This is a genomic window from Streptomyces sp. NBC_01537, assembly GCF_045040445.1.
Classification (GTDB): Bacteria; Actinomycetota; Actinomycetes; order Streptomycetales; family Streptomycetaceae; genus Actinacidiphila.
The window spans coordinates 3884214-3938326 of sequence record NZ_CP109392.1 but is presented as its reverse complement, the minus strand read 5'-3'; the positions used below and the strand labels follow the sequence as shown (position 1 = coordinate 3938326).

At 68.8% G+C, this 54113-nt stretch carries 64 protein-coding genes (2 of these 64 cut by a window edge); 58 read left to right on the top strand and 6 right to left on the bottom strand.

Features of this window, described 5'->3' with window-relative positions; all coding sequences use genetic code 11:
* From OG607_RS17995 to OG607_RS17975, 5 genes are all read left to right on the top strand, one after another.
* Positions 1 to 516: the 3' portion of a hypothetical protein gene (locus tag OG607_RS17995; protein WP_405724174.1), read on the top strand. 216 nt of this gene lie to the left of the window's left edge; only the last 516 of its 732 coding nucleotides appear in the window; its start codon lies off the left edge, out of view; the stop codon is at positions 514 to 516.
* Positions 517 to 768: 252 nt separating this feature from the next.
* The gene (rplJ, locus tag OG607_RS17990; protein ID WP_405724173.1) at positions 769 to 1326 is read left to right on the top strand and encodes a 50S ribosomal protein L10; all 558 of its coding nucleotides are present in this window, start codon (positions 769 to 771) and stop codon (positions 1324 to 1326) included.
* Between the two features lie 86 nt (positions 1327 to 1412).
* Positions 1413 to 1796: a 50S ribosomal protein L7/L12 gene (rplL, locus tag OG607_RS17985; protein ID WP_329313654.1), complete on the top strand. Its 384-nt coding sequence runs from the start codon at positions 1413 to 1415 to the stop codon at positions 1794 to 1796.
* A gap of 590 nt (positions 1797 to 2386) precedes the next feature.
* Positions 2387 to 5872, top strand: a complete 3486-nt coding sequence (gene rpoB / locus OG607_RS17980; RefSeq protein WP_405724172.1) for a DNA-directed RNA polymerase subunit beta — start codon at positions 2387 to 2389, stop codon at positions 5870 to 5872.
* A gap of 119 nt (positions 5873 to 5991) precedes the next feature.
* A complete protein-coding gene (locus tag OG607_RS17975) occupies positions 5992 to 9891 on the top strand; it encodes a DNA-directed RNA polymerase subunit beta' (protein ID WP_405724171.1) in 3900 nt (1299 codons plus the stop codon).
* Positions 9892 to 10068: 177 nt separating this feature from the next.
* Here the strand turns inward: OG607_RS17975 and OG607_RS17970 are convergent, their stop codons facing one another.
* Entirely contained in the window at positions 10069 to 10998 is a 930-nt protein-coding gene (locus OG607_RS17970; RefSeq protein WP_405724170.1) for an FkbM family methyltransferase, read from the bottom strand.
* A 160-nt stretch (positions 10999 to 11158) separates the two neighbouring features.
* On the opposite strand from OG607_RS17970, the gene OG607_RS17965 reads away from it, so the two are divergent.
* The 36 genes from OG607_RS17965 (at position 11159) to truA (ending at position 34430) form a co-directional block, all read left to right on the top strand.
* Complete coding sequence (locus OG607_RS17965; RefSeq protein ID WP_405724169.1) at positions 11159 to 11635, top strand: DUF1707 and DUF4190 domain-containing protein; 477 nt, start codon at positions 11159 to 11161, stop codon at positions 11633 to 11635.
* 275 nt (positions 11636 to 11910) lie between these two features.
* Entirely contained in the window at positions 11911 to 12282 is a 372-nt protein-coding gene (rpsL, locus tag OG607_RS17960; RefSeq protein WP_014144289.1) for a 30S ribosomal protein S12, read from the top strand.
* A gap of 2 nt (positions 12283 to 12284) precedes the next feature.
* A complete protein-coding gene (gene rpsG / locus OG607_RS17955) occupies positions 12285 to 12755 on the top strand; it encodes a 30S ribosomal protein S7 (protein ID WP_405724168.1) in 471 nt (156 codons plus the stop codon).
* 38 nt (positions 12756 to 12793) lie between these two features.
* On the top strand, positions 12794 to 14923 hold the full coding sequence (gene fusA, locus OG607_RS17950; protein ID WP_405724167.1) for an elongation factor G: 2130 nt from the start codon (positions 12794 to 12796) through the stop codon (positions 14921 to 14923).
* A gap of 173 nt (positions 14924 to 15096) precedes the next feature.
* Positions 15097 to 16290 (top strand): elongation factor Tu, encoded by a 1194-nt coding sequence (gene tuf, locus OG607_RS17945; protein ID WP_405724166.1) that lies wholly within the window; start codon positions 15097 to 15099, stop codon positions 16288 to 16290.
* Between the two features lie 629 nt (positions 16291 to 16919).
* Positions 16920 to 17228, top strand: a complete 309-nt coding sequence (gene rpsJ, locus OG607_RS17940; protein WP_014144312.1) for a 30S ribosomal protein S10 — start codon at positions 16920 to 16922, stop codon at positions 17226 to 17228.
* Positions 17229 to 17242: 14 nt separating this feature from the next.
* A complete protein-coding gene (gene rplC / locus OG607_RS17935) occupies positions 17243 to 17887 on the top strand; it encodes a 50S ribosomal protein L3 (protein ID WP_405724165.1) in 645 nt (214 codons plus the stop codon).
* Positions 17888 to 17891: 4 nt separating this feature from the next.
* Positions 17892 to 18551 (top strand): 50S ribosomal protein L4, encoded by a 660-nt coding sequence (gene rplD / locus OG607_RS17930; RefSeq protein WP_405724164.1) that lies wholly within the window; start codon positions 17892 to 17894, stop codon positions 18549 to 18551.
* Positions 18551 to 18877 (top strand): 50S ribosomal protein L23, encoded by a 327-nt coding sequence (gene rplW, locus OG607_RS17925; protein WP_329313628.1) that lies wholly within the window; start codon positions 18551 to 18553, stop codon positions 18875 to 18877. The genes rplD and rplW overlap by 1 nt, the downstream gene beginning before the upstream one ends.
* A 39-nt stretch (positions 18878 to 18916) precedes the next feature.
* Positions 18917 to 19753 (top strand): 50S ribosomal protein L2, encoded by an 837-nt coding sequence (gene rplB / locus OG607_RS17920; RefSeq protein ID WP_329313626.1) that lies wholly within the window; start codon positions 18917 to 18919, stop codon positions 19751 to 19753.
* Between the two features lie 12 nt (positions 19754 to 19765).
* Positions 19766 to 20047 (top strand): 30S ribosomal protein S19, encoded by a 282-nt coding sequence (rpsS, locus tag OG607_RS17915; RefSeq protein ID WP_030351437.1) that lies wholly within the window; start codon positions 19766 to 19768, stop codon positions 20045 to 20047.
* 45 nt (positions 20048 to 20092) lie between these two features.
* The gene (gene rplV / locus OG607_RS17910; RefSeq protein WP_127356416.1) at positions 20093 to 20440 is read left to right on the top strand and encodes a 50S ribosomal protein L22; all 348 of its coding nucleotides are present in this window, start codon (positions 20093 to 20095) and stop codon (positions 20438 to 20440) included.
* Positions 20440 to 21276 carry a 30S ribosomal protein S3 gene (gene rpsC, locus OG607_RS17905; RefSeq protein ID WP_329313624.1) on the top strand — a complete coding sequence of 279 codons (837 nt, stop codon included), beginning with the start codon at positions 20440 to 20442 and terminating at the stop codon, positions 21274 to 21276. The genes rplV and rpsC overlap by 1 nt, the downstream gene beginning before the upstream one ends.
* A 6-nt stretch (positions 21277 to 21282) precedes the next feature.
* Positions 21283 to 21702, top strand: coding sequence for a 50S ribosomal protein L16 (gene rplP, locus OG607_RS17900; RefSeq protein WP_329313622.1), 420 nt, complete (start codon positions 21283 to 21285; stop codon positions 21700 to 21702).
* Positions 21702 to 21926: a 50S ribosomal protein L29 gene (gene rpmC, locus OG607_RS17895; RefSeq protein WP_127356383.1), complete on the top strand. Its 225-nt coding sequence runs from the start codon at positions 21702 to 21704 to the stop codon at positions 21924 to 21926. Before rplP ends, rpmC begins: the two co-directional genes overlap by 1 nt.
* Positions 21926 to 22210, top strand: a complete 285-nt coding sequence (gene rpsQ, locus OG607_RS17890; protein ID WP_329313619.1) for a 30S ribosomal protein S17 — start codon at positions 21926 to 21928, stop codon at positions 22208 to 22210. The genes rpmC and rpsQ overlap by 1 nt, the downstream gene beginning before the upstream one ends.
* A gap of 98 nt (positions 22211 to 22308) precedes the next feature.
* A complete protein-coding gene (rplN, locus tag OG607_RS17885; RefSeq protein ID WP_073492414.1) occupies positions 22309 to 22677 on the top strand; it encodes a 50S ribosomal protein L14 in 369 nt (122 codons plus the stop codon).
* Positions 22678 to 22680: 3 nt separating this feature from the next.
* Positions 22681 to 23004, top strand: coding sequence for a 50S ribosomal protein L24 (rplX, locus tag OG607_RS17880; RefSeq protein WP_405724163.1), 324 nt, complete (start codon positions 22681 to 22683; stop codon positions 23002 to 23004).
* Positions 23004 to 23561, top strand: a complete 558-nt coding sequence (gene rplE, locus OG607_RS17875; protein ID WP_329313614.1) for a 50S ribosomal protein L5 — start codon at positions 23004 to 23006, stop codon at positions 23559 to 23561. The genes rplX and rplE overlap by 1 nt, the downstream gene beginning before the upstream one ends.
* 3 nt (positions 23562 to 23564) lie before the next feature.
* A complete protein-coding gene (locus tag OG607_RS17870; protein WP_073492416.1) occupies positions 23565 to 23750 on the top strand; it encodes a type Z 30S ribosomal protein S14 in 186 nt (61 codons plus the stop codon).
* A 212-nt stretch (positions 23751 to 23962) separates the two neighbouring features.
* Positions 23963 to 24361, top strand: a complete 399-nt coding sequence (rpsH, locus tag OG607_RS17865) for a 30S ribosomal protein S8 (RefSeq protein ID WP_405724162.1) — start codon at positions 23963 to 23965, stop codon at positions 24359 to 24361.
* Positions 24362 to 24383: 22 nt separating this feature from the next.
* A complete protein-coding gene (gene rplF / locus OG607_RS17860; protein WP_329313611.1) occupies positions 24384 to 24923 on the top strand; it encodes a 50S ribosomal protein L6 in 540 nt (179 codons plus the stop codon).
* A gap of 3 nt (positions 24924 to 24926) precedes the next feature.
* Entirely contained in the window at positions 24927 to 25310 is a 384-nt protein-coding gene (rplR, locus tag OG607_RS17855; protein WP_329313609.1) for a 50S ribosomal protein L18, read from the top strand.
* A 43-nt stretch (positions 25311 to 25353) separates the two neighbouring features.
* Positions 25354 to 25959, top strand: a complete 606-nt coding sequence (rpsE, locus tag OG607_RS17850; protein ID WP_127356376.1) for a 30S ribosomal protein S5 — start codon at positions 25354 to 25356, stop codon at positions 25957 to 25959.
* Complete coding sequence (gene rpmD / locus OG607_RS17845) at positions 25959 to 26141, top strand: 50S ribosomal protein L30 (protein ID WP_030890715.1); 183 nt, start codon at positions 25959 to 25961, stop codon at positions 26139 to 26141. Before rpsE ends, rpmD begins: the two co-directional genes overlap by 1 nt.
* A gap of 1 nt (position 26142) precedes the next feature.
* Positions 26143 to 26595 (top strand): 50S ribosomal protein L15, encoded by a 453-nt coding sequence (gene rplO / locus OG607_RS17840; RefSeq protein ID WP_405724161.1) that lies wholly within the window; start codon positions 26143 to 26145, stop codon positions 26593 to 26595.
* Positions 26596 to 26797: 202 nt separating this feature from the next.
* Positions 26798 to 28111 carry a preprotein translocase subunit SecY gene (gene secY / locus OG607_RS17835; protein ID WP_405724160.1) on the top strand — a complete coding sequence of 438 codons (1314 nt, stop codon included), beginning with the start codon at positions 26798 to 26800 and terminating at the stop codon, positions 28109 to 28111.
* Positions 28111 to 28779, top strand: coding sequence for an adenylate kinase (locus OG607_RS17830; RefSeq protein ID WP_405724159.1), 669 nt, complete (start codon positions 28111 to 28113; stop codon positions 28777 to 28779). The genes secY and OG607_RS17830 overlap by 1 nt, the downstream gene beginning before the upstream one ends.
* Before the next feature lie 187 nt (positions 28780 to 28966).
* A complete protein-coding gene (gene map, locus OG607_RS17825; RefSeq protein WP_405724158.1) occupies positions 28967 to 29803 on the top strand; it encodes a type I methionyl aminopeptidase in 837 nt (278 codons plus the stop codon).
* Positions 29804 to 30295: 492 nt separating this feature from the next.
* Complete coding sequence (gene infA / locus OG607_RS17820) at positions 30296 to 30517, top strand: translation initiation factor IF-1 (RefSeq protein WP_003956442.1); 222 nt, start codon at positions 30296 to 30298, stop codon at positions 30515 to 30517.
* 41 nt (positions 30518 to 30558) lie between these two features.
* Positions 30559 to 30672: a 50S ribosomal protein L36 gene (gene rpmJ / locus OG607_RS17815; RefSeq protein WP_003956441.1), complete on the top strand. Its 114-nt coding sequence runs from the start codon at positions 30559 to 30561 to the stop codon at positions 30670 to 30672.
* A gap of 172 nt (positions 30673 to 30844) precedes the next feature.
* The gene (gene rpsM / locus OG607_RS17810; protein WP_329313597.1) at positions 30845 to 31225 is read left to right on the top strand and encodes a 30S ribosomal protein S13; all 381 of its coding nucleotides are present in this window, start codon (positions 30845 to 30847) and stop codon (positions 31223 to 31225) included.
* A gap of 67 nt (positions 31226 to 31292) precedes the next feature.
* A complete protein-coding gene (rpsK, locus tag OG607_RS17805; protein ID WP_003956432.1) occupies positions 31293 to 31697 on the top strand; it encodes a 30S ribosomal protein S11 in 405 nt (134 codons plus the stop codon).
* A gap of 117 nt (positions 31698 to 31814) precedes the next feature.
* Positions 31815 to 32837, top strand: a complete 1023-nt coding sequence (locus OG607_RS17800; RefSeq protein ID WP_103886898.1) for a DNA-directed RNA polymerase subunit alpha — start codon at positions 31815 to 31817, stop codon at positions 32835 to 32837.
* 149 nt (positions 32838 to 32986) lie between these two features.
* Positions 32987 to 33502 (top strand): 50S ribosomal protein L17, encoded by a 516-nt coding sequence (gene rplQ, locus OG607_RS17795; protein WP_405724157.1) that lies wholly within the window; start codon positions 32987 to 32989, stop codon positions 33500 to 33502.
* A gap of 76 nt (positions 33503 to 33578) precedes the next feature.
* The gene (truA, locus tag OG607_RS17790; protein ID WP_405724156.1) at positions 33579 to 34430 is read left to right on the top strand and encodes a tRNA pseudouridine(38-40) synthase TruA; all 852 of its coding nucleotides are present in this window, start codon (positions 33579 to 33581) and stop codon (positions 34428 to 34430) included.
* Here the strand turns inward: truA and OG607_RS17785 are convergent.
* Entirely contained in the window at positions 34420 to 35226 is an 807-nt protein-coding gene (locus tag OG607_RS17785; protein WP_405724155.1) for a hypothetical protein, read from the bottom strand. The two genes, truA and OG607_RS17785, sit on opposite strands and share 11 nt — an antisense overlap.
* Before the next feature lie 67 nt (positions 35227 to 35293).
* On the opposite strand from OG607_RS17785, the gene OG607_RS17780 reads away from it, so the two are divergent.
* The 5 genes from OG607_RS17780 to glmM all read left to right on the top strand — a co-directional run bounded on the left by OG607_RS17780 (position 35294) and on the right by glmM (position 40140).
* Positions 35294 to 36913, top strand: a complete 1620-nt coding sequence (locus OG607_RS17780) for an ABC-F family ATP-binding cassette domain-containing protein (RefSeq protein WP_405724154.1) — start codon at positions 35294 to 35296, stop codon at positions 36911 to 36913.
* A 107-nt stretch (positions 36914 to 37020) separates the two neighbouring features.
* On the top strand, positions 37021 to 37155 hold the full coding sequence (locus tag OG607_RS17775; protein WP_405724153.1) for a hypothetical protein: 135 nt from the start codon (positions 37021 to 37023) through the stop codon (positions 37153 to 37155).
* 452 nt (positions 37156 to 37607) lie between these two features.
* Entirely contained in the window at positions 37608 to 38060 is a 453-nt protein-coding gene (rplM, locus tag OG607_RS17770; protein WP_329313586.1) for a 50S ribosomal protein L13, read from the top strand.
* Positions 38061 to 38102: 42 nt separating this feature from the next.
* Positions 38103 to 38630, top strand: a complete 528-nt coding sequence (rpsI, locus tag OG607_RS17765) for a 30S ribosomal protein S9 (RefSeq protein ID WP_405724152.1) — start codon at positions 38103 to 38105, stop codon at positions 38628 to 38630.
* 151 nt (positions 38631 to 38781) lie between these two features.
* A complete protein-coding gene (gene glmM, locus OG607_RS17760; protein WP_405724151.1) occupies positions 38782 to 40140 on the top strand; it encodes a phosphoglucosamine mutase in 1359 nt (452 codons plus the stop codon).
* On the opposite strand, the gene OG607_RS17755 is transcribed toward glmM, so the two are convergent.
* Together OG607_RS17755 and coaA are read right to left on the bottom strand one after the other, a co-directional pair.
* Positions 40137 to 41069: a DUF389 domain-containing protein gene (locus tag OG607_RS17755; protein ID WP_405724150.1), complete on the bottom strand. Its 933-nt coding sequence runs from the start codon at positions 41067 to 41069 to the stop codon at positions 40137 to 40139. The two genes, glmM and OG607_RS17755, sit on opposite strands and share 4 nt — an antisense overlap.
* A gap of 79 nt (positions 41070 to 41148) precedes the next feature.
* Positions 41149 to 42129, bottom strand: coding sequence for a type I pantothenate kinase (coaA, locus tag OG607_RS17750; RefSeq protein ID WP_405724149.1), 981 nt, complete (start codon positions 42127 to 42129; stop codon positions 41149 to 41151).
* Positions 42130 to 42257: 128 nt separating this feature from the next.
* On the opposite strand from coaA, the gene OG607_RS17745 reads away from it, so the two are divergent.
* Genes OG607_RS17745 through OG607_RS17730 form a run of 4 tightly spaced genes read left to right on the top strand, consistent with a single transcriptional unit; the run spans position 42258 to position 46220 of the window.
* Entirely contained in the window at positions 42258 to 43205 is a 948-nt protein-coding gene (locus tag OG607_RS17745) for an ATP-binding cassette domain-containing protein (RefSeq protein WP_405724148.1), read from the top strand.
* A complete protein-coding gene (locus OG607_RS17740; protein WP_405724147.1) occupies positions 43202 to 43957 on the top strand; it encodes an ABC transporter permease in 756 nt (251 codons plus the stop codon). Before OG607_RS17745 ends, OG607_RS17740 begins: the two co-directional genes overlap by 4 nt.
* A gap of 50 nt (positions 43958 to 44007) precedes the next feature.
* A complete protein-coding gene (glmS, locus tag OG607_RS17735; RefSeq protein ID WP_405724146.1) occupies positions 44008 to 45855 on the top strand; it encodes a glutamine--fructose-6-phosphate transaminase (isomerizing) in 1848 nt (615 codons plus the stop codon).
* The gene (locus OG607_RS17730) at positions 45852 to 46220 is read left to right on the top strand and encodes a holo-ACP synthase (RefSeq protein WP_405724145.1); all 369 of its coding nucleotides are present in this window, start codon (positions 45852 to 45854) and stop codon (positions 46218 to 46220) included. Before glmS ends, OG607_RS17730 begins: the two co-directional genes overlap by 4 nt.
* Positions 46221 to 46380: 160 nt before the next feature.
* Here OG607_RS17730 and OG607_RS17725 read toward each other — a convergent pair whose 3' ends face one another.
* Positions 46381 to 47838: an NAD(P)H-hydrate dehydratase gene (locus OG607_RS17725; protein WP_405724144.1), complete on the bottom strand. Its 1458-nt coding sequence runs from the start codon at positions 47836 to 47838 to the stop codon at positions 46381 to 46383.
* A gap of 49 nt (positions 47839 to 47887) precedes the next feature.
* On the opposite strand from OG607_RS17725, the gene alr reads away from it, so the two are divergent.
* The 4 genes from alr (at position 47888) to OG607_RS17705 (ending at position 51089) form a co-directional block, all read left to right on the top strand.
* Entirely contained in the window at positions 47888 to 49024 is a 1137-nt protein-coding gene (gene alr, locus OG607_RS17720) for an alanine racemase (RefSeq protein WP_405724143.1), read from the top strand.
* A 30-nt stretch (positions 49025 to 49054) separates the two neighbouring features.
* Positions 49055 to 50296, top strand: a complete 1242-nt coding sequence (locus OG607_RS17715; RefSeq protein ID WP_405724142.1) for an alpha/beta fold hydrolase — start codon at positions 49055 to 49057, stop codon at positions 50294 to 50296.
* Between the two features lie 11 nt (positions 50297 to 50307).
* Complete coding sequence (gene tsaE / locus OG607_RS17710) at positions 50308 to 50811, top strand: tRNA (adenosine(37)-N6)-threonylcarbamoyltransferase complex ATPase subunit type 1 TsaE (RefSeq protein ID WP_405724141.1); 504 nt, start codon at positions 50308 to 50310, stop codon at positions 50809 to 50811.
* A gap of 110 nt (positions 50812 to 50921) precedes the next feature.
* Positions 50922 to 51089, top strand: a complete 168-nt coding sequence (locus tag OG607_RS17705) for a hypothetical protein (RefSeq protein ID WP_405724140.1) — start codon at positions 50922 to 50924, stop codon at positions 51087 to 51089.
* 42 nt (positions 51090 to 51131) lie between these two features.
* Here OG607_RS17705 and OG607_RS17700 read toward each other — a convergent pair whose 3' ends face one another.
* Positions 51132 to 51686, bottom strand: coding sequence for a hypothetical protein (locus OG607_RS17700; protein WP_405724139.1), 555 nt, complete (start codon positions 51684 to 51686; stop codon positions 51132 to 51134).
* Between the two features lie 85 nt (positions 51687 to 51771).
* On the opposite strand from OG607_RS17700, the gene tsaB reads away from it, so the two are divergent.
* The 4 genes in view from tsaB to OG607_RS17680 are tightly spaced (at most 38 nt apart) and all read left to right on the top strand, a layout consistent with a single transcriptional unit that may run on beyond the window.
* Positions 51772 to 52431: a tRNA (adenosine(37)-N6)-threonylcarbamoyltransferase complex dimerization subunit type 1 TsaB gene (tsaB, locus tag OG607_RS17695; RefSeq protein WP_405724138.1), complete on the top strand. Its 660-nt coding sequence runs from the start codon at positions 51772 to 51774 to the stop codon at positions 52429 to 52431.
* A gap of 35 nt (positions 52432 to 52466) precedes the next feature.
* Entirely contained in the window at positions 52467 to 52931 is a 465-nt protein-coding gene (gene rimI, locus OG607_RS17690) for a ribosomal protein S18-alanine N-acetyltransferase (protein WP_405736862.1), read from the top strand.
* A 38-nt stretch (positions 52932 to 52969) separates the two neighbouring features.
* The gene (gene tsaD, locus OG607_RS17685; protein ID WP_405724137.1) at positions 52970 to 54007 is read left to right on the top strand and encodes a tRNA (adenosine(37)-N6)-threonylcarbamoyltransferase complex transferase subunit TsaD; all 1038 of its coding nucleotides are present in this window, start codon (positions 52970 to 52972) and stop codon (positions 54005 to 54007) included.
* Positions 54004 to 54113, top strand: the beginning of a protein-coding gene (locus tag OG607_RS17680; protein WP_405724136.1) for a hypothetical protein. The gene runs 148 nt beyond the window's last position; only the first 110 of its 258 coding nucleotides appear in the window; its start codon is at positions 54004 to 54006; the stop codon falls past the right edge of the window. Before tsaD ends, OG607_RS17680 begins: the two co-directional genes overlap by 4 nt.

Below are 54113 nucleotides of genomic sequence, written 5' to 3'. Positions count from 1 at the left end.
GGCGCCCTCGACTGGTCCCAGGACGCCGTCACCGGCACCCTCGTCGTCTCCGGTTCCGGCGCAGCCCAGACACGCTGCCTGCGCACGGCGGTCTACCTGCGCGTGAACGACGCCGTCGCCGCCTCCCTGGGCGGCAAGCACTGGCTCAAGTACGACCGCTCCGCGCTGGCCTCCGCCATACAGCAGCTCACCGCCAACGAACCGGCCAAGCCGCTGCGCGAGCTGGTCGCCTCGGGCGACGTGCGCGAGGTGGGCCCCCAGACCGTGCACGGCGTGCGCACGACGCATTACCTCGGCACCACCGACACCGAGCGCATCGAGCTGTGGATCGACAAGGACGGCCTCGTCATCAAGGCGGTCCGCCAGGACGACGGCTCGGCGGGTACGACGACCACGACGTGGTACTACACGGGCTACGGTGCGAAGGTCGCCGTGAAGGCCCCGCCGTCCGCCGACACGGTCGACTACACGGCGCTGCTCAACCGGCAGAGCGTGAGTCCGTCCGGGACGCCGTAGGCGATTTGGTCCCGGGTGAGGCCGTAACGTACTCTTCTAACGAAGCCAAAGACCGCTGGTTGTCGCTGTGCCCGATTCCGGGGCATGGCGGCCGAAGGATCCGCTCACTGCGGACGGCCCGCGCAGGTGTTCGTGGAAGGACTCCCGGGTGCGAATCCGGTCGAGTCGAGCCCCGTGCGCCTGCGCCGGGGCGTTTGCTTTGTTCAGCCCCTTCCGTGCGGTCCGCAATCACCCGGAAGGAGGCCGAGACTCATGGCGAGGCCCGACAAGGCTGCCTCGGTTGCCGAGCTCGCGGATCAGTTCCGCAGCTCGAACGCCGCAGTGCTGACCGAGTACCGCGGTCTCACCGTGGCGCAGCTCAAGACGCTGCGCCGTTCGCTCGGTGAGAACGCCACGTACGCCGTGGTGAAGAACACGCTGACCAAGATCGCGGCCAACGAGGCCGGGATCAGCACGCTGGACGACCAGTTCACTGGTCCGACGGCGGTCGCCTTCGTCACCGGTGACCCGGTGGAGTCGGCGAAGAGTCTGCGTGACTTCGCCAAGGACAACCCGAACCTCATCATCAAGGGCGGTGTCCTTGACGGTAAGGCGCTGTCCGCCGATGAGATCAAGAAGCTCGCGGACCTCGAGTCCCGCGAGGTGCTGCTCGCCAAGCTGGCGGGTGCCTTCAAGGCGAAGCAGTCTCAGGCTGCCGCGCTCTTCCAGGCTCCGCTGTCGAAGTTCGTCCGGACCGCGGAGGCTCTCCGCGCCAAGGTCGAAGAGCAGGGCGGTGCCGGTACGCCGGCTCCCGCCGAGGCTGCCGAGTAATCACTCAGCAGTCCAGCGGGCTCCGAGTACGCCCGCCGATATGTACGCATCCGGCACCTGCCGAAATTAGTGGAAGGACGCCAATCATGGCGAAGCTGTCCCAGGACGAGCTGCTCGAGCAGTTCGCGGAGCTCACCCTCATCGAGCTGGCCGAGTTCGTCAAGGCCTTCGAGGACAAGTTCGACGTCACGGCCGCCGCCCCGGTCGCCGTCGCCGCCGGTGGTGGCGCTGCCGCCGCCGTCGAGGCCGTCGAGGAGCAGGACGAGTTCGACGTCATCCTCGAGGGTGCCGGCGAGAAGAAGATCCAGGTCATCAAGGTCGTGCGTGAGCTGACCTCCCTGGGCCTCAAGGAGGCCAAGGACCTCGTGGACGGCGCCCCGAAGCCCGTTCTCGAGAAGGTCGCCAAGGAGGCCGCTGAGAAGGCCGCCGAGTCCCTCAAGGCTGCCGGCGCGTCCGTCACCGTCAAGTGACTCAAGCGATCCTTTGATCGTGTGCCCCCTTCAGGGGGCTGATCAGCCGCAGGGCGGCCACCCGTACGGGTGGCCGCCCTCGGTCGTTCGAGTGGCACGGGAACAAGGCTGTCGGCGGGCCCCGGTAGGGTGATCATCGCTGGTCGGCAAGGTGCGCTGTGACGATCTCCGCGGGGCTGAGGCCTTGACGAACCGCACGCGGCGCGCAATTCTCAGGACGCGTCGCCATCTCGAACCGGCACCGAGGCATGGATCGTCGGCGATGCGGGAATGCTGGGTACGCCTGGCCTCTCAGGGCAGGCAGCGGTACAGCACGGCAAGCGCGAGGAACACAACGAGGGGCACGCCCCTCTCGGAGGGAGAGATTGGCTCTGCCGGTCTCCAGAACTCTGCACTGGACATCAGTGTGCCAAGTGGCTACACTGACCCTTTGCGCTGCCTGTTAGCTGCCGCCTGGCCCGTCACCAGGGGCAAGCCCAAGCCCGAGCACACCTGAGGAGCCGTCCTGACCAGGACATTTCTCCTGTGGGCGTTCGGGGGCGGAAGCCGGTACGCGCGTAGTGAGTCCGAGCCCTCGGAAGGACCCCCTCTTGGCCGCCTCGCGCAACGCCTCGACTGCCAATTCGAACAACGGCGCAAGCACCGCCCCGCTGCGCATTTCTTTTGCGAAGATCAAGGAGCCCCTTGAGGTTCCCGACCTCCTGGCGCTGCAGACCGAGAGCTTTCACTGGCTCCTCGGCAACGCAGCATGGAAGGCTCGGGTCGAGGCGGCTCTGGAGAGTGGTCAGGACGTCCCCAGGAAGTCCGGTCTGGAGGAGATCTTCGAGGAGATCTCCCCGATCGAGGACTTCTCCGGGTCGATGTCCCTGACCTTCCGGGACCACCGCTTCGAGCCTCCCAAGAACTCGGTCGACGAGTGCAAGGACCGCGACTTCACGTACGCGGCCCCGCTCTTCGTCACCGCCGAGTTCACCAACAACGAGACCGGCGAGATCAAGTCCCAGACGGTCTTCATGGGCGACTTCCCGCTCATGACCAACAAGGGCACCTTCTGCATCAACGGCACCGAGCGTGTTGTCGTGTCGCAGCTGGTCCGCTCGCCGGGTGTCTACTTCGACACCCAGATCGACAAGACGTCCGACAAGGACATCTTCTCCGCCAAGGTCATCCCCTCCCGGGGCGCCTGGCTGGAGTTCGAGATCGACAAGCGTGACATGGTCGGTGTCCGCATCGACCGCAAGCGCAAGCAGTCCGTCACCGTCCTCCTGAAGGCTCTGGGCTGGACCACAGAGCAGATCCTTGAGGAGTTCGGCGAGTACGAGTCCATGCGCGCCACCCTGGAGAAGGACCACACCCAGGGCCAGGACGACGCGCTGCTCGACATCTACCGCAAGCTGCGTCCGGGCGAGCCCCCGACCCGTGAGGCCGCGCAGACGCTTCTTGAGAACCTCTACTTCAACCCCAAGCGCTACGACCTCGCGCAGGTCGGCCGCTACAAGGTGAACAAGAAGCTCGGCGGCACGCAGCCGCTGGACTCCGGTGTGCTGACCGTCGAGGACATCATCCCGACGATCAAGTACCTGGTGAAGCTGCACGCCGGTGAGACCGAGACGGTCGGCGAGAGCGGCCAGACCCTCGTGGTCGAGCCGGACGACATCGACCACTTCGGCAACCGCCGCCTGCGCAATGTCGGTGAGCTCATCCAGAACCAGGTCCGTACCGGCCTGGCCCGTATGGAGCGCGTGGTCCGCGAGCGGATGACGACTCAGGACGTCGAGGCGATCACGCCGCAGACCCTGATCAACATCCGGCCGGTCGTCGCCTCCATCAAGGAGTTCTTCGGCACCAGCCAGCTGTCCCAGTTCATGGACCAGACGAACCCGCTGTCGGGCCTGACCCACAAGCGTCGTCTGTCGGCGCTGGGCCCCGGTGGTCTGTCCCGTGAGCGGGCCGGTCTGGACGTCCGTGACGTGCACCCCTCGCACTACGGCCGCATGTGCCCGATCGAGACCCCTGAAGGCCCGAACATCGGTCTGATCGGCTCGCTCGCCTCGTACGGCCGGGTGAACGCCTTCGGCTTCATCGAGACCCCGTACCGCAAGGTCGTCGACAACCAGGTGACCGAAGAGGTCCACTACCTGACCGCCGACGAGGAGGACCGCTACCTCATCGCCCAGGCCAACGCGCCGCTGAGCGACGACATGCGGTTCGTCGAGAACCGTGTGCTGGTCCGCCGTCGTGGTGGCGAGATCGACTACGTGCCCGGCGCCGAGATCGACTACATGGACGTCTCGCCGCGCCAGATGGTGTCGGCCGCGACCGCCATGATCCCCTTCCTGGAGCATGACGACGCCAACCGTGCGCTCATGGGGTCGAACATGATGCGCCAGGCGGTGCCGCTCATCAAGAGCCAGGCCCCGCTGGTCGGCACCGGCATGGAGTACCGCTGCGCGGTCGACGCCGGTGACGTCATCAAGGCCGACAACGACGGTGTGGTCCAGGAGGTCTCCGCGGACTACATCACCGTCGCCAACGACGACGGCACGTACAACACGTACCGCGTCGCCAAGTTCTCCCGCTCCAACCAGGGCACGGCCTTCAACCAGAAGGTCGTCGTCGACGAGGGCGCCCGCGTCGTCGCCGGCCAGGTGCTCGCCGACGGTCCGTCCACCGAGAACGGTGAGATGGCGCTCGGCAAGAACCTGCTCGTGGCGTTCATGCCGTGGGAGGGCCACAACTACGAGGACGCGATCATCCTCAGCCAGCGTCTGGTGCAGGACGACGTCCTCTCCTCGATCCACATCGAGGAGCACGAGGTCGACGCCCGTGACACCAAGCTCGGCCCCGAGGAGATCACCCGGGACATCCCGAACGTCTCCGAGGAGGTCCTGGCCGACCTCGACGAGCGCGGCATCATCCGCATCGGTGCCGAGGTCGTCGCGGGCGACATCCTGGTCGGCAAGGTCACACCCAAGGGCGAGACCGAGCTGACCCCGGAGGAGCGCCTGCTGCGCGCGATCTTCGGTGAGAAGGCCCGTGAGGTCCGTGACACCTCGCTCAAGGTGCCGCACGGCGAGATCGGCAAGGTCATCGGCGTACGCGTCTTCGACCGTGAGGAGGGCGACGAGCTTCCCCCCGGTGTGAACCAGCTGGTGCGCGTGTACGTGGCGCAGAAGCGCAAGATCACCGACGGTGACAAGCTCGCCGGCCGGCACGGCAACAAGGGCGTCATCTCCAAGATCCTGCCGATCGAGGACATGCCGTTCCTGGAGGACGGCACCCCGGTCGACATCGTGCTCAACCCGCTCGGTGTCCCGTCCCGGATGAACCCGGGACAGGTCCTGGAGATCCACCTCGGCTGGCTCGCCCAGCAGGGCTGGGACGTCTCCGGGCTCAGCGAGGAGTGGGCACAGCGCCTGCAGGCCATCGGCGCCGACCGCGTCGAGCCCGGCACCAACGTCGCCACTCCGGTGTTCGACGGCGCCCGCGAGGACGAGATCACCGGTCTCTTCGAGGCCACGATCCCCAACCGCGACGGCGACCGTATGGTCCTGCCCTCCGGCAAGGCCCGGATGTACGACGGCCGCTCCGGCGAGCCGTTCCCGGACCCGATCTCGGTCGGCTACATGTACATCCTCAAGCTGCACCACCTGGTGGACGACAAGCTGCACGCCCGTTCCACCGGTCCGTACTCCATGATCACCCAGCAGCCGCTGGGTGGTAAGGCCCAGTTCGGTGGTCAGCGCTTCGGTGAGATGGAGGTGTGGGCGCTTGAGGCTTATGGCGCCGCGTACGCGCTCCAGGAGCTCCTGACGATCAAGTCCGACGACGTGCTCGGCCGCGTGAAGGTCTACGAGGCCATCGTCAAGGGCGAGAACATCCCCGAGCCGGGCATTCCCGAGTCCTTCAAGGTGCTCATCAAGGAAATGCAGTCGCTCTGCCTCAACGTGGAGGTGCTGTCCTCGGACGGTATGTCCATCGAGATGCGCGACACCGACGAGGACGTCTTCCGCGCAGCGGAGGAGCTCGGTATCGACCTGTCCCGGCGTGAGCCGAGCAGCGTCGAAGAGGTCTGACGGGCCGGCCGGGGCTCTTGTCGAGGGCCCCGGCTTTCCCCGGACCGTTCAGACCATGTTTGACACTCGACCCCGGCAGTGACATTGCTCGGGAAACCCGAAGGCGGGATTGACGACAAGTGCTCGACGTCAACTTCTTCGACGAGCTGCGGATCGGCCTGGCCACCGCGGACGACATCCGTACCTGGTCGCACGGCGAGGTAAAGAAGCCTGAGACCATCAACTACCGCACCCTGAAGCCGGAAAAGGACGGGCTCTTCTGCGAGAAGATCTTCGGTCCGACCCGGGACTGGGAGTGCTACTGCGGCAAGTACAAGCGTGTCCGCTTCAAGGGCATCATCTGTGAGCGCTGTGGCGTCGAGGTCACTCGCGCCAAGGTGCGCCGTGAGCGGATGGGCCACATCGAGCTGGCCGCTCCCGTCACCCACATCTGGTACTTCAAGGGCGTTCCGTCGCGGCTGGGCTACCTGCTCGACCTCGCCCCGAAGGACCTTGAGAAGGTCATCTACTTCGCCGCCTACATGATCACGTGGGTGGACGACGAGCGCCGGACCCGCGACCTTCCCTCGCTGGAGGCCCAGGTCTCCGTCGAGCGCCAGCACGTCGAGAACCGCCGTGACGCGGATGTCGAGGGCCGGCAGAAGAAGCTGGAGACCGACCTCGCCGAGCTGGAGGCCGAGGGTGCCAAGGCCGACGTGCGCCGCAAGGTGCGCGAGGGTGCCGAGCGCGAGATGAAGCAGCTGCGCGACCGTGCGCAGCGCGAGCTGGACCGTCTGGACGAGGTCTGGGCCCGCTTCAAGAACCTCAAGGTCCAGGACCTGGAGGGTGACGAGCTGCTCTACCGCGAGCTGCGGGAGCGTTTCGGCACCTACTTCCAGGGCTCGATGGGTGCCGCGGCGCTGCAGAAGCGCCTGGAGTCCTTCGACCTGGAGGAGGAGGCGGAGAAGCTTCGGGAGATCATCCGGACAGGCAAGGGCCAGAAGAAGACCCGTGCGCTCAAGCGCCTCAAGGTCGTCTCCGCCTTCCTGCAGACCACCAACAAGCCCAACGGCATGGTGCTGGACTGCGTCCCGGTGATCCCGCCGGACCTTCGCCCGATGGTGCAGCTGGACGGTGGCCGCTTCGCGACCTCCGACCTGAACGACCTGTACCGCCGCGTGATCAACCGCAACAACCGCCTCAAGCGTCTCCTTGACCTCGGCGCCCCCGAGATCATCGTGAACAACGAGAAGCGGATGCTGCAGGAGGCCGTCGACGCCCTCTTCGACAACGGTCGTCGTGGTCGTCCGGTCACCGGTCCCGGCAACCGGCCCCTGAAGTCCCTGAGCGACATGCTCAAGGGCAAGCAGGGTCGTTTCCGTCAGAACCTGCTCGGCAAGCGTGTGGACTACTCCGCGCGTTCCGTCATCGTCGTCGGCCCGCAGCTCAAGCTGCACCAGTGCGGTCTGCCGAAGGCCATGGCGCTGGAGCTCTTCAAGCCGTTCGTGATGAAGCGCCTGGTGGACCTCAACCACGCGCAGAACATCAAGAGCGCCAAGCGCATGGTCGAGCGCGGCCGCACGGTCGTGTACGACGTGCTGGAAGAGGTCATCGCCGAGCACCCGGTTCTGCTGAACCGTGCGCCGACGCTGCACCGCCTCGGCATCCAGGCCTTCGAGCCGCAGCTGGTCGAGGGCAAGGCCATCCAGATCCACCCGCTCGTCTGCACCGCGTTCAACGCGGACTTCGACGGTGACCAGATGGCCGTCCACCTCCCGCTGAGCGCGGAGGCGCAGGCCGAGGCCCGCATCCTGATGCTGTCCTCGAACAACATCCTCAAGCCGGCCGACGGCCGCCCGGTGACGATGCCGACGCAGGACATGGTCCTGGGTCTGTTCTTCCTCACCACCGACCCCGAGGAGCGCGTGCTCAAGGGCGAGGGGCGTGCCTTCGGTTCGACCGCCGAGGCGATCATGGCGTTCGACAACCGCGAGCTCTCGCTGCAGTCGAAGGTCGACATCCGCTTCCCGGTCGGCACCGTCCCGCCCCGCGGCTGGACCCCGCCGGCCAAGGAGGAGGGCGAGGAGCCGTACCAGCTGGGCGACACCTTCCGGCTGGCCACGACCCTGGGCCGCGCGCTCTTCAACGAGCTGCTGCCCGAGGACTACCCGTTCGTCGACTACCCGGTGGGCAAGAAGCAGCTCTCCGAGATCGTCAACGACCTGGCCGAGCGCTACCCCAAGGTCGTCGTCGCGGCGACCCTGGACAACCTGAAGGCGGCCGGTTTCCACTGGGCCACCCGCTCGGGCGTCACCGTCGCCGTCTCCGACATCGTGGTGCCGGAGGCCAAGAAGGCCATCGTCCAGGGCTACGAGGCGCAGGACGAGAAGGTCCAGAAGCAGTACGAGCGCGGTCTGATCACCAAGGACGAGCGCACGCAGGAGCTCATCGCGATCTGGACCAAGGCGACCAACGAGGTCGCCGACGCGATGAACGCCAACTTCCCGAAGACCAACCCGATCTTCATGATGGTCGACTCGGGTGCCCGTGGAAACATGATGCAGATGCGTCAGATCGCGGGTATGCGTGGTCTGGTGTCCAACGCCAAGAACGAGACGATTCCCCGTCCCATCAAGGCGTCGTTCCGCGAGGGCCTGTCCGTGCTGGAGTACTTCATCTCCACCCACGGTGCCCGTAAGGGTCTCGCCGACACCGCCCTGCGTACCGCCGACTCGGGTTACCTCACCCGTCGTCTGGTGGACGTCTCGCAGGACGTCATCATCCGCGAGGAGGACTGCGGCACCGAGCGCGGTCTCAAGCTGCCGATCGCCGAGCGTGGCGCCGACGGCATCCTGCGCAAGACGGACAACGTCGAGTCCACGGTCTACGCCCGCTGCCTCGCCGAGGACGTGGTCGTGGACGGCAAGGTGCTGGCCACCGCCGGTGCCGACCTGGGCGATGTCATGATCAGCCAGCTGGTCGCGCACGACGTCGAGGGTGTCAAGGTCCGCTCGGTCCTGACCTGCGAGTCCGCCGTCGGCACCTGCGCCATGTGCTACGGCCGCTCGCTGGCCACCGGCAAGCTCGTCGACATCGGCGAGGCAGTGGGAATTATCGCTGCCCAGTCGATCGGTGAGCCCGGTACCCAGCTGACGATGCGTACCTTCCACACCGGTGGTGTGGCCGGTGACGACATCACCCTGGGTCTGCCGCGTGTCGTCGAGCTCTTCGAGGCCCGTACGCCCAAGGGCGTGGCCCCGATCTCGGAGGCCGTCGGCCGGGTCCGGATCGAGGAGACCGAGAAGACCAAGAAGATCGTCGTCACCCCGGACGACGGCACCGACGAGATCGCCTACCCGATCTCCAAGCGGTCCCGTGTGCTCGTGGGCGAGGGCGACCACGTCGAGGTCGGCCAGAAGCTGATCGTGGGTGCCACCAACCCGCACGACGTGCTGCGCATTCTGGGTCAGCGCCAGGTTCAGATCCACCTGGTCAACGAAGTCCAGAAGGTCTACAACTCCCAGGGCGTGTCGATCCACGACAAGCACATCGAGATCATCATCCGGCAGATGCTCCGCCGTGTGACGATCATCGAGTCCGGCGACGCCGAGCTGCTGCCCGGCGAGCTCGTGGAGCGCGGCCGCTTCGAGACCGAGAACCGTCGTGTTGTGTCGGAAGGCGGCCACCCGGCCTCCGGCCGTCCGCAGCTGATGGGTATCACCAAGGCCTCGCTGGCGACCGAGTCCTGGCTGTCGGCCGCCTCCTTCCAGGAGACGACCCGAGTGCTGACCGACGCGGCGATCCACGCCAAGTCGGACTCGCTGTTGGGCCTGAAGGAGAACGTCATCATCGGCAAGCTCATCCCGGCCGGTACGGGTCTGTCCCGCTACCGCAACATCCGGGTCGAGCCCACCGAGGAGGCCAAGGCCGCGATGTACTCGGCCGTCGGCTACGACGACATCGACTACAGCCCGTTCGGCACCGGCTCCGGCCAGGCCGTCCCGCTGGAGGACTACGACTACGGCCCGTACAACGGCTGAGTCGCAGCGACGCAGTAAAACCGCAGGGCGGCCACCCCGATCGTGGGGTGGCCGCCCTGCGGCGTTCACCGGCCCTGCCGCAGGGCGCGTACGGGCGCGGCTTCCAGGCTTGTGCAGCGGCTATCAGGGCGGCGCTGTACGGCACCACGACGCCTGTGAGGGGCGCCCGCACCGGATTCAGGCGTACTCGTTCTCACGCGGGGCGAAGATGAGGTTGCGGCTGCCGCTGGGGCGCTCTTCGTCCAGGGGGACGAGCCGGCGGTCGGTCTCGGAGATCCAGCGGAAGGTGTAGTCGAGGCCGGCGAAGGGCTCGGTGAGGCTCGGCAGGAGGGTGGACTGCAGTGCTTCGAGGATGACGACGGGGCGGTCGCGCTTGAGGATGTGCCGGGCGCCGGCCAGGACGCTGGGCTCGTGGCCCTCGACGTCGATCTTGATGAGGTCGACGGGGGTGTCGCCCAGGGTCTCGTCCACGGTGACCAGCTGGATCCGGGCGGTGATCGCGCTGGCCAGGGGCTCGGTGAACTCCTCCAGGGAGGAACCGGTGGACAGGAGATTCACCATCGGGAAGCGGATGTTGATGTCGGCGGAGCCGGCCCGGTCCGAGACGCCCTTCTGGTGGACGGTGAGGTTCTTGAGGCCGTTCGCACGGTGGTTGACGGCCAGCCGGGCGTGGATGGGCGGCACGGGCTCGAAGGCGTGGACCTTGGCCTGGGGGTTGGAGAGGGCGGCGATCATCGCGTAGTAGCCGACGTGGGCACCGATGTCGAGGACGGTGCGGCTCGCGGCGGCGAGGCGGCTCCAGTGGTGCAGGCTCGCGGGTTCGTAGCCGAAGCGGCCGTTCCAGACGGTGTCGAGGGCGACGGCCTCGTCGTTGACGCAGAACATCACGAAGGGCGGGCAGAAGCCCGATTCGATCTCGACCCACCCGTGGTAGGGGTGGGCCTTGCGATGGGTCTTGATGATCTCGGAGGCCGTGGTGGGCCGTACGAGGGCGGACTGCTCGACGGTCCGCCGGTTCTGCTCGTCCAGGTCGCGTATCCGGGTGCCGGTGCGGGGCTCCGTGCTCGTCGTGCCCGATTTCGATGAGATCTTGCGGAGGATCTTCACGAGGGCTCCTTGGCCGTGGTGTCTTCACTGGCGGTCTCCCGCCCCGAATTCCACAGGGAATGTACAGGCCGCACATGGCGCGGGGATGGAGAAGTTCAGCTGAGACAATGGACGGTGGGTCCCGCGACGCAACGGGTCCCGGAGTGGGGAGGTGCGGCACATGTCAGTCCCGTCGGCCTGGGGCGGCAACCGTCCGAACGTGCTGGCCTCCGACGAAGCCCGTGAGGCCACCGTCGAGGTGCTCAAGGGCGGATTCCTCGACGGGCGCCTTACCCAGGAGGAGTACGAGCACCGGATAGGCATCGCCTACCAGGCCCGTACGCACGGCGAACTGGGCGCCCTCACCCGCGATCTGCCGCGCCCGGTCCTGCCGCCGCCGCCCGGCACCAACGGCAAGGCGGTCGCGGCACTGGTCTGCGGAGCGGCCGGCATCTTCACCGGCGTCACCGCGGTCCCGGCGGTCGTCCTGGGCCACATGGCCCGCCGCGAGATCCGCCGCACCGGGGAGCAGGGCGACGCGATGGCGCTGACCGGGCTGGTGCTCGGCTATGTGATCACGGTCGCCATGCTGGTGGCACTGGTGGGCGTCGTCCTGCTGGTGGTGGCCGTCGCACAGGACGCTCACGGCACTTTCTAGGGCCGCGCGCTCCAGGGCATGCCCGAGGCGGCTGCTTTCATTTTGACCGGGGGCGGTGCTATAGGTACGCTCTGACCTTGTGCCTGGGGTGTGCCCGGGTTCTTGTGCGTGCACTCGTCCGCATGGGATCCCGAGGCCGAACACCAACAAATACGCACTTTCCTTCGCCGGAAAACGTATGAGGTCCGCGACACACCCGACCGCGTGGGTCGGAGGGTGTCGTAGAAACCCCAGGTTAGATGTATCGAGATCGGCACACAGAAACCGGAGAAACGGTGCCTACGATCCAGCAGCTGGTCCGGAAGGGCCGGCAGGACAAGGTCGAGAAGAACAAGACGCCCGCGCTGAAGGGTTCCCCCCAGCGTCGCGGCGTCTGCACGCGCGTCTACACGACCACCCCGAAGAAGCCGAACTCGGCGCTGCGCAAGGTGGCTCGTGTCCGCCTGACCAGTGGCATCGAGGTCACCGCTTACATTCCGGGTGAGGGTCACAACCTGCAGGAGCACTCCATCGTGCTCGTGCGTGGTGGCCGTGTGAAGGACCTGCCGGGTGTTCGCTACAAGATCATCCGCGGCTCCCTCGACACCCAGGGTGTCAAGAACCGCAAGCAGGCCCGCAGCCGCTACGGCGCCAAGAAGGAGAAGTAAGAATGCCTCGTAAGGGCCCCGCCCCGAAGCGCCCGGTCATCATCGACCCGGTTTACGGTTCTCCTCTGGTGACCTCGCTCGTCAACAAGATCCTCCTGCACGGCAAGCGCTCCACCGCTGAGCGCATCGTGTACGGCGCCCTCGAGGGCGTTCGCGAGAAGACCGGCAACGACCCGGTCGTCACGCTGAAGCGCGCTCTTGAGAACGTCAAGCCGGCCATTGAGGTCAAGTCCCGCCGTGTCGGTGGCGCGACCTACCAGGTGCCCGTCGAGGTGCGCCCGGGTCGTCAGTCCACCCTCGCGCTGCGCTGGCTCGTGGGTTACTCCCGCGCCCGCCGCGAGAAGACCATGACCGAGCGTCTGATGAACGAGCTGCTGGACGCCAGCAACGGTCTCGGCGCCTCCGTCAAGCGTCGCGAGGACACCCACAAGATGGCCGAGTCCAACAAGGCCTTCGCGCACTACCGCTGGTAGTCAGCACCCACATCGAGACCGAGAGAAGACTGAGCCTTATGGCCACCACTTCGCTTGACCTGGCCAAGGTCCGCAACATTGGGATCATGGCCCACATCGACGCGGGCAAGACGACGACCACCGAGCGGATCCTGTTCTACACCGGTGTGAGCTACAAGATCGGTGAGGTCCACGATGGCGCAGCCACCATGGACTGGATGGAGCAGGAGCAGGAGCGCGGCATCACCATCACGTCGGCCGCGACGACCTGTCACTGGCCGCTCGAGGGTGTTGATCACACGATCAACATCATCGACACCCCCGGTCACGTCGACTTCACCGTCGAGGTGGAGCGTTCGCTCCGCGTCCTCGACGGCGCCGTCACCGTGTTCGACGGTGTGGCCGGCGTCGAGCCGCAGTCCGAGACCGTCTGGCGTCAGGCGGACCGCTACGGCGTGCCGCGTATCTGCTTCGTCAACAAGCTGGACCGCACCGGCGCCGAGTTCCACCGCTGCGTCGACATGATCGTGGACCGCCTCGGTGCGGTTCCGCTGGTCATGCAGCTGCCGATCGGCGCCGAGGCCGACTTCAAGGGCGTGGTCGACCTCGTCCAGATGAAGGCCCTCGTGTGGTCCGCCGAGGCCACCAAGGGCGAGATGTACGACGTCGTCGACATCCCGGCCACGCACACCGAGGCGGCCGACGAGTGGCGCGGCAAGCTGCTCGAAGCCGTCGCCGAGAACGACGACGAGATGATGGAGCTGTACCTGGAGGGCGAGGAGCCCACCCAGGAGCAGCTGATGGCGGCCATCCGCCGCATCACCCTGGCGTCCAAGGGCACCAAGGACTCCGTCACCGTCACCCCGGTGTTCTGCGGCACCGCGTTCAAGAACAAGGGCGTTCAGCCCCTGCTCGACGCGGTCGTGCGGTACCTGCCGTCGCCGCTGGACGTCGAGGCGATCGAGGGCCACTCGGTCAGCGACCCCAACGAGGTCATCAAGCGCCGGCCCTCGGACGACGAGCCGTTCTCCGGCCTGGCGTTCAAGATCATGAGCGACCCGCACCTGGGCAAGCTCACCTTCGTCCGGGTCTACTCCGGGCGCCTGGAGGCGGGTTCAGCGGTGCTGAACTCCGTCAAGGGGCGCAAGGAGCGCATCGGCAAGATCTACCGCATGCACGCGAACAAGCGTGAGGAGATCCCCTCGGTGGGCGCCGGCGACATCATCGCCGTCATGGGCCTGAAGCAGACCACCACCGGTGAGACGCTGTGCGACGACAAGAGCCCGGTGATCCTGGAGTCCATGGACTTCCCGGCGCCGGTCATCCAGGTCGCGATCGAGCCCAAGTCCAAGGGTGACCAGGAGAAGCTGGGTGTCGCCATCCAGCGTCTCGGCGAGGAGGACCCCTCCTTCCAGGTTCACTCGGACGAGGAGACCGGCCAGACCATCATCGGTGGTATGGGCGAGCTTCACCTCGAAGTGCTCGTCGACCGGATGAAGCGCGAGTTCCGCGTCGAGGCCAACGTCGGCAAGCCGCAGGTCGCGTACCGCGAGACCATCCGCAAGACGGTCGAGCGCATTGACTACACCCACAAGAAGCAGACCGGTGGTACCGGTCAGTTCGCCAAGGTGCAGATCATGCTCGAGCCGCTCGAGGGTGGCGACGCGAACTACGAGTTCGTCAACAAGGTCACCGGTGGCCGCATCCCCCGCGAGTACATCCCGTCGGTGGACGCCGGTGCTCAGGAGGCCATGAAGTTCGGCATCCTGGCCGGCTACGAGATGGTGGGCGTCCGCGTCACCCTTCTCGACGGTGGCTACCACGAGGTCGACTCCTCCGAGCTCGCCTTCAAGATCGCCGGTTCGCAGGCGTTCAAGGAGGGTGCCCGCAAGGCGTCTCCCGTGCTCCTGGAGCCGATGATGGCCGTCGAGGTCACCACGCCCGAGGACTACATGGGTGATGTGATCGGCGACCTCAACTCCCGCCGTGGCCAGATCCAGGCCATGGAGGAGCGCAGCGGCGCCCGCGTCGTGAAGGGCCTCGTGCCCCTCTCGGAGATGTTCGGCTACGTCGGCGACCTCCGCAGCAAGACCTCGGGTCGCGCAAGCTACTCGATGCAGTTCGACTCCTACGCCGAGGTTCCGCGGAACGTCGCCGAGGAGATCATCGCGAAGGCCAAGGGCGAGTAGCTCCGGACCCCGGAGCTCCACGCAAGCCTTAGGCTTGACGGCAGGCAACGGGGCATTCCGCCGCAATCCACTTCGGGTGGCGGCGGATGTGCCCCGGTCGCCCGCACCCCCAGCAAAGATCACCTGGCGCCGATGAAGCAAGGCGTACAGAACCACTCCACAGGAGGACCCCAGTGGCGAAGGCGAAGTTCGAGCGGACTAAGCCGCACGTCAACATCGGCACCATCGGTCACATCGACCACGGTAAGACGACCCTCACGGCCGCCATTACCAAGGTGCTGCATGACGCGTACCCGGACCTGAACGAGGCCTCGGCCTTCGACCAGATCGACAAGGCTCCCGAGGAGCGCCAGCGCGGTATCACCATCTCGATCGCGCACGTCGAGTACCAGACGGAGTCGCGTCACTACGCGCACGTCGACTGCCCGGGTCACGCTGACTACATCAAGAACATGATCACGGGTGCGGCGCAGATGGACGGCGCCATCCTCGTGGTCGCGGCCACCGACGGCCCGATGCCGCAGACCAAGGAGCACGTGCTCCTGGCCCGCCAGGTCGGCGTGCCGTACATCGTTGTCGCGCTGAACAAGGCCGACATGGTGGACGACGAGGAGATCCTGGAGCTCGTCGAGCTCGAGGTCCGTGAGCTGCTCTCCGAGTACGAGTTCCCGGGCGACGACCTTCCGGTCGTGCGCGTCTCCGCGCTCAAGGCGCTCGAGGGCGACCCGGAGTGGAGCGAGAAGCTCCTCGGCCTCATGTCCGCGGTGGACGAGGCGATCCCGACCCCCGCGCGTGACGTCGAGAAGCCGTTCCTGATGCCGATCGAGGACGTCTTCACGATCACCGGTCGTGGCACCGTCGTCACCGGTCGTATCGAGCGTGGCGTGCTCAAGGTCAACGAGACTGTCGACATCATCGGCATCAAGGAGACCAAGACCACCACCACGGTCACCGGCATCGAGATGTTCCGCAAGCTGCTCGACGAGGGCCAGGCGGGCGAGAACGTCGGTCTGCTCCTCCGTGGCATCAAGCGCGAGGACGTCGAGCGCGGCCAGGTCATCATCAAGCCCGGTACGGTCACGCCGCACACCGAGTTCGAGGCCCAGGCCTACATCCTGTCGAAGGACGAGGGTGGCCGTCACACCCCGTTCTTCAACAACTACCGCCCGCAGTTCTACTTCCGTACCACGGACGTGACCGGCGTCGTTACCCTCCCCGAGGGCACCGAGATGGTCATGCCGGGCGACAACACCTCCATGACGGTCGCGCTGATCCAGCCGATCGCCATGGAAGAGGGCCTGAAGTTCGCCATCCGCGAGGGTGGCCGCACGGTCGGCGCCGGCCAGGTCGTCAAGATCACCAAGTGATCTAGCGATCTCGCTGGTCCGAGGGCCCCGTCCCACCGCTTCGGCGGCGGGACGGGGCCCTCGGCGTTCCAGGGGCGATGGTGGTGCCGTCCAGCCCGCAGCAGCTCGCAGCGGCCCGTAGCGGCCCGCGAGGCGCGTCCGGCCGGTGCTACGAGGAGTGCGCATGATGCGGCTGATCGGTGACCCTGCGTGGTGGATCACGCGGCGTCAGAGACCAAGTGGCGCGCTCCGGTTTGACAGGTCACCCCCCGGGGGTAAGGTACTGCGCCCGATTGGCGCCCGGCCCGCCCGGTATGGCACACTGTCCAAGTTGCTCGGTCGAGCGCCGATGTTGCGCGCCTCCCGTCGGGAGGACCGGAAGCGAGTCCCACGGTACTCGTCGTCTTATCTGCCTTCGGGCAGCAATGAGGCGGACGTACGGGAATCTTCCGGGAAGCGTCAGCGCGGTGCAGGCCAGGCATCTGGTGGGTGTCTTCTCCCACGCAATCCCTCCCTGAGGGTCTTCGCCATGCGGAGATTTAAGGGAGGGGGAGCGACACGCCCGACCGCGTGGGTCGGAGAAGACGGGTCGAGCTAGCCGATCCCAGCAGGTGCCGGAGCGTTACGAGAGACAGGACTACGAGGAAGCCATGGCGGGACAGAAGATCCGCATCCGGCTCAAGGCCTACGACCACGAGGTCATCGACAGCTCGGCGAAGAAGATCGTCGAGACGGTGACGCGTACTGGTGCGCAGGTTGCGGGCCCGGTGCCGCTGCCCACTGAGAAGAACGTGTACTGCGTCATCAAGTCGCCGCACAAGTACAAAGACTCGCGCGAGCACTTCGAGATGCGCACGCACAAGCGCCTGATCGACATCCTCGACCCGACGCCCAAGACCGTTGACTCGTTGATGCGCCTGGACCTTCCGGCCGGCGTTGACATCGAGATCAAGCTCTGAGAGGCGCGGAGAAGATGGCAAAGCAGATCAAGGGCATCCTGGGCGAGAAGCTCGGCATGACCCAGGTCTGGGACGAGAACAACCGTGTCGTCCCGGTCACTGTCGTCAAGGCCGGCCCGAACGTTGTCACCCAGGTCCGCACCAACGACGTCGACGGTTACGAGTCGGTCCAGATCGCCTTCGGCGAGATCGACCCGCGCAAGGTGAACAAGCCCCTCAAGGGCCACTTCGCCAAGGCCGACGTGACTCCCCGCCGCCACCTGGTGGAGATCCGTACCTCCGACGCCAGCGAGTACACGCTCGGCCAGGAGATCACGGCCACCGTGTTCGAGTCCGGCGTCAAGGTCGACGTCACGGGCAAGAGCAAGGGCAAGGGCTTCGCCGGTGTCATGAAGCGTCACAACTTCAAGGGCCTCGGCGCCGGTCACGGCGTGCAGCGCAAGCACCGCTCTCCCGGCTCGATCGGTGGCTGCGCCACCCCGGGTCGTGTGTTCAAGGGCGTGCGCATGGCGGGCCGCATGGGCAACGAGCGGGTCACCACCCAGAACCTGACCATCCACGCCGTTGACGCGGAGAAGGGTCTGCTCCTCATCAAGGGAGCGGTTCCTGGTCCGAACGGCGGCCTCGTCCTGGTCCGCACCGCGGCCAAGGGGGCCTGAGGACATGAGCACCATTGACATTCTGTCGCCCTCCGGCGACACCGCCGGGACCGTAGAGCTCCCGGCCGAGATCTTCGAGGCCAAGGTCAGCATCCCGCTGATCCACCAGGTCGTCGTCGCGCAGCTGGCCGCCGCCCGTCAGGGCACGCACAGCACCAAGCGTCGTGGCGAGGTCCGCGGTGGTGGCAAGAAGCCGTACCGCCAGAAGGGCACCGGCCGCGCCCGTCAGGGCTCGACCCGCGCCCCGCAGTTCGTCGGCGGTGGCGTCGTGCACGGCCCCAAGCCGCGTGACTACTCGCAGCGGACCCCGAAGAAGATGGTCAAGGCCGCCCTCAAGGGCGCTCTGACCGACCGGGCGAACCACAACCGCATCCACGTCGTGACCGGCGTCATCGAGGGCACCACGCCCTCGACGAAGGCCGCGAAGACCCTGATCGGCAAGATCAGCGAGCGCAAGAACGTGCTCCTGGTAGTCGAGCGGGCCGACGAGGCCGCGTGGCTGTCCGCCCGCAACCTGCCCCAGGTGCACATCCTGGAGGCCGGCCAGCTGAACACGTACGACGTGCTCGTCTCCGACGACGTCGTGTTCACCAAGGACGCCTTCGACCGCTTCATCGGTGCCGGCGTTGCCGAGACCGAAGAACTCGAAGGGAGCGACGCCTGATGTCCGAGGCGACCGCGATCACGAGCAAGACCTTCACGGACCCCCGTGACGTACTGGTCAAGCCCGTTGTGTCCGAGAAGAGCTACGCGCTGCTCGACGAGAACAAGTACACGTTCATCGTCGCGCCGGGCAGCAACAAGACCCAGATCAAGCAGGCCGTCGAGGCGGTCTTCTCGGTCAAGGTCACCGGGGTGAACACGATCAACCGGCAGGGTAAGCGCAAGCGCACCAAGACCGGTTTCGGCAAGCGCAAGGACACCAAGCGCGCCATCGTGACCCTCGCTGAAGGCGACCGAATCGACATCTTCGGCGGCCCGGTCTCCTAACGGAGTCCGAGTCGTCCGGAATCGGACGAGGACTGAGAAATGGGTATCCGCAAGTACAAGCCGACGACCCCGGGCCGTCGTGGCTCCAGCGTCGCCGACTTTGTCGAGATCACGCGGTCCACGCCGGAGAAGTCGCTGGTCCGCCCTCTGCACAGCAAGGGCGGCCGTAACAACGCCGGTCGTGTGACCGTTCGTCACCAGGGTGGCGGCCACAAGCGCGCCTACCGCGTGATCGACTTCCGTCGTCACGACAAGGACGGCGTGCCGGCCAAGGTCGCGCACATCGAGTACGACCCCAACCGCACCGCGCGCATCGCGCTGCTGCACTACGCAGACGGCGAGAAGCGCTACATCCTCGCCCCGGCCAAGCTCGGCCAGGGTGACCGGATTGAGAACGGCCCTGGCGCCGACATCAAGCCGGGCAACAACCTGCCGCTGCGCAACATCCCGGTGGGTACGACCATCCACGCCATCGAGCTGCGCCCCGGCGGCGGCGCGAAGATCGCCCGCAGCGCGGGCTCTTCCGTCCAGCTGCTGGCGAAGGAGGGCACTTACGCCCACCTGCGCATGCCGTCCGGCGAGGTCCGCCTGGTCGACGTCCGCTGCCGCGCCACCATCGGTGAGGTCGGCAACGCCGAGCAGTCGAACATCAACTGGGGCAAGGCCGGCCGCATGCGCTGGAAGGGCGTCCGCCCGACCGTTCGTGGTGTGGCTATGAACCCCGTCGACCACCCCCACGGTGGTGGCGAGGGCAAGACCTCCGGAGGCCGGCACCCGGTCAGCCCGTGGGGTCAGAAGGAAGGACGTACTCGCTCGCCGAAGAAGGCGTCCAGCAAGTACATCGTCCGCCGCCGCAAGACGAACAAGAAGCGCTAGGAGCGGGTTTAGATGCCGCGTAGTCTCAAGAAGGGGCCCTTCGTCGACGACCACCTGATCAAAAAGGTGGACGTGCAGAACGAGGCAGGCACCAAGAACGTCATCAAGACCTGGTCCCGTCGCTCGATGATCGTCCCGGCAATGCTGGGTCACACCATCGCGGTGCACAACGGCAAGATCCACGTCCCGGTGTTCGTCACCGAGTCCATGGTCGGCCACAAGCTCGGCGAGTTCTCGCCGACCCGCACCTTCCGCGGCCACGTCAAGGACGACCGCAAGTCGAAGCGTCGCTGACGGCGGGGTGTGTGAACGACTATGACTGACACCGAAGGGACAACCATGGAAGCCAGGGCCCAGGCGCGGTACATCCGCGTCACGCCCATGAAGGCCCGCCGCGTGGTGGACCTTATCCGTGGCATGAGCGCCACGGAGGCTCAGGCGGTCCTGCGTTTCGCCCCGCAGGCCGCGAGCGTGCCGGTGGGCAAGGTGCTGGACAGCGCCATTGCCAACGCCGCGCACAACTACGACCACACGGACGCCGAGTCGCTGTTCATCAGCGAGGCGTTCGTGGACGAGGGCCCGACCCTGAAGCGGTTCCGTCCGCGTGCACAGGGCCGTGCCTACCGGATCCGCAAGCGGACCAGCCACATCACCGTGGTCGTCTCCAGCAAGGAAGGGACCCGGTAATGGGCCAGAAGGTTAACCCGCATGGGTTCCGGCTCGGCATCACCACGGACTTCAAGTCCCGTTGGTACGCCGACAAGCTGTACAAGGACTACGTCAAGGAAGACGTCGCCATCCGCCGGATGATGACGCAGGGCATGGAGCGCGCCGGCATCTCGAAGGTTGAGATCGAGCGCACCCGTGACCGCGTCCGCGTCGACATCCACACCGCCCGGCCGGGCATCGTCATCGGCCGTCGCGGCGCGGAGGCCGACCGTATCCGCGGCGACCTCGAGAAGCTGACCGGCAAGCAGGTCCAGCTGAACATCCTCGAGGTCAAGAACCCGGAGACGGACGCTCAGCTGGTGGCCCAGGCCGTCGCCGAGCAGCTGTCCTCCCGCGTCTCCTTCCGTCGCGCCATGCGTAAGAGCATGCAGTCGACGATGAAGGCCGGCGCCAAGGGCATCAAGATCCAGTGCGGTGGCCGCCTCGGCGGCGCCGAGATGTCCCGCTCGGAGTTCTACCGCGAGGGCCGTGTGCCCCTGCACACCCTCCGTGCGAACGTCGACTACGGCTTCTTCGAGGCCAAGACGACCTTCGGCCGCATCGGTGTGAAGGTCTGGATCTACAAGGGCAATGTGAAGAGCATCGCCGAGGTCCGCGCCGAGAACGCCGCCGCCCGTGCCGGCAACCGTCCCGCCCGTGGCGGTGCCGGTGCCCCCGGTGGCGACCGTCCGCAGCGTCGCGGTGGCGAGCGCGGTGGCCGTGGCCGTCGTCCCCAGGGTGACGCCCCGGCTCCCAAGGCCGAGGCGACCACTGAGGCCCCGGCGAGCCCGGAGACCACTGGAACGGAGGCCTGACCCGTCATGCTGATCCCCCGTAGGGTCAAGCACCGCAAGCAGCACCACCCCAAGCGCCGCGGTATGGCGAAGGGCGGCACGGAGCTGGCTTTCGGCGAGTACGGCCTGCAGGCCGTCACCCCCGCGTACGTGACGAACCGGCAGATCGAGTCCGCTCGTATCTCCATCACCCGTCACATCAAGCGCGGTGGCAAGGTCTGGATCAACATCTACCCGGACCGTCCGCTGACGAAGAAGCCGGCCGAAACCCGCATGGGTTCCGGTAAGGGTTCTCCGGAGTGGTGGATCGCGAACGTCCACCCCGGCCGGGTGATGTTCGAGCTGTCCTTCCCGAACGAAAAGGTAGCCAAGGAGGCGCTCATCCGCGCCGCCCACAAGCTTCCGATGAAGTGCCGGGTCATCCGGCGCGAGGCAGGTGAGTCGTAATGGCGGCCGGCACCAAGACGGCAGAGCTGCGCGAGCTCGATGACGAGGGTCTCCTCGGCAAGCTCCGCGAGGCGAAGGAAGAGCTGTTCAACCTTCGCTTCCAGGCGGCCACCGGCCAGCTGGAGAACAACACCCGGCTGAAGATCGTCCGCAAGGACATCGCCCGGATCTACACCCTCATGCGTGAGCGTGAGCTCGGCATCGAGACGGTGGAGAGCGCCTGATGAGCGAGAAGAATGTGACTGAGACCAACGCCAAGCGCGGCGACCGCAAGACCCGTGAGGGCCTTGTCGTCAGCGACAAGATGGACAAGACCGTTGTGGTCGCCGTTGAGGACCGTGTGAAGCACGCCCTCTACGGCAAGGTCATCCGCCGCACCAACAAGCTCAAGGCGCACGACGAGCAGAACGCTGCCGGCGTCGGCGACCGGGTCCTCCTCGCGGAGACCCGGCCGACCTCCGCCACCAAGCGGTGGCGCATCGTCGAGATCCTCGAGAAGGCCAAGTAATCCCTGAGGGCTTTTCCTCAGGACCGTTCCGTCAGGCTCGGTAGGGGCGGGGCAACCCGCCCCTACCGGGAACCGACGCGACAACCCAGGAGATAGACGTGATCCAGCAGGAGTCGCGGCTTCGGATCGCCGACAACACCGGTGCGAAGGAAATCCTTTGCATCCGTGTTCTCGGTGGCTCGGGCCGCCGCTACGCGGGAATCGGTGACGTCATCGTCGCCACCGTCAAGGACGCGATCCCCGGTGGCAACGTGAAGAAGGGCGAGGTCGTCAAGGCCGTCATCGTCCGGACCGTCAAGGAGCGCCGTCGCGCGGATGGCTCGTACATCCGCTTCGACGAGAACGCCGCCGTGATCCTCAAGAACGACGGCGACCCCCGCGGTACCCGCATCTTCGGCCCGGTGGGCCGCGAGCTGCGCGAGAAGAAGTTCATGAAGATCGTTTCTCTCGCGCCGGAGGTGCTGTAACCGATGAAGATCAAGAAGGGCGACCTGGTCCAGGTCATCACCGGTAAGGACCGCGGCAAGCAGGGCAAGGTCATTGTGGCCTACCCCGCCGAGAACCGTGTCCTGGTCGAGGGTGTCAACCGGGTCAAGAAGCACACCAAGGCCGGTCAGACCGCCCGTGGTTCGCAGACCGGCGGCATCATCACCACCGAGGCGCCCGTCCACGTCTCCAACGTCCAGCTGGTCGTGGAGAAGGACGGCAAGAAGGTCGTGACTCGCGTCGGCTACCGCTTCGACGACGAGGGCAACAAGATCCGCGTTGCCAAGCGGACGGGTGAGGACATCTGATGACGACCACCACTCAGCCGCGTCTGAAGCTGCGCTACCGCGAGGAGATCGCGGGCAAGCTGCGTGACGAGTTCTCCTACGAGAACGTCATGCAGACCCCCGGTCTCGTCAAGATCGTGGTCAACATGGGTGTGGGCGACGCCGCCCGCGACTCCAAGCTGATCGAGGGCGCCATCCGCGACCTCACCACGATCACCGGCCAGAAGCCGGCCGTCACCAAGGCCCGGAAGTCCATCGCGCAGTTCAAGCTGCGCGAGGGTCAGCCGATCGGCTGCCACGTCACCCTGCGCGGTGACCGCATGTGGGAGTTCCTGGACCGTCTGCTGTCGCTGGCGCTCCCGCGTATCCGCGACTTCCGTGGTCTGTCGCCGAAGCAGTTCGACGGCCGTGGCAACTACACCTTCGGTCTCACGGAGCAGGTCATGTTCCACGAGATCGACCAGGACAAGATCGACCGCGTCCGGGGTATGGACATCACCGTGGTCACCACGGCGACCAACGACGATGAGGGCCGCGCCCTTCTCCGTCACCTCGGCTTCCCGTTCAAGGAGGCGTGAGCCGTGGCGAAGAAGGCTCTCATTGCCAAGGCCGCCCGCAAGCCCAAGTTTGCGGTCCGCGGCTACAACCGCTGCCAGCGCTGCGGTCGACCCCACTCCGTCTACCGCAAGTTCGGCCTGTGCCGTGTGTGCCTTCGTGAGATGGCTCACCGCGGCGAGCTGCCGGGCGTGACCAAGAGCTCCTGGTAACAACCTCTTCGAGGTTGTCCAGGGCTCTCGGTAAGCATCTGGATGGCAGGAGCCCAGCCTTTCGTACCGTAAGGTAGAAGGGTTGGGCGCCTGCCGCCCACGAATCGTCTTACTACGCCGTAGGTCCCCGCGCCGCACCCGTCCCCAGCATGAGTGGGGGAGAGGGATGGCGCAGATAGGAAACCCCGGCGAGAGAGGCCTAAGGCCATCACATGACCATGACTGACCCGATCGCAGACATGCTGACGCGTCTGCGGAACGCGAACTCCGCGTACCACGATGAAGTCACCATGCCGTTCAGCAAGATCAAGTCGCACATCGCGGAAATCCTCCAGCAGGAGGGTTACATCTCCGGCTGGAAGGTCGAGGACGCCGAGGTCGGCAAGAACCTCACCGTCGACCTGAAGTTCGGCCCGAACCGCGAGCGCTCGATCGCCGGCATCAAGCGCATCAGCAAGCCCGGTCTGCGGGTCTACGCAAAGTCCACCAACCTGCCGAAGGTGCTCGGCGGCCTGGGCGTGGCGATCATCTCCACGTCCCACGGTCTCCTCACCGGCCAGCAGGCTGCCAAGAAGGGTGTAGGCGGAGAAGTCCTCGCCTACGTCTGGTAACCCGGGAACAGGAGGAACAGCAATGTCGCGTATTGGACGGCTGCCCATCCCGGTTCCCGCCGGCGTGGACGTCACCATCGATGGCCGGACGGTCTCGGTAAAGGGTCCCAAGGGCTCCCTTTCCCACACCGTTGCCGCGCCGATCGAGATCGCCAAGGGCGAGGACGGCACCCTGCAGGTGACCCGCCCCAACGACGAGCGTCTGAACAAGGCCCTGCACGGCCTGTCCCGCACGCTGGTGGCGAACATGATCACCGGCGTGACCGCGGGCTACGTGAAGAAGCTCGAAATCAGCGGTGTCGGCTACCGCGTCCAGGCGAAGGGCTCCAACCTGGAGTTCGCCCTGGGCTACAGCCACCCGATCCTTGTCGAGGCCCCCGAGGGCATCTCCTTCAAGGTCGAGAACCCCACCCGGTTCTCGGTCGAGGGCATCGACAAGCAGAAGGTCGGCGAGGTTGCCGCGAACATCCGCAAGCTGCGGAAGCCCGACCCGTACAAGGCCAAGGGCGTCAAGTACGAGGGCGAAGTCATCCGCCGCAAGGTCGGAAAGGCGGGTAAGTAAGCCATGGCATACGGTGTAAAGATCGCCAAGGGCAAGGCGTACAAGGGCGCAGCCCTCAAGCGCCGCCACATCCGGGTCCGCAAGCGGATCTCCGGTACGGAAGAGCGCCCGCGCCTGGTCGTTACCCGCTCCAACCGCGGTATCACGGCTCAGGTCATCGACGACATCGCGGGCCACACGCTCGCGTCGGCGTCGACCCTCGACGCGTCCATCCGCGGCGGCGAAGGCGACAAGAGCGCCAAGGCGAAGCAGGTCGGCCAGCTTGTGGCCGAGCGTGCGAAGGCCAAGGGCGTCGAGACTGTCGTCTTCGACCGTGGCGGCAACCAGTACGCCGGGCGCATCGCCGCCCTGGCGGACGCCGCCCGCGAAGCCGGGCTCAAGTTCTGAGTCCGCTCGTAGCTAGCGGAAACAACGAGGAGAGGTAATTCCAATGGCTGGACCCCAGCGCCGCGGAAGCGGTGCCGGTGGCGGCGAGCGGCGAGAGCGCAAGGACCGGCGGGACGGCGGCCAGCAGGCCGAGAAGACCGCTTACGTCGAGCGTGTTGTCGCGATCAACCGCGTCGCCAAGGTTGTGAAGGGTGGTCGTCGCTTCAGCTTCACCGCGCTGGTCGTGGTGGGCGATGGTGACGGCACCGTCGGTGTCGGTTACGGCAAGGCCAAGGAGGTGCCGGCCGCCATCGCCAAGGGTGTTGAGGAGGCCAAGAAGCACTTCTTCAAGGTCCCCCGTATCCAGGGCACCATTCCTCACCCGATCCAGGGCGAGAAGGCTGCGGGCGTCGTCATGCTCAAGCCGGCTTCCCCCGGTACCGGCGTTATCGCCGGTGGCCCGGTGCGTGCCGTGCTCGAGTGCGCAGGCGTCCACGACATCCTGTCGAAGTCGCTCGGATCGTCGAACGCGATCAACATCGTGCACGCCACGGTGGCCGCTCTTCAGGGCCTTCAGCGCCCCGAGGAGATCGCCGCCCGCCGCGGCCTGCCGCTGGAGGACGTCGCGCCCGCAGCCCTGCTGCGTGCTCGTGCCGGGGTGGGTGCGTAATGGCTCGCCTCAAGGTCACGCAGACGAAGTCCTACATCGGTAGCAAGCAGAACCACCGTGACACCCTGCGTTCGCTCGGGCTCAAGCGCCTGAACGACGTGGTGGTCAAGGAGGACCGCCCGGAGATCCGCGGCATGGTCCAGACCGTCCGCCACCTCGTCACGGTCGAGGAGGTTGACTGACATGGGTGAGAACCCGCTGCACATCCACAACCTCCGTCCGGCTCCGGGCGCCAAGACCGCCAAGACCCGCGTGGGTCGTGGCGAGGCGTCCAAGGGCAAGACGGCCGGTCGTGGCACCAAGGGCACCAAGGCCCGTTACCAGGTTCCCGCGCGCTTCGAGGGCGGGCAGATGCCCCTCCACATGCGCCTGCCGAAGCTCAAGGGCTTCAAGAACCCGTTCCGCACCGAGTACCAGGTCGTCAACCTGGACAAGCTCGGCGCTCTCTACCCCGAGGGTGGAGAGGTCACGGTGGCCGATCTGGTCGCCAAGGGCGCGGTTCGCAAGAACCAGCTCGTCAAGGTGCTCGGCACCGGCGAGGTCTCCGTGGCGCTGCAGGTGACGGTTGACGCCGTCTCCGGCTCCGCCCAGGAGAAGATCGTCGCCGCCGGCGGCACCGTCACCGAGCTCATCTGAGCCCGACAGTGACTCCTCAACCGGGGATGTTCCACATTTTGTGTGGGGCATCCCCGGTTGTGCGTTCCTAGCCGAGGTTCCCCGCCGGTAAGGTGGCGGAACTGCTAGTCTCGCGAAGCCTGTGTGCTCTCGCGGGCCGTGCTAACCCATTCATTCGTTGTCGTCACCTACCGCGCACGGCGCGGGGGTCGCAGGAGGCACCGTGCTCACCGCGTTCGCCCGGGCGTTCAGGACGCCCGACCTGCGCAAAAAGCTGCTGTTCACGCTGGCCATCATGGTGATCTACCGGCTGGGAGCTCATATCCCGGTACCTGGCGTGGACTACCAGGTGGTCAATGACTGCATCAAGCAGGTCGGCGGCAACCAGGGGCTCTTCGGCCTGGTCAACCTGTTCAGTGGCGGCGCGCTGCTCCAGCTGACCATCTTCGCGCTCGGGATCATGCCGTACATCACGGCGAGCATCATCCTGCAGCTGCTGACCGTGGTCATCCCGCGCCTGGAAGCCCTCAAGAAGGAGGGGCAGGCCGGCACCACGAAGATCACGCAGTACACGCGTTATCTGACGGTCGCGCTCGCCATCCTGCAGGGCACCGGCCTGGTCGCCACCGCCCGCTCCGGCAGCCTGTTCTCCACCTGCACCAGCGCCAGCCTGATCGTGCCGGACCAGTCGATCTTCACCACGATCACCATGGTCGTCACCATGACCGCGGGCACCGCCGTCATCATGTGGCTCGGTGAGCTCATCACCGACCGCGGCATCGGCAACGGCATGTCGATCCTGATGTTCGTCTCCATCGCGGCCGGCTTCCCCAGCGCCCTGTGGGCGATCAAGAAGTCCGGCAAGATCGCGGACGGCTGGGTCGAATTCGGTGCGGTGATCCTCATCGGCCTGGTGATGGTCGGCCTCGTGGTCTTCGTCGAGCAGGCGCAGCGCCGGATCCCGGTCCAGTACGCGAAGCGCATGATCGGCCGCCGGTCCTACGGCGGTACGTCCACTTACATCCCCTTGAAGGTCAACCAGGCGGGTGTGATTCCCGTCATCTTCGCCTCGTCGCTCCTCTACATCCCGTCGCTGGTCGTGCAGTTCAGCGGATCCACCGCGAGCTGGGCCACCTGGGTAAAGGACAACCTGGTCAAGGGTGACCACCCGATTTACATCACCACGTACTTCCTGCTGATCGTCTTCTTCGCCTTCTTCTACGTGGCTATCTCGTTCAACCCCGAGGAAGTCGCCGACAACATGAAGAAGTATGGTGGGTTCATCCCGGGTATCCGGGCTGGTCGACCCACTGCTGAGTACCTCAGCTACGTGCTCAATCGGATCACGTGGCCGGGGGCGATGTACCTGGGTCTGATCGCCCTGGTGCCCACCGTGGCGCTGGTGCTGTTCAACGCGAACCAGAACTTCCCGTTCGGCGGGACGAGCATCCTGATCATCGTGGGTGTGGGTCTGGAGACCGTGAAGCAGATCGAGAGCCAGCTTCAGCAGCGTAATTACGAAGGGTTCCTCCGCTGATGCGCATTGTCCTCGTCGGCCCCCCTGGGGCGGGCAAGGGTACGCAGGCCGCGTACCTTGCCAGGAACCTGTCGATCCCGCACATTTCCACGGGCGACCTCTTCCGCGCCAACATCAGCCAGGGGACGCCGCTCGGCAAGCAGGCGCAGGCCTACATGAAGGCCGGCGACCTGGTGCCGGACGAGGTCACCATCGGTATGGCCAAGGACCGCTGGGAGCAGCCGGACGCCTCGCACGGCTTCCTGCTCGACGGCTTCCCGCGCAACCTCACCCAGGCCGAAGCGCTCGACCGGATCCTCAAGGACGAGGGCATCGCGCTGGACGCGGTGCTCGACCTGGAGGTCCCGGAGGAGGAGGTGGTCCGGCGCATCGCCGGCCGCCGTACCTGCCGGCAGGACAGCAGCCACACCTTCCACGTCGAGTACAAGAAGCCCAAGGCCGAGGGCGTCTGCGACGAGTGCGGCGGCGAGCTCTACCAGCGCGACGACGACACCGAGGAGACGGTCCGGCGGCGGCTGGAGGTCTACCACCGCGAGACCGAGCCGATCATCGACTACTACCGGTCGCAGGATCTGGTGATCACGATCTCCGCGCTGGGGCCGGTGGCCGAGGTCACCGCGCGCTCGATGGAAGCGCTGCGGGACCGCGACAAGGACGACAGCAAGTAATCCGTACGTTGCGCACGTAGTGCGAACCGGCCGCGGTGCCTCCCTTTGGCGCCGCGGCCGTACCCCTTCCTGCGGCTAACCGCCGCCGCTCTCGCGGCCGTGGTTGCTCACCGTCGGGGTGCCTCAATTGATGGTTGCGGCAGAATTAACAGAGACGTTGACCCGGAAGCGGAGAGGCAAGAGCCCGATGGTCGAGATCAAGAACCCCGAGCAGATCGCGAAGATGCGGGCGGCGGGTCTTGTCGTCGCGGCCATCCATGAGGTGACCCGCGAGGTGGCCGTCCCCGGCGCCACCACCAAGGACCTGGACGACGCGGCCCGCAAGGTCCTCGCCGACCACGGCGCCAAGTCGAACTTCCTCGGCTACGGCGGCTTCCCCGCGACCATCTGCACCTCGGTCAACGACGTCGTCGTCCACGGCATCCCCGACACGGCGACCGTCCTCAAGGACGGCGACATCATCTCCATCGACTGCGGCGCCGTCGTCGACGGCTGGCACGGCGACGCCGCGTACACCGCCTTCGTGGGCACCGGTCACGCGCCGGAGCTGGTCGAGCTCAGCCGCGTCACCGAGGAGTCCATGTGGGCCGGCATCGCCGCTTTCCGCAAGGGCGACCGTCTTGTCGACATCTCCCGCGCCATCGAGGCCTACATCCGCCGCCAGCCCAAGCCCGGCGGCGGCAAGTACGGCATCATCGAGGAGTACGGCGGCCACGGCATCGGCACCGAGATGCACATGGACCCCCACCTCCTGAACTACGTCAACCGCAAGCGCGGGCGCGGCATCAAGCTGGTGCCCGGTGTCTGCCTGGCCATCGAGCCGATGGTGAGCCTCGGCACACCGCTGACGCACGTCCTTGAGGACGAGTGGACCGTCAAGACGAACGACGGGACCTGGTCCTCTCACTGGGAGCACTCCATCGCCCTGACGGAGGACGGACCGCTCGTCCTGACCGCCGTGGACGGTGGCAAGGCGAAGCTGGCCGAGTACGGCGTGACGGCGGCGCCGGATCCGCTGGCGTAGCGCTGGGGCTTACGTGGGTGTGGCTCAAGCCCGGGTCGCCGGTCGGAGGCCGGCGCAGCCGCTCGAAGCCAGCGAAGCGCCCGCGAGGGCGGCGTGAAGAGGAGTCTTCGGCGGCAAGGCGAAGCTGGCCGAGTACGGCGTGACGGCGGCGCCGGATCCGCTGGCGTAGCGCTGGGGCTTACGTGGGTGTGGCTCAAGCCCGGGTCGCCGGTCGGAGGCCGGCGCAGCCGCTCGAAGCCAGCGAAGCGCCCGCGAGGGCGGCGTGAAGAGGAGTCTTCGGCGGCAAGGCGAAGCTCGCCGAGTACGGCGTGACGGCGGCGCCGGACCCGCTGGCCTAAGCCGGATGTGCTGGCTTAACGATCACGCTCGGGGGGCATGCTCATGGGCACGGATTCGTCTTTCAGGATGGGCTGACGTAGACTGACACGTCGGCTCTCGCATGCTTTTGGCGTGTCGCGGGCCGATCAAGGTAGCCGATCCCGAAAGCAGGACATGGCCAAGAAGCAAGGCGCCATCGAAATCGAGGGCACCGTGATCGAGTCTCTGCCGAACGCAATGTTCAAGGTGGAGCTTCAGAACGGTCACAAGGTCCTCGCGCACATCAGCGGCAAGATGCGTATGCACTACATCCGCATCCTCCCGGATGACCGGGTCGTCGTGGAGCTGTCTCCGTACGACCTGACGCGCGGACGGATCGTCTACCGCTACAAGTAGTACCTAGTAGTAGATCTCACGACCCGGAGAACCTGAATCCCATGAAGGTCAAGCCGAGCGTCAAGAAGATCTGCGACAAGTGCAAGGTGATCCGCCGCCACGGTCGGGTCATGGTCATCTGCGACAACCTGCGCCACAAGCAGCGCCAGGGCTGACGTACGACCACCTGCACCACCTCGCAGTTCTTCGCGCGACGCACAAAACGTACATACGCAGTCACCCGTCCTCGCACAACGAAGGGGACGACACCCCCGGCGGAGGCCGGGGACCCGGGGAAGGTCCCGGGAGCGGTGCTGCGGAAAACCTCCGAATCAACAGGAGCCATGAATGGCACGCCTTGCAGGCGTTGACCTCCCGCGCGAGAAGCGCGTGGAGATCGCCCTCACCTACGTCTTCGGCATCGGGCTCACCCGTGCGCAGGAGACCCTGAAGAACACCGGTGTGAACCCGGACACGCGTGTTCGCGACCTTGCCGAGGAAGACCTCGTCAAGCTCCGCGAGTACGTGGACGCCAATTTCAAGACCGAGGGTGACCTCCGTCGCGAGATCCAGGCGGACATCCGCCGCAAGGTCGAGATCGGCTGCTACCAGGGTCTGCGCCACCGTCGCGGCCTGCCGGTGCACGGTCAGCGGACCCACACCAACGCCCGCACCCGCAAGGGCCCGCGTCGCGCCATCGCCGGTAAGAAGAAGCCGGGCAAGAAGTAGTCCTCAGCCGGACGCTCATCAGCGGTCTTGCGCTGTAGGACCGATCACCTCCCCGTAGGAGAAATAGATGCCCCCCAAGGGTCGTCAGGGCGCTGCCAAGAAGGTGCGCCGCAAGGAAAAGAAGAACGTCGCTCACGGGCACGCCCACATCAAGAGCACGTTCAACAACACGATCGTCTCGATCACGGACCCCTCGGGCAACGTGATCTCCTGGGCCTCCGCCGGCCACGTGGGCTTCAAGGGCTCGCGCAAGTCCACCCCCTTCGCCGCGCAGATGGCCGCCGAGTCGGCCGCCCGCCGCGCGCAGGAGCACGGCATGCGCAAGGTCGACGTCTTCGTCAAGGGTCCCGGCTCCGGCCGTGAGACCGCGATCCGCTCCCTCCAGGCCACCGGCCTCGAGGTCGGCTCGATCCAGGACGTCACCCCCACCCCGCACAACGGCTGCCGTCCGCCGAAGCGCCGCCGCGTCTGACCCTCCGGGTCGCGATGCGTTGTTGCGGGCGGTACGACGTGCAAGCGCCGTACCGCCCGTAGTCTGTACTTACGGCATCAAATAGTGGGTGCCGAAGACTGGAAGGTCTGACACAACATGCTGATCGCTCAGCGCCCCTCGTTGACCGAAGAGGTCGTCGACGAATTCCGCTCCCGGTTCGTGATCGAGCCGCTGGAGCCGGGCTTCGGCTACACCCTCGGCAACTCGCTCCGCCGTACGCTCCTCTCCTCGATCCCCGGTGCCGCTGTCACCAGCATCCGGATCGACGGGGTCCTGCACGAGTTCACCACCGTGCCGGGCGTCAAGGAGGACGTCACCGACCTCATCCTCAACATCAAGCAACTGGTCGTCTCCTCGGAGCACGACGAGCCGGTCGTGATGTACCTGCGCAAGCAGGGCCCGGGTGTGGTCACCGCCGCCGACATCGCGCCCCCGGCCGGTGTCGAGGTGCACAACCCCGACCTGGTTCTGTCCACCCTGAACGCCAAGGGCAAGCTGGAGATGGAGCTGACCGTCGAGCGCGGTCGCGGCTACGTCTCCGCGGTGCAGAACAAGCAGCAGGGCCAGGAGATCGGCCGTATCCCGGTCGACTCCATCTACAGCCCGGTGCTCAAGGTCACGTACAAGGTCGAGGCGACCCGTGTCGAGCAGCGCACCGACTTCGACAAGCTGATCGTCGACGTCGAGACCAAGCAGGCCATGCGCCCGCGTGACGCGATGGCCTCGGCCGGCAAGACCCTGGTCGAGCTGTTCGGCCTGGCCCGCGAGCTCAACGTCGACGCCGAGGGCATCGACATGGGCCCGTCCCCGACGGACGCCGCTCTGGCGGCGGACCTCGCGCTCCCGATCGAGGAGCTCGAGCTCACCGTCCGTTCGTACAACTGCCTCAAGCGCGAGGGCATCCACTCCGTGGGTGAGCTCGTGGCACGTTCCGAGGCGGACCTGCTCGACATCCGCAACTTCGGTGCGAAGTCGATCGACGAGGTCAAGGCGAAGCTGGCCGGCATGGGCCTGGCCCTCAAGGACAGCCCGCCCGGATTCGACCCCACCGCCGCCGCGGACGCCTTCGGCGCCGACGACGACGTGGACGCCGGCTTCGTGGAGACCGAGCAGTACTAGGCGCTCCGCGAGGACGCCGAATTCCTTGGGTGCGGGTGCGCTGTGGCTTGTCGCGCAGTTCCCCGCGCCCCTTCCGGGCGGGCGACCGCTCGCTCGGATACTGACTCCGGTACCTGATACGGCCGGGGCAGACACCTAGGAGAAACACCATGCCGAAGCCCGCCAAGGGCGCCCGTCTGGGCGGCAGCGCTGCGCACGAGAAGCTGCTCCTCGCGAACCTCGCGAAGTCGCTCTTCGAGCACGGCCGCATCACCACCACCGAGGCCAAGGCGCGCCGTCTGCGTCCGGTCGCGGAGCGCCTGATCACCAAGGCGAAGAAGGGCGACATCCACAACCGTCGCCTGGTGCTGCAGACGATCACCGACAAGGGCATCGTCCACACCCTCTTCACCGAGATCGCGCCTCGCTACGAGAACCGCCCCGGTGGCTACACCCGCATCACGAAGATCGGCAACCGTCGTGGCGACAACGCCCCGATGGCGGTCATCGAGCTGGTGGAGGCCCTCACCGTCGCCCAGGAGGCGACCGGCGAGGCCGAGGCCGCGACCAAGCGCGCGGTGAAGGAGGCCGACGCCAAGGCGGAGGTCGTCGAGGACGCCAAGCCCGAGGCCGAGGCCGAGGTCGTCGAGGACGCCGCTCCGGCCGAGGAGTCCAAGGAAGCCTGATCCAGGTCTCCTGAGCGGGCCCGCACCCAGTTCTGCTGGGGGCGGGCCCGCTTCCTTTTTTTGAGAGGATCTGCTCGTGAGCGATGACGTGGAGCCCGGCTTCGTACGGGTGCGCCTCGACCTGTCCTACGACGGGGCCGAATTCTCCGGCTGGGCCAAGCAGCGCGCCCGGCGGACCGTCCAGGGCGAGCTGGAGTCGGCCATCCAGACCGTGCTGCGGCTGCCGGACCCGGTCGACCTGACGGTCGCGGGGCGTACGGACGCCGGAGTGCACGCGCGAGGGCAGGTTGCGCATGTCGACCTTCCCGAGGATGTCTGGCATGCGCAGGGGGAAAAACTGCTGCGCCGGCTCGCCGGCAAGCTCCCCTGGGACGTCCGTGTGTGGCGGGTCAGCGAGGCCCCGCACGGCTTCAACGCGCGCTTCGCGGCGATCTGGCGGCGCTACGCCTACCGGGTCGGCGATCACCCCGGCGGCGTCGACCCGCTGCTGCGCGGGCACGTGCTGTGGCACGACCGGCCGGTGGATGTGGAGCTGATGAACGAGGCCGCGCGCAGGCTGCTCGGGGAGCACGACTTCGCGGCGTACTGCAAGAAGCGCGAGGGCGCGACGACCATCCGTACGCTGCTGGAGCTGTACTGGGAGCGGGATGCCGACGGCCTGGCCGTGGCGACGGTCCGGGCCGACGCCTTCTGCCACAACATGGTGCGGGCGCTGGTCGGCGCGATGATCCTGGTCGGCGACGGGCACCGGCCGGTGGAATTCCCCGGAGAGGTGCTGGCGGGGCGCGTGCGGCACTCGGCGGTCAATGTGGTCCGGCCGCACGGGCTGACGCTGGAGGAGGTCGGGTACCCGGCGGACGAGCTGCTGGCGGCCCGTAACAAGGAGGCCCGCAACATGCGGACGCTCCCGGGGTGTGTCACGGCCTAGCGGCGGCCCCCGCCTGGTCGAGGCCGCGCCGGCTGATCTGGGCGAAGGCGAAGTCGGAGACGGCCTTGGCGGCGGTTCTGGCCGCTGTGTCGGCCCTGGTGTCGTCCGGGGTGATGGTCCGGCCGTTCCTCAGGCCGCCGATCGTGTAGTACGCGTAGCGGCCGATCGAGCTGGAGGTGAGGCGGCAGGCCACGTTGCGGCAGAAGTCGGTGGCTCCGCCGTCGGCGAGGGGGCGGAGGTACTGGGTGGTGTCCCGGGCCTTCCCGGCCTGTGCCGCGTTGTCGAAGACCGCGATGCCGACGGTGACGGCGACCGTGCCCTCCGTGAAGGTGGCACGGAAGAGCTGGCGGCAGCCGTTCCTGGCCAGGGCGGTGGACAGGCTGCTCGCGGCGGCGGACGAGCAGTTGCCGGTCCGGGCGGTGGCCGTCCTGGCGAAGGTGCGGCCGGCAGTGAGGAGCTTCCTGCCGGGGAAGAGCGTGGCGGTGCTGAGCGGCGCCGTGTCCTTCTCGGCGCTGGAGAGGATGTCCAGCGCGGATGTCCGGGGTGGCAGGAGCACGGTGGCGGTGGCGGTGGCGGTGGCGACGGGTTCCGCGTGGTGGGAGGAGCCGGCCACGGCCGTGGCCACGACGGCGGCCGTCGCGAGGCCGGCCAGCGCCGCGCCCCCGGTGCGCATCCGCCGCTTGCGCCGTCTCGCCCGTGCCTCGGAGCGCTCGGCGAGCGCCGCCCAGTCCGGCCGATCCGGCTGGTCCGGCCGGTCCTGACGGTGGTTGTGCGGCTGCTGCGGCCCTAAGGTCATGGCGCGGATTCTATTGACCTCAAAACCCGTTTGGTCGCAACGCTCCACCCCGGCGACAATCCACGGCATGGGACATCTTGAGGCGGCACACCTGGAGTACTACCTGCCGGACGGGCGGGTGCTGCTCGGCGACGTCTCGTTCCGGGTCGCGGAAGGCGGGTCCGTCGCCTTGGTGGGGGCCAACGGCGCGGGCAAGACGACCCTGCTGAGGCTGATCGCCGGGGAGCTCAAGCCGCACGGCGGCTCGGTGAGCGTGAGCGGCGGGCTCGGCGTCATGCCGCAGTTCGTCGGCTCGGTCCGGGACGACCGCACCGTGCGCGACCTGCTGGTGTCGGTGGCCCCGCCGAGGATCCGTACGGCGGCCAAGGCCGTGGACGCCGCCGAGCTGGCGATCATGGCGCAGGACGACGAGCCCGCGCAGATGGCGTACGCCCACGCGCTCAGCGACTGGGCGGAGGCGCACGGCTACGAGGCCGAGACGGTCTGGGACATGTGCACGATGGCCGCGCTGGGCGTCCCGTACGAGCGGGCGCAGTGGCGCGAGGTGCGCACGCTGTCCGGCGGCGAGCAGAAACGGCTGGTCCTGGAGTCCCTGCTGCGCGGCACGGACGAGGTCCTGCTGCTGGACGAGCCGGACAACTACCTGGACGTCCCCGGCAAGCGCTGGCTGGAGGAGCAGCTCCGGCAGACCAAGAAGACGGTGCTGTTCGTCTCCCACGACCGGGAGCTCCTGGACCGCTCGGCGGAGAAGATCATCAGCGTCGAGCCGGGCCCGGCCGGGTCCGATGTGTGGGTGCACGGCGGCGGCTTCGCCACGTACCACGCGGCCCGCAAGGAGCGCTTCGCGCGCTTCGAGGAACTGCGACGGCGCTGGGACGAGGAACACGCGAAGCTGAAGAAGCTCATGTTCACGCTGCGCCAGCAGGCCGCGATCAGCCCCGACATGGCCTCGCGCTACCACGCCGCCCAGACCCGCCTGCGCCGCTTCGAGGACGCCGGCCCGCCGCAGGAGCCGCCGCGCGAGCAGAACATCTCCATGCGGCTCTCCGGCGGCCGTACCGGTGTGCGGGCCGTCACCTGTGAGCGGCTGGAACTCACCGGCCTCATGAAGCCGTTCGACCTGGAGGTCTACTACGGCGAGCGGGTGGCCGTGCTGGGGTCGAACGGCTCCGGCAAGTCGCACTTCCTGCGGCTGCTCGCGGGGGAGGCGGTGGCCCACACCGGTACCTGGAAGCTCGGCGCCCGGGTGGTCCCCGGGCACTTCGCCCAGACCCACGCCCACCCCGAACTGCTCGGGCGCACCCTCGTCGACATCCTGTGGACCGAGCACGCCCGCGACCGGGGCAAGGCGATGGGCGCCCTGCGCCGCTACGAACTGGAGCGCCAGGGCGACCAGCGCTTCGACCAGCTCTCCGGCGGCCAGCAGGCCCGCTTCCAGATCCTCCTCCTGGAGCTCCAGGGCACCACAGCGCTGCTTCTGGACGAGCCGACGGACAACCTTGACCTGGAGTCCGCGGAGGCCCTCCAGGACGGCCTGGAGGCCTACGACGGCACGGTGCTCGCCGTAACCCACGACCGCTGGTTCGCGCGGTCCTTCGACCGCTACCTGGTCTTCGGGTCGGACGGCCTGGTACGCGAGTCCACGGAGCCGGTCTGGGACGAGGCGCGGGTGGCGCGTGAGCGGTAGAGGCCGGCCGCGGCTCGCCGGACGGCGTTCGGCGCAGCCGGTCGAAGCCCGGGAGGCCCCTTGGGGCCGAGCGGTGCGAGGGCGGCGGTGGGGATCGGGACGGCACGGTGCTCGCCGTAACCCACGACCGCTGGTTCGCGCGGTCCTTCGACCGCTACCTGGTCTTCGGGTCGGACGGCCTGGTGCGCGAGTCCACGGAGCCGGTCTGGGACGAGGCGCGGGTCGTGCGCGAGCGCCCGTAGGGGCGCGGGGAACTGCGCGAGCAACCCCGCACGGGCGGGCAGCCGGGTCCCGATCCCGTACCGCAACGGCGGGTTTCCGTTCCGTACGCGGCCTCTGCGGGCAGTCGACGCTTCTCGCGCAGTTCCCCGCGCCCCTGCCGGGCTCTGAAGGGGCGCGGGGAACTGCGCGAGAAGGCACGACGGGCTCGCGGCCGGGAACGCACGAGAACCCCTGCGGCGTGGCACCGCGTCGGCCGGGACGCCCGCGTTTTGACCCGCCCGTGGCGGGCCGGGTAAGCTACTGGTTCGTTATGCGTATTGGCTTGCTCGTTCTCACGTGAGAGGCCGTTACGCCGGTCCACCGGGCCGATGACCAGTGTTCGCCACCGCGGTATGCGTCGCCGCAGGCGACAAGACTGTCGTGATCGTCCGGGTGGCCTTGTCAGGACCCACTCACTGAAGAAGCGAAGGCTATGACCGCGCGTACGTTCAGCCCCAAGCCCGGCGATGTCCAGCGCCAGTGGCACGTCATTGACGCGCAGGACGTTGTCCTGGGCCGTCTGGCCACTCAGGCAGCGAACCTCCTCCGGGGCAAGCACAAGCCGTATTACGCGCCTCACGTTGACACCGGTGACTTCGTCATCATCATCAACGCCGACAAGGTGCACCTGTCCGGCAACAAGAAGACCCAGAAGCTGGCATACCGCCACTCCGGCTTCCCGGGTGGTCTGCGCTCCGTCCGTTACGACGAGCTGCTGGACAAGAACCCGGAGAAGGCCGTCGAAAAGGCCATCAAGGGCATGATCCCGAAGAACACCCTGGGCCGTCAGATGCTCTCCAAGCTGAAGGTGTACTCGGGCTCCGAGCACCCCCACGCCGCGCAGCAGCCGGTCCCGTTCGAGATCACCCAGGTCGCGCAGGGCTAGTCCCAGCCACACCAACTGCACAGAAAGAATCTGAGGAGAATCGTGGCTGAGACCACCCCCGAGGCCGGCGTCGTCGAGACCGACGAAATCGTCGAGACCGCCGAGGTCGTTGAGATCGTCGAGAACATCGAGATCCCGGAGGAGTACACCTCCGAGTCTCTCGCGGGCCGCTTCGGCGACCCGCAGCCGGCTGCCGGCACCGGCCGCCGCAAGGAGTCCGTCGCCCGTGTCCGGATCGTCCCGGGCACCGGCAAGTGGAAGGTCAACGGTCGCACCCTTGAGGGTTACTTCCCCAACAAGGTGCACCAGCAGGAAGTCAACGAGCCGTTCAAGATCCTTGAGCTCGACGGCCGTTACGACGTCGTCGCCCGCATCAGCGGTGGCGGCATCTCCGGCCAGGCCGGCGCCCTGCGCCTCGGTGTCGCCCGCGCCCTGAACGAGGCGGACGCGGACAACAACCGCGGCGCGCTCAAGAAGGCCGGCTTCCTGACCCGTGACGACCGCACGGTCGAGCGCAAGAAGGCCGGTCTGAAGAAGGCCCGTAAGGCGCCGCAGTACAGCAAGCGCTAAATCGCGCCCGCTTTGCGCCGTACGCCCCGGAGGCACTTTGTGCGCCTCCGGGGCGTACGCGTTTCGGGCGGCGGGGCGTATATCTGAGGAACTGAGGTACCTGGGGGGACGCCCAGGAGCCGCAGCCAAAGGCAGACTCGGAGGATTCACTGTGGGACGACTCTTCGGTACGGACGGTGTGCGCGGCGTCGCCAACGCCGATCTGACGGCCGAGCTCGCGCTCGGCCTGTCGGTCGCGGCGGCGCATGTGCTGGCCGAGGCGGGCACCTTCGAGGGCCACCGGCCGGTGGCCGTGGTGGGGCGTGATCCGCGGGCGTCCGGAGAGTTCCTGGAAGCGGCGGTCGTCGCGGGCCTGGCGAGCGCGGGCGTGGACGTCCTGCGGGTCGGTGTGCTGCCCACCCCGGCGGTGGCGCATCTCACCGGCGCGCTGGGCGCCGACCTCGGCGTGATGCTCTCCGCGAGCCACAACGCCATGCCGGACAACGGCGTCAAGTTCTTCGCCCGCGGCGGCCACAAGCTCGCCGACGAGCTGGAGGACCGTATCGAGGCGGTCTACGACGAGCACCGCACCGGCGCCCCCTGGGACCGCCCCACCGGCTCCGGCGTCGGCCGGGTGCGCGACTACGCCGAGGGCTTCGAGGACTACGTGGCCCACCTGGGCAGCGTCCTGCCGAACCGCCTGGACGGCGTGAAGGTCGTCCTGGACGAGGCCCACGGCGCCGCCGCCCACGTCTCCCCGGAGGCCTTCACCCGGGCCGGTGCCACGGTCGTCACCATCGGCGCCGATCCGGACGGCCTCAACATCAACGACGGCTGCGGCTCCACCCACCTCGACCTCCTCAAGGCCGCCGTCCTCGAACACGGCGCCGACCTCGGCATCGCCCACGACGGCGACGCCGACCGCTGCCTCGCCGTCGACGCGGCGGGCGAGGAGGTCGACGGCGACCAGATCCTGGCCGTCCTGGCCCTGGCGATGCGCGAGACGGGGCAGCTGCGCGAGAACACCGTGGTCGGGACCGTCATGTCCAACCTCGGCTTCAAGCTGGCCATGGAACGCGAGGGCATCGAGCTCGTCCAGACGGCGGTCGGCGACCGCTACGTCCTGGAGGAGATGAAGGCCAAGGGCTACGCGCTCGGCGGCGAGCAGTCCGGCCACGTCATCATCCTCGACCACGCCACGACGGGTGACGGCACCCTCACCGGGCTGCTGCTGGCCGCCCGCGTCGCCGCCACCGGCCGCCCGCTCGGCGAGCTGGCCGCCGTCATGACCAGGCTTCCCCAGGTGCTGGTCAATGTGCGCGACGTCGACAAGACCCGTGTCTCCACCTCCACCGAGCTCGCCTCCGCCGTCGCCGAGGCCGAGGCCGAACTGGGCACCACCGGCCGCGTCCTGCTGCGCTCCTCGGGCACCGAGCCGCTGGTACGCGTCATGGTCGAGGCGGCCGACATCGACCACGCCCGCTCGGTCGCGGCGCGGCTCGCCGACGTGGTGAAGTCCGAGCTGGGCTAGGTTGCGGGGCCGCGTTGTCTCGCCCAGAACCACTTCTGGGCGAGCAGCGTGAGCACGCCCGCCACGACGATCCCCGCGAGGTTGACCAGCAGCTGGAGCGAGGAGCCCCACAGCTCCGCGTAATCGCCGTAGGAGAGCGCGAGCGCGGCGTTCGCCGCCGCGGGGACCGTCGTCACGGAGATCGCCACGCCCACGAGCGCCCCCGACTTGGCCGAGGTGAGGGACAGGATTCCCGCGATGCCGGCCAGGAACGCCACGACGAACGAGCTGGCGTCCGGCTGCCAGATGAACTCGGTGGAGGGGTGCGGGGCGGCGAACTGCGCCTCGCTGAACACCCCCAGAAGGTTCATCAGGTAGTTGAAGCCGCCGGTCAGCACCATCGCCACCGGGAAACCCACCAGCAGCGCCACCGACGACCGCAACGCCAGCCTCGGGTGACGCTGCACCAGCGCCGTGCACACCCCCGCCAGCGGCCCGAACTCCGGGCCCACCACCATCGCCCCCACGATCAGGATCGAGCTGTCCAGCATCACCCCGCACGCCGCGAGCATCGTCGCCACGGCGAGGAACGCCAGGTAGGTGACGGTCAGCGTCGACTCCTCGTGGGTGGCCTCCGTCAGCGACTCCCACAGGACCGCGTCCGCCCCCTCGCCCGGCGCGTCCTCCTCCGCCCGGTCCGCCCGGCGCGACAGCGACAGGTCGATGTCCTCCACCGCGATCGCCCCGTCCTCCACGATGCGCAGCTCGCGCAGCGAGCGCAGCAGGCCGTCGGCGGCCTCCCGGGCCACGTCGCACAGCACGATGTCGCCCTGCGGCACGCGCGCGGCGCCGGGCAGCACGGCGATGTGCGTCGTGCCCGTCGTCCTCTCGACGAGGTCCACGACGGTGTCGGTGCGGTCGGCGGGGACGATCATCCGCAGATGCAGCATGCGGTGCAGCTTACGGCTGCGTCTACGGGCCGGTTGGGGGTGGGCCGTCCGCCTGAGGCGGAACGGGCTGGCCCAACCGCTAAAGCTTGCGCAGCGAGAGGCGCTGGACCTTGTGCTCCGGCCCCTTGCGGAGCACAAGCGTGGCGCGGCCCCGCGTCGGGAGCACGTTCTCGCGCAGGTTCGGCTCGTTGATGGTGCGCCAGGTGTGGCGGCCGTATTCCATGGCCTCGGTCTCGGAGACCTCCGTGTACCGGTGGAAGTAGGACAGGGGGTTCTGGAAGGCGGTCTCGCGCAGCTTGCGGAAGCGGTCGAGGTACCAGCGCTCGATGTCCTCCGTCCGCGCGTCGACGTAGACGCTGAAGTCGAAGAAGTCGGCGAGGCCGACGCGCGTGCGGCCGTCGGAGCCGGGGAGGGCGGGCTGGAGGACGTTGAGGCCTTCGACGATGAGGATGTCGGGGCGGCGGACGACCAGGCGCTCGTCGGGGACGATGTCGTAGATGAGGTGGGAGTAGACGGGGGCGGTGACCTCGTCCTTGCCGGCTTTGACGTCGGCGACGAAGCGGGTGAGGGCGCGGCGGTCGTAGGACTCGGGGAAGCCCTTGCGGGTCATGAGGCCGCGGGCCTGGAGCTCGGCCTTGGGGAGCAGGAAGCCGTCGGTGGTGACGAGCTCGACGCGGGGGTGCTCGGGCCAGCGGGCGAGCAGGGCCTTGAGGAGCCGGGCGACGGTGGACTTGCCGACGGCGACGCTGCCGGCCACGCCTATGACGAAGGGGGTGCCGGACTGGGCGCCGTGGCCGTTGCGGCCGGCGTCGCCGAGGAAGGTGTTGAGGGCGCCGCGCAGCCCGCTGGTGGCGCCGACGTAGAGGTTGAGCAGCCGGGAGAGCGGGAGGTAGACGTCCACCACCTCCGCGAGGTCGATGACGTCGCCGAGACCGCGTACGCGCTCGACCTCCTCGGCCGAGAGGGGGAGCGGGGTGCGGTCGCGCAGGGCGCTCCACTCGGCGCGGGTGAGGTCCACGAAGGGGGTCGGCTGGGTGGCGGAGGTCGTCGTCGGCGGCACGGGCCCATTGTCGCGCAGGGGGCGAGGGGACGTATCAGCGGTCTGTCAGCCCGTTGTCAGTGGTGGGGAAGAGAGTGGTTCGTAACACAGAGTGACGAGGTTGTTGAGGATCAGGGGGAGCAGCGCCCATGAGTTACGCGATCCAGGCCGAGGGCCTGGCCAAACGCTTCAAGGAGACCACCGCGCTGTCCGGCGTGGACCTGGCCGCCCGCACCGGTACCGTGCTCGGCGTGCTGGGCCCGAACGGGGCCGGCAAGACCACGGCGGTACGGATCCTGGCCACGCTGCTGCGGCCGGACGGCGGCCGGGCGCTGGTCGGCGGGCACGACGTGGTGAAGGACGCCCATGCCGTACGCGAGCTGATCGGCCTGACCGGGCAGTACGCGGCGGTCGACGAGATGCTCACCGGCCACGAGAACCTGCTGATGATCGGCCGTCTGCTCGGCCTCCCGCGCCGCGAGGCCCGCGCCCGGGCCACCCGCCTGCTCGCCGACTTCCAGCTGGAGGACGCGGGCGGGCGGGCCGCCAAGACGTACTCCGGTGGCATGCGCCGCCGCCTCGACCTCGCCGCCAGCCTCATCGGCCGCCCGGCGGTCCTCTTCCTGGACGAGCCGACGACCGGCCTGGACCCGCACAGCCGCAACGAGCTGTGGGACCTGGTCCGGGGCCTGGTGGACGACGGCACGACCGTGCTGCTGACCACCCAGTACCTGGAGGAGGCCGACCGGCTCGCCGACGACATCGCCGTCATCGACCACGGCCGGGTCATCGCCAACGGCACGCCCGACGGGCTGAAGGAGCAGGTCGGCGGCCAGGTGCTGCAGGTCAGGCCGCTGTCGGGGGAGGAGCTGGAGAAGACGTACGCGATCGTGTCGGTGCTGGCCGGTCCCGCCGCGCGGACGGCGGCGGGGGCGGTCACCGCGCCGGTGAACGATCCCGAGCTGATGCCCGCGATCGTCCGGGCGCTGGACGAGGCCGGGGTGCGGGTGAGCGAGCTGACGCTGCGCCGCTCCAGCCTGGACGAGGTGTTCCTGTCGCTGACCGGGCAGCGCGGCACGGTGGAGGTGGCGGCATGAGCGCGCTGCAGCAGACCGGCACGCTCGCATGGCGGAACCTGGTCCAGATCAAGCACAACCCGATGGAGCTGATGGACCTCAGCGTCCAGCCGGTCATGTTCGTGCTGCTGTTCACCTATGTGTTCGGCGGGCAGATGGCCGGCTCCCCGGAGGCCTATCTGCAGTACGCGCTCCCCGGGCTCATCGTGCAGAACGCCCTGTTCGCGACCATGAACACCGCGATGGGCCTGAACGTCGACCTGACCAAGGGCGTCCTGGACCGGCTGCGCTCGCTGCCGATCGCCCGCTCGGCCCCGCTGCTGGGGCGGGTCGTCGCCGATCTCGGCAAGCAGGTCTGGTCGCTGCTGCTGATGCTCGCTCTCGGCGCGCTCCTGGGCTTCGATCTGCACGGCGGCGTGCCGGGCGTGGCGGGGGCGCTCGGGCTGCTGCTGGCCTTCGCGCTGGCCATGTCCTGGGTGTCGGTGCTGATCGGCATGCTGGTCGACGAGCCGGAGAAGGTCATGACCTTCGGCTTCGTGCTCGTGATGCCGCTGACCTTCACCTCCAGCGCCTTCGTCCGCGCCGACACCATGCCGGGCTGGCTCAAGGCCTGGGTCGACGTCAACCCGGTGACCCGGTTGGCCGACGCCGTACGCGGGCTGATGTCGGGCGGTCCGGTGGCCACACCGGCGATATGGGCCCTCATCTGGGCGGCGGCGATCGCGGCGGTGTTCTTCCCGCTGGCGACGAGGGCCTACCGCGCCCGGATCTGACAGCGGGAGAATCTGACGGCGGGCCAGGAGGACCGCTTACGCTGTCCCCCATGTGCGGAATCGTTGGATACGTGGGCGGCCAGTCCGCTCTCGACGTGGTCATCGCAGGCCTCAAGCGGCTTGAGTACAGGGGTTACGACTCGGCCGGCGTCGCCGTCCTCGCCGACGGCGGCCTGGCCGCGGCCAAAAAGGCCGGCAAGCTGGCCAACCTCGAGAAGATGCTCGATGAACGGCCCCTGCCGGCCGGTCCCGCCGGTATCGGCCACACCCGCTGGGCCACCCACGGCGCCCCCACCGACGCCAACGCCCACCCGCACCTGGACAACGCCGGCCGGGTCGCCGTCGTCCACAACGGCATCATCGAGAACTTCGCCGCGCTGCGGGCCGAGCTCGCCGAGCGCGGGCACGTACTGGAGTCCGAGACCGACACCGAGGTCGTCGCGCACCTGCTGGCCGAGTACTTCTCCTCCTGCGGCGACCTGGCCGAGGCCATGCGGCTGACCTGCCGCCGCCTCGACGGCGCCTTCACGCTGGTCGCGGTGCACGCCGACGAACCCGACGTGGTCGTCGGCGCGCGCCGCAACTCCCCGCTCGTGGTGGGCGTCGGCGTCGGTGAGAACTTCCTCGCCTCCGACGTCGCCGCCTTCATCGCCCACACCCGCGAGGCCATCGAGCTCGGCCAGGACCAGGTCGTCGAGCTGCGCAGGAGCGGCGTCACCGTCACCGACTTCGACGGCCGGCCGGCCGACGTACGCCCGTACCACGTCAGCTGGGACGCCTCCGCCGCCGAGAAGGGCGGCTACGACTACTTCATGCTCAAGGAGATCGCCGAGCAGCCGAAGGCCGTCGCCGACACCCTGCTCGGCCGGATCGACGCGAACGGTCGCCTCACGCTCGACGAGCTCCGGATCCCCGACCGCTCACTGCGGGAGATCGACAAGATCGTGGTCGTCGCCTGCGGCACGGCCTTCCACGCCGGCATGATCGCCAAGTACGCGATCGAGCACTGGACCCGGATCCCCTGCGAGGTCGAGCTCGCCAGCGAGTTCCGCTACCGCGACCCGATCCTCGACTCCCGGAGCCTGGTCGTCGCCATCAGCCAGTCCGGCGAGACCATGGACACCCTGATGGCGCTGCGCCACGCGAGGGAGCAGGGCTCCAGGGTGCTGGCCATCTGCAACACCAACGGCTCCACGATCCCCCGCGAGTCCGACGCGGTCCTCTACACCCATGCCGGCCCCGAGGTCGCGGTCGCCTCCACCAAGGCCTTCCTGACCCAGGTTGTCGCCTGCTACCTGGTCGCCCTCTATCTGGCGCAGGTGCGGGGCACCAAGTGGGGCGACGAGATCGTCGCCGTCGTACGGGAGCTGTCCGGTGTCTCCCGGCAGGTGGAGCAGGTGCTGGAGACCATGGAGCCGGTGCGTGAGCTCGCCCGGTCCCTCAAGGACAAGAAGACGGTGCTCTTCCTCGGGCGCCATGTCGGCTACCCCGTGGCCCTGGAAGGCGCGCTCAAGCTCAAGGAGCTCGCCTACATGCACGCCGAGGGCTTCGCGGCGGGCGAGCTGAAGCACGGGCCGATCGCCCTCATCGAGGAAGACCTGCCGGTCGTGGTGGTTGTGCCCTCGCCGCGCGGGCGTTCCGTCCTCCACGACAAGATCGTCTCCAACATCCAGGAGATCCGCGCCCGCGGCGCCCGCACCATCGTCATCGCCGAGGAAGGCGACGAGGCCGTCGCCCCCTACGCCGACCACCTGATCCGGATCCCGGCCACGCCGGTGCTCCTTCAGCCGCTGGTCGCCACGGTGCCGTTGCAGGTCTTCGCCTGCGAGCTCGCCACCGCCCGCGGCAACGAGGTCGACCAGCCGCGCAACCTCGCCAAGTCGGTGACGGTGGAGTGATCGTCGGCGTAGGCATTGACGTAGCCGAGATCGACCGCTTCGCCGCCGCGCTGGAGCGTACGCCCGGCATGGCCAAGCGGTTGTTCCTGGCCAGCGAGCTCTATCTCCCCGGGGGTGAACGCCGGGGCATCGCCTCCCTGGCGGCCCGCTTCGCGGCCAAGGAGGCGCTGGCCAAGGCCCTGGGCGCCCCCGCCGGGCTGCTCTGGCAGGACGCGGAGGTCATCACGGAGGACTCCGGGCAGCCGAGGCTCGTGGTGAGGGGGACCGTGGCGGCGCGGGCCGAGGAACTGGGCGTGCGGAGCTGGCATGTCTCGCTGAGCCATGACGCGGGGGTCGCGTCAGCGGTGGTGATCGCGGAGGGCTGAGGCAGGGGTTCTCCCCGCCCCTTCCCGGCGCCGCTGGCCGTGCCCGAAAACGCCCTCCCGGCGATTGAGGACCGGGGGTCTGGGGGCGGAGCCCACAGTGGGGTCCGGGGCGGAGCCCCGGTTTCGGGAAGGGGCGGGGTGGGGGAAGCCCTCCGCGCCGTTACGCGCGCACGTCGCGCCACGCGTCCGGGAGCGCCTGCGCCACCTCGAGCGCGGCCAGCGGCGCACCCACCGCGCCGGAGGCGATCCGCGCGGCCAGTCCGTGCAGGTACGCCCCGACGGAGGCGGCGTCACGCGCCCCGAGCCCCGCCGCCAGCAGGGACCCGGTGAGCCCGGAGAGGACGTCGCCGCTCCCGGCGGTGGCGAGCCATGCCGTGCCCGTGGGGTTGACGCGAACGGGGGAACCGGCGTCGGCGTCCGCGACGAGCGTCGTGGAGCCCTTGAGGAGGGCGGTGGCGCCGTAGCGGTCGGCCAGGGCGCGGACGGACGCGAGCCGGGCGCCCTCGACCTGTTCGCGGGGTACGCCGAGGAGCGCGGCGGCTTCGCCGGCATGCGGGGTGAGGAGGGTGGCGGCGGAACGGGACCGCAGCGCGGAGGGGTCGAGGAGGCGGAGGCCGTCGGCGTCGACGAGGACGGGGACGTCGGAGGCGAGGACGTCGGCGACGGACTGCCGGGCCTCGGGGGTGTCACCGAGGCCGGGACCGACGACCCAGGCCTGGACGCGGCCCGCGTGGCGCGGCGGCCCGGCGGAGACGAGGGTCTCGGGGAAGCGGGCGAGCACCGCCTCGGCGCCCGGCCCGACATACCGTACGGCCCCCGCCCCGCCCCGCAGCGCGCCCGCGACGGCGAGGACGGCCGCGCCGGGGTAGCGCTCGGAGCCGGCGACGATGCCCACGACACCGCGCCGGTACTTGTCGCTCTCCCCGGTGGGCTGCGGCAGGAGCGCGGCGACGTCTGCGTGCTGCAACGCCTCCAACTCGCGGGAGGCCGACGGCAGCAGGGGGCCGAGCCCGATGTCGACCAGCCGCAGCGCGCCCGCGTACCCGGCGGCCGGGTCGATGAGCAGCCCCGGCTTGTACGTGCCGAAGGTCACCGTCATGTCGGCCCGCACGGCCGCGCCCCGCACCTCGCCGGTGTCCGCGTCCACGCCGCTGGGCAGGTCGACCGCCACCACGACCGCCCGGGAGGCCTCCGCCGCCGCGGCGAGCGGCACCGCCTCCGGGCGCAGCCCGCCCTTGCCGCCGATGCCCACGATGCCGTCCAGCACGAGATCCGCCCGCCGGATCAGCGGCTCCGCGGCGTCCGGCCCCACCGCCCGGCCCCCGGCGGCCCGCAGCGCGGCCAGGCCGCCCCCGTGCGCCCGCTCCGGGGCCAGCAGCACCGCCGTCACCGCGGCCCCGCGCCGGGCCAGCCGGGCCCCCGCGTAGAGGGCGTCGCCGCCGTTGTCGCCGCTGCCGGCCAGCACGACCACCCGGGCGCCGTACGCGCCGCCGAGGGCGGTCACGCATGCTGCCGCGAGGCCGGCCGCGGCGCGCGGCATGAGCGCGCCGTCGGGTACGCGGGCCATGAGCGCCCGCTCGGCGCTCCGTACGGTCTCAACGCTGTACGCGTGCCTCATGGGCACCCATTCAACCGGAAGTGAGCCCGAGCCTGACAAACTGGTGCCGATGGAAGACACGAACACACGCGCTCAGGCCACGATCGACCTGGCCGCGCTCCGCGCCAACGTGGCGGCGCTGCGCGCCCGCGCGCCCCGCTCGGGGCTCATGGCCGTGGTCAAGGCGGACGCCTACGGCCACGGCGCGCAGCCCTGCGCCCGCGCGGCGCTGGACGCGGGCGCGGCGTGGCTCGGCACGGCCACCCCGCAGGAGGCGCTGGCCCTGCGCGCGGCCGGGATCACGGCGCCCGTGCTGTGCTGGCTGTGGACGCCGGGCGGCCCGTGGCGGGAGGCGGTCGAGGCGGACATCGACGTCTCGGTGAGCGCGATGTGGGCCCTGCGCGAGGTCACGGCGGCCGCCCGCGCCGCCGGCCGCCCGGTCCGCGTACACCTCAAGGCCGACACCGGCCTCGGCCGGGGCGGCGCGCAGCCCGCGGACTGGCCGGAGCTGACGGCCGCCGCCCGGGCCGCCGAGAAGGAGGGGCTGCTCCGGGTGACCGGCCTCTGGTCGCACTTCGCCTGCGCCGACGAGCCCGGCCACCCCTCCAACGCCGACCAGCTCACCGCGTACCGCGAGAGCCTGGCCACCGCCGAAGCCGCCGGGCTCCGCCCCGAGGTGCGGCACCTCGCCAACTCCCCGGCGACGCTGACCCTTCCGGAGTCGCACTTCGACCTGGTCCGCACCGGCATCGCCATGTACGGCATCTCGCCGGTCCCCCAGGTCGGCGGCCCCGCCGACTTCGGGCTGCGCCCGGTCATGAGCCTGACCGCCCGCCTCGCCCTGGTGAAGGCCGCCCCGGGCGGCCACGGCATCTCGTACGGGCACCACTACGTCACCCCGGGCGCCACGACCCTCGCGCTCGTCCCGGTCGGCTACGCGGACGGCATCCCGCGCCACGCCTCCAACGAGGGCCCCGTGCTGGTGGCCGGCAAGTGGCGGACGGTCGCCGGCCGGGTCGCGATGGACCAGTTCGTGGTCGATCTGGGAGGGGACTCGGCGGCCGCCGGGGACGAGGCAGTACTCTTCGGCCCGGGTGACCAGGGGGAGCCGACCGCCGAGGACTGGGCACGGGCCGCGGGCACCATCGCGTACGAGATCGTCACTCGGATCGGGACCCGGGTGCCGCGCGTCTACGTGGGTAAGTAGCGCGTAGCCAAAGGGAGCAACGGAACGACCATGAGCGACAGCGGCACGACAACGGGGATAACGGGCATACGCACGAAGGCCGGCTGGGTCGGTGCGGCCATCGGGGTGGTCGCGGCGGGAGCCGCAGCCGGCGTGGCGCTGGAGCGCGCGACCGTCGGGCGGGGGATACGCCAGAAGGCGCGCCTCGCGCTGGACGCGACCGGTCCGTACGGGAGCCTGCGCGGGACGCCGGGGCGGGTGGCCGCCGAGGACGGCACGGAGATCTACTACGAGGTCGACGAGGTCGAGGAGAGCGCCGCCGTCCCCTCCGCGCCCGCCCGCCGCCGCCGTCTCAAGCTCGGCCGTTTCCGCCGCAACGGCGCCTCCGCGCCGCTGACGCTGGTCTTCAGCCACGGCTACTGCCTCAACCAGGACGCCTGGCACTTCCAGCGGGCCGCGCTGCGCGGCATCGTCCGGGCCGTCTACTGGGACCAGCGCAGCCACGGCCGTTCGGAGCGCGGCCGCGACCAGGCCGCGGGCGAGCCGGCGACCATCGACCAGCTGGGCCGGGACCTGAAGCGGGTCATCGACGCGGCCGCGCCGGAGGGGCCGATCGTGCTGATCGGTCACTCGATGGGCGGCATGACGGTCATGGCGCTCGCCGAGCAGTTCCCAGAGCTGATCCATGAGCGGGTGGCCGGGGTCGCCTTCGTCGGTACGTCCTCCGGGAAGCTCGCCGCGGTGACCTTCGGGCTGCCGGTGGTGGGCGCGCGGGCGTTCCGGGCGCTGGCGCCGGGGGTGCTGCGACTGCTGGGCGCGCAGGCGGACCTGGTGGAGCGGGGGCGGCGGGCGACCGCGGATCTGTTCGCGGGGATCATCAAGCGGTATTCGTTCGGCTCCGACGACGTGGACCCGGCGGTGGGGCGGTTCGCGGAGCGGATGATCGAGGCGACGCCGATCGATGTCGTCGCCGAGTTCTACCCGGCCTTCACCGAGCACGAGAAGGCCGAGGCGCTCGATGTGCTCGACGGCCTGCCGGGGCTGGTGCTGGCCGGTGACAAGGATCTGCTGACCCCCAGTGAGCACAGCCGTGCCATCGCGGAACGGCTGCCCGACACCGAGCTGGTCATCGTGCCCGACGCCGGGCACCTGGTCATGCTGGAGCACCCCGACCTCGTCAACGGCCACCTCGCCGCCCTGCTGGCCGAGGCCGCCGACGCCGCCCGCGCGCCCCTCCCGCAGGCCCTGCGCGAGCTGGCCGGCAGGGCTCTGGACGGTGCCCGGCCCGCGTAGCATTCGGGCACATGGCCATGGAAGCACGCATCACCGTCAAGACCCCCGAGCACATGAAGGAGCTGGGCCGCCGGCTCGCCGCTCTGCTCGCCCCCGGCGACCTCGTCCTCCTCAGCGGCGAGCTCGGCGCCGGCAAGACCACCCTCACCCGCGGCCTCGGGGAAGGCCTCGGCGTCCGGGGCGCGGTGACCTCCCCGACCTTCGTCATCGCCCGGGTCCACCCCTCCCTGCGCGGCGGGCCCGCCCTCGTCCACGTCGACGCCTACCGGCTCGGTGGCGGCCTCGACGAGATGGAGGACCTCGATCTGGACGTCTCCCTCCCCGAGTCCGTCGTCGTCGTCGAATGGGGCGAGGGCAAGGTCGAGGAGCTCTCCGAGGCCCGGCTCCAGGTCGTCATCCACCGCGCCGTCGGCGAGGCCGAGCTCGGCGTCGACGACCACGACATCCGCGAGGTGACCGTCACCGGCGTCGGCCCCCGCTGGGCGGGCCGCGACCTGTCCGGGCTGGCCGCGTAGACATTCCGACACGGTGTCGGGAAGATGTTGCGTACGGCACCCTTCCCGTGTTCTTCTGGAGGCCAAGGACAGGTTAGGGCTGCCTAACCACGCTGCCCCAGGAGGCATCCATGTCGGCCCAAGGCACCACGGACGCGGTCGGCGCCCACGCGGCGCCGAGTGGCTATTCGGTACGGGACCTGCTGGCGGCGGGCCCGGCGGCGAGCGTCATCTGTACGCCGCCGGAGCCGAAGCAGGAGCCGGCGGCTGCCGCCGAGGATGACGACGACGCGGCGTAGCGGCGTCACTCGTTCGGCGGGCATTTCAGCCCGGGAACTTCCCTACGCGACGACGACGACCTTCGTGCCGATCACCGCGAGCTCCCACAGAGCCGCACCGTCCGCGCGACGCTCGCGGATGCCGCCCGTCCGCTTCGACGGGTCGACCGACGGCTGCGAGCCGTCCTGCGCGGCGCTGAAGCCGATGATGACGCCGCCGGAGGTCGCGAAGCGGACGACGTGCTCGATGGCGACCCCGTCGCCCCCCGTGCCGAGCGAGGTGCGCGAGGTGACGGTGTAGGTGGCCTTCGCGGGGTCGACCGTGCCGGGGGCGACGGTGAAGGTACGGGTCGCCTTGCCGGTGTCGCCGACGAGCCAGACGCGGTCGGCGCCGAGCGAGTAGACGACGCGCAGGCCGTTGCCGGAGCCGGCCGGAAGCGGGTTGGCGGCCGCGGTCCGGGAGGGGGCGGCGGAGGCCGAGCCGGAGGGGGCGGAGGCCACCGAGGGGCCGGAGGTGTCGGGCGCGGTGCCGGAGGCCTGGACGGCGAGGACCGAGATCGCAGCGAGGGCTGCCGCGGTGAGGCCGGCCACGATGATCCCCGAACCGATCCTTGCCACGGTGTGCGCTCCTCGTCAATCACGGTAACGGTCCCGACGTTAGCAGCCGCCAACAGCGGTCGCCGCGCGCCGTACGCTTGTCACCGTGCTGCTCCTCGCCTTCGACACCGCCACCCCCGCCGTCACCGCCGCGCTCCACGACGGACGCGACGTCCTCGCCGAGTCCACCGAGGTCGACGCCCGGCGGCACGGCGAACTGCTGATGCCCGCCGTCGACCGGGTGCTGCGCGAGGCCGACGTCAAACTCGACGCCGTCACCGGCATCGTCGTCGGCGTCGGCCCCGGCCCCTACACCGGGCTGCGGGTCGGGCTCGTCACCGCCGCCGCCCTCGGCGACGCGCTGGGCGTCCCGGTGCACGGCATCTGCACGCTGGACGGCATCGCGTACGCCGCCGGGCTGGACGAGCCGTTCGTCGTCGCGACCGACGCCCGCCGCAAAGAGGTCTACTGGGCCCGCTACGACAGCCCCCGCGCCCGGGCCACCGACCCCGCCGTGGACCGGCCCGCCGACATCGCCGAACTGGTCGCGGGCCTGCCGTCGGTGGGCGCAGGGGCCGAGCTGTACCCCGAGGTGTTCACGGAGCTGCGCCCCGGCTTCCCCGTCCACCAGTCGGCGGCCGCGCTGGCCGCCCTCGCGGCTGTGAAGCTGGAGGAGGGCGAGGGCTTCCTGCCGCCGCTGCCGCTGTACCTGCGCCGCCCGGACGCCCAGGTGCCCGCCGGCTACAAGGCGGTCCTGCCGAAGTGACCGAAGTGACCGAAGTGACGGTGGCACTGCGCGAGATGCGCTGGTGGGACATCGACCCGGTGATGGAGCTGGAGCACGAGCTCTTCCCGGACGACGCCTGGTCGCGCGGGATGTTCTGGTCCGAGCTGGCCGAGGCCCGGCACCCGGCCGCGACCCGGCACTACGTCGTCGCGGAGCACGAGCCGGACAGGCGGATCGTCGGCTACGCCGGGCTCGCGGCCGTCGCCGGGACCGGCGACGTACAGACCATCGCGACCGCCCGCGACCAGTGGGGCACCGGCCTCGGCGCACGGCTGCTGGCCGAACTGCTGCACCAGGCCACCGCCTTCGAGTGCCATGAGGTGCTGCTCGAAGTGCGCGTCGACAACATCCGCGCCCAACGCCTCTACGAGCGCTTCGGCTTCGAGCCGATCGGCTTCCGCAAGGGCTACTACCAGCCGGGCAATGTCGACGCCCTCGTCATGCGCCTCTCCGATCTGACCGACCTCCGATCCGCCTGACCCCGATCTGCCTGACCCGCAAGGAACTGGTGACATCCATGGCTGACGAGCCACTCGTCCTCGGCATCGAGACCTCCTGCGACGAGACCGGCGTCGGCATCGTCCGCGGCCACACCCTGCTCGCCGACGCCATCGCCTCCAGCGTGGACGAGCACGCCCGCTTCGGCGGCGTCGTCCCCGAGGTCGCCAGCCGCGCGCACCTGGAGGCGATGGTCCCCACCATCCAGCGCGCCCTTAAGGAGGCCGGCGTCACCGCCGCCGACCTCGACGGCATCGCGGTGACCGCCGGCCCCGGGCTCGCGGGCGCGCTGCTGGTCGGCGTCTCCGCCGCCAAGGCGTACGCCTATGCGCTCGGCAAGCCGCTCTACGGGGTCAACCACCTCGCCTCGCACATCTGCGTCGACCAGCTCGAACACGGCCCGCTGCCCGAGCCGACGATGGCCCTGCTGGTCTCCGGCGGCCACTCCTCGCTGCTGCTCGCCCCCGACATCACCTCCGACGTCCGCCCCCTCGGCTCCACCATCGACGACGCCGCCGGCGAGGCGTTCGACAAGGTCGCCCGCGTCCTCGGCCTCGGCTTCCCCGGCGGGCCGGTCATCGACCGCTACGCGCGCGAGGGCGACCGGGCCGCGATCCGCTTCCCGCGCGGGCTGACCGGCGGTCATGACCCCGTCTACGACTTCTCGTTCTCCGGGCTCAAGACCGCCGTCGCCCGCTGGGTCGAGGGCAAGCGCCGCGAAGGCGTGGACGTTCCGGTCGCCGATGTGGCCGCCTCCTTCCAGGAGGCGGTCGTGGACGTCCTCACGCGCAAGGCGGTGCGCGCGTGCAAGGACAACGGCGTCGACCACCTGATGATCGGCGGCGGCGTCGCGGCCAATTCCCGCCTGCGCGTGCTGGCCCAGGAACGCTGCGACAAGGCCGGCATCGTCCTGCGCGTGCCGCGCCCCGGCCTGTGCACCGACAACGGCGCCATGGTGGCCGCCCTGGGCGCCGAGATGGTCGCCCGCGGCCGTCCCGCCTCCACCTTCGATCTGGGGGCCGATTCATCGCTCCAGGTCACCGAGATCTCCGTATGACCGTCGCCCTCATGTGGGAGGCCCGCGCCGCCGACGGGCGGGGCGCCGAGCTCCTCGCATGGACGCATGCGCAGGCGCTCCAGGGGACGCCCCTGCGCAGGGAGGC

What these genes read in the sequence shown, in the direction of transcription:
- rpsJ (WP_014144312.1), top strand. Translation starts at nt 16,920, where the DNA reads ATGGCGGGACAGAAGATCCGCATCCGGCTCAAGGCCTACGACCACGAG.
- OG607_RS17715 (WP_405724142.1), top strand. Translation starts at nt 49,055, where the DNA reads ATGAGCGACAGCGGCACGACAACGGGGATAACGGGCATACGCACGAAG.
- rplW (WP_329313628.1), top strand. Translation starts at nt 18,551, where the DNA reads ATGTCCGAGGCGACCGCGATCACGAGCAAGACCTTCACGGACCCCCGT.
- OG607_RS17780 (WP_405724154.1), top strand. Translation starts at nt 35,294, where the DNA reads ATGGGACATCTTGAGGCGGCACACCTGGAGTACTACCTGCCGGACGGG.
- rpmC (WP_127356383.1), top strand. Translation starts at nt 21,702, where the DNA reads ATGGCGGCCGGCACCAAGACGGCAGAGCTGCGCGAGCTCGATGACGAG.
- rpsM (WP_329313597.1), top strand. Translation starts at nt 30,845, where the DNA reads ATGGCACGCCTTGCAGGCGTTGACCTCCCGCGCGAGAAGCGCGTGGAG.
- rpsS (WP_030351437.1), top strand. Translation starts at nt 19,766, where the DNA reads ATGCCGCGTAGTCTCAAGAAGGGGCCCTTCGTCGACGACCACCTGATC.
- fusA (WP_405724167.1), top strand. Translation starts at nt 12,794, where the DNA reads ATGGCCACCACTTCGCTTGACCTGGCCAAGGTCCGCAACATTGGGATC.
- rplX (WP_405724163.1), top strand. Translation starts at nt 22,681, where the DNA reads ATGAAGATCAAGAAGGGCGACCTGGTCCAGGTCATCACCGGTAAGGAC.
- OG607_RS17965 (WP_405724169.1), top strand. Translation starts at nt 11,159, where the DNA reads ATGTCAGTCCCGTCGGCCTGGGGCGGCAACCGTCCGAACGTGCTGGCC.
- glmS (WP_405724146.1), top strand. Translation starts at nt 44,008, where the DNA reads ATGTGCGGAATCGTTGGATACGTGGGCGGCCAGTCCGCTCTCGACGTG.
- rplO (WP_405724161.1), top strand. Translation starts at nt 26,143, where the DNA reads ATGGGTGAGAACCCGCTGCACATCCACAACCTCCGTCCGGCTCCGGGC.
- OG607_RS17785 (WP_405724155.1), bottom strand. Translation starts at nt 35,226, where the DNA reads ATGACCTTAGGGCCGCAGCAGCCGCACAACCACCGTCAGGACCGGCCG.
- OG607_RS17705 (WP_405724140.1), top strand. Translation starts at nt 50,922, where the DNA reads ATGTCGGCCCAAGGCACCACGGACGCGGTCGGCGCCCACGCGGCGCCG.
- rpsE (WP_127356376.1), top strand. Translation starts at nt 25,354, where the DNA reads ATGGCTGGACCCCAGCGCCGCGGAAGCGGTGCCGGTGGCGGCGAGCGG.
- OG607_RS17800 (WP_103886898.1), top strand. Translation starts at nt 31,815, where the DNA reads ATGCTGATCGCTCAGCGCCCCTCGTTGACCGAAGAGGTCGTCGACGAA.
- infA (WP_003956442.1), top strand. Translation starts at nt 30,296, where the DNA reads ATGGCCAAGAAGCAAGGCGCCATCGAAATCGAGGGCACCGTGATCGAG.
- rimI (WP_405736862.1), top strand. Translation starts at nt 52,467, where the DNA reads ATGCGCTGGTGGGACATCGACCCGGTGATGGAGCTGGAGCACGAGCTC.
- rplP (WP_329313622.1), top strand. Translation starts at nt 21,283, where the DNA reads ATGCTGATCCCCCGTAGGGTCAAGCACCGCAAGCAGCACCACCCCAAG.
- rplM (WP_329313586.1), top strand. Translation starts at nt 37,608, where the DNA reads ATGACCGCGCGTACGTTCAGCCCCAAGCCCGGCGATGTCCAGCGCCAG.
- rplF (WP_329313611.1), top strand. Translation starts at nt 24,384, where the DNA reads ATGTCGCGTATTGGACGGCTGCCCATCCCGGTTCCCGCCGGCGTGGAC.
- rplQ (WP_405724157.1), top strand. Translation starts at nt 32,987, where the DNA reads ATGCCGAAGCCCGCCAAGGGCGCCCGTCTGGGCGGCAGCGCTGCGCAC.
- tsaD (WP_405724137.1), top strand. Translation starts at nt 52,970, where the DNA reads ATGGCTGACGAGCCACTCGTCCTCGGCATCGAGACCTCCTGCGACGAG.
- OG607_RS17740 (WP_405724147.1), top strand. Translation starts at nt 43,202, where the DNA reads ATGAGCGCGCTGCAGCAGACCGGCACGCTCGCATGGCGGAACCTGGTC.
- rpmD (WP_030890715.1), top strand. Translation starts at nt 25,959, where the DNA reads ATGGCTCGCCTCAAGGTCACGCAGACGAAGTCCTACATCGGTAGCAAG.
- rplD (WP_405724164.1), top strand. Translation starts at nt 17,892, where the DNA reads ATGAGCACCATTGACATTCTGTCGCCCTCCGGCGACACCGCCGGGACC.
- alr (WP_405724143.1), top strand. Translation starts at nt 47,888, where the DNA reads ATGGAAGACACGAACACACGCGCTCAGGCCACGATCGACCTGGCCGCG.
- map (WP_405724158.1), top strand. Translation starts at nt 28,967, where the DNA reads ATGGTCGAGATCAAGAACCCCGAGCAGATCGCGAAGATGCGGGCGGCG.
- rplB (WP_329313626.1), top strand. Translation starts at nt 18,917, where the DNA reads ATGGGTATCCGCAAGTACAAGCCGACGACCCCGGGCCGTCGTGGCTCC.
- rplL (WP_329313654.1), top strand. Translation starts at nt 1,413, where the DNA reads ATGGCGAAGCTGTCCCAGGACGAGCTGCTCGAGCAGTTCGCGGAGCTC.
- OG607_RS17745 (WP_405724148.1), top strand. Translation starts at nt 42,258, where the DNA reads ATGAGTTACGCGATCCAGGCCGAGGGCCTGGCCAAACGCTTCAAGGAG.
- rpsC (WP_329313624.1), top strand. Translation starts at nt 20,440, where the DNA reads ATGGGCCAGAAGGTTAACCCGCATGGGTTCCGGCTCGGCATCACCACG.
- rpmJ (WP_003956441.1), top strand. Translation starts at nt 30,559, where the DNA reads ATGAAGGTCAAGCCGAGCGTCAAGAAGATCTGCGACAAGTGCAAGGTG.
- OG607_RS17725 (WP_405724144.1), bottom strand. Translation starts at nt 47,838, where the DNA reads ATGAGGCACGCGTACAGCGTTGAGACCGTACGGAGCGCCGAGCGGGCG.
- rplE (WP_329313614.1), top strand. Translation starts at nt 23,004, where the DNA reads ATGACGACCACCACTCAGCCGCGTCTGAAGCTGCGCTACCGCGAGGAG.
- rplJ (WP_405724173.1), top strand. Translation starts at nt 769, where the DNA reads ATGGCGAGGCCCGACAAGGCTGCCTCGGTTGCCGAGCTCGCGGATCAG.
- rpsH (WP_405724162.1), top strand. Translation starts at nt 23,963, where the DNA reads ATGACCATGACTGACCCGATCGCAGACATGCTGACGCGTCTGCGGAAC.
- tsaE (WP_405724141.1), top strand. Translation starts at nt 50,308, where the DNA reads ATGGCCATGGAAGCACGCATCACCGTCAAGACCCCCGAGCACATGAAG.
- OG607_RS17755 (WP_405724150.1), bottom strand. Translation starts at nt 41,069, where the DNA reads ATGCTGCATCTGCGGATGATCGTCCCCGCCGACCGCACCGACACCGTC.
- rplC (WP_405724165.1), top strand. Translation starts at nt 17,243, where the DNA reads ATGGCAAAGCAGATCAAGGGCATCCTGGGCGAGAAGCTCGGCATGACC.
- rplV (WP_127356416.1), top strand. Translation starts at nt 20,093, where the DNA reads ATGGAAGCCAGGGCCCAGGCGCGGTACATCCGCGTCACGCCCATGAAG.
- rpsG (WP_405724168.1), top strand. Translation starts at nt 12,285, where the DNA reads ATGCCTCGTAAGGGCCCCGCCCCGAAGCGCCCGGTCATCATCGACCCG.
- rpsK (WP_003956432.1), top strand. Translation starts at nt 31,293, where the DNA reads ATGCCCCCCAAGGGTCGTCAGGGCGCTGCCAAGAAGGTGCGCCGCAAG.
- rplR (WP_329313609.1), top strand. Translation starts at nt 24,927, where the DNA reads ATGGCATACGGTGTAAAGATCGCCAAGGGCAAGGCGTACAAGGGCGCA.
- OG607_RS17830 (WP_405724159.1), top strand. Translation starts at nt 28,111, where the DNA reads ATGCGCATTGTCCTCGTCGGCCCCCCTGGGGCGGGCAAGGGTACGCAG.
- rpsQ (WP_329313619.1), top strand. Translation starts at nt 21,926, where the DNA reads ATGAGCGAGAAGAATGTGACTGAGACCAACGCCAAGCGCGGCGACCGC.